Below are 42,948 nucleotides of genomic sequence, written 5' to 3' on the forward strand. Positions count from 1 at the left end.
CCCGGCACCATCCTGGCGCTGGGCCTGAACTACGCCGACCATGTCAAGGAGCTGTCCAAGGAGCTGACGCTCAGTGCGCAGGACGAACCGCTGGTCTTCCTGAAGAGCCCGAGCACGCTGATCGGCCACCGCGGCTTCACGCGGCGGCCGGCCGATGCCAGCTTCATGCACTACGAGTGCGAGCTGGCGGTGGTGATCGGCCGCACGGCGCGCCGCGTGCGCCGCGCCGATGCGATGGCCCAGGTCGCCGGCTACTCGGTGGCCAACGACTATGCGGTGCGCGACTACCTCGAGAACTGGTACCGGCCCAACCTGCGGGTGAAGAACCGCGACACCTGCACGGCGCTGGGCCCCTGGTTCGTCGACGCGGCGGACGTGCCGGACCCGCACCGGCTGGTGCTGCGCACGACCGTCAACGGCCGCGAGACGCAGCGCGGCCATACCCGCGACATGGTCAACGACATCCCGGCGCTGATCGAATACCTCAGCGAGTTCATGACCTTGCAGCCCGGCGACCTGATCCTCACCGGCACACCCGACGGCGTGGTCGACGTGGGGCCCGGCGACGAGGTGGTGTGCGAGATCGAGGGCATCGGCCGCTTGCACAACACGCTGGTCGATGACGCTACTTTTGAACGATAGGAGAACCGCGCGATGCGCATCCAGCACCTGATCGACGGCCGGTCCGTCGAGAGCCGCGACTACTTCGAAACCGTCAACCCCGCGACGCAGGAAGTGCTGGCCGAAGTGGCCGCCGGCGGCGAGGCCGAGGTGGCCGCCGCGGTGGCCGCGGCCAAGGCGGCTTTCCCGGCCTGGGCCGGGCTGCCGGCCACCGAGCGTGCGCGCCTGATGCGCAAGCTGGGGGATCTGATCACGGCCCATGTGCCCGAGATCGCCGGCATCGAAACCCGGGACACCGGCCAGGTCATCGCGCAGACCGGCAAGCAACTGGTGCCGCGCGCGGCCGACAACTTCCACTACTTCGCCGAGATGTGCACGCGCGTCGACGGCCACACCTACCCGACGCCGACGCACCTGAACTACACGCTGTTCCACCCGGTGGGCGTGTGCGCGCTGATCAGCCCGTGGAACGTGCCCTTCATGACCGCGACCTGGAAGGTGGCGCCCTGCCTGGCTTTCGGCAACACCGCGGTGCTGAAGATGAGCGAGCTGTCGCCATTGAGCGCCGCGCGCCTGGGCGAACTGGCGCTGGAAGCCGGCATCCCGGCCGGCGTGCTGAACATCGTGCACGGCTTCGGCCGGGACGCCGGCGAGCCGCTGTGCCGCCACCCGGAGGTGCGCGCGATCTCGTTCACCGGCTCCACCGTCACCGGCAACCGCATCGTGCAAGCGGCCGGGCTGAAGAAGTTCAGCATGGAACTCGGCGGCAAGAGCCCGTTCGTGGTCTTCGACGATGCCGACCTCGATCGCGCGCTGGACGCCGCGGTGTTCATGATCTTCAGCAACAACGGTGAGCGTTGCACGGCGGGCAGCCGCATCCTGGTACAGCAGAGCATCTATGCCGACTTCGCGCAGAAGTTCGCCGAGCGCGCGCGCCGCATCACGGTGGGCGATCCGCTGGACGAGAAGACGATCATCGGCCCGATGATCAGCCCGGCCCACCTGGCCAAGGTGCGCAGCTACATCGAGCTGGGCGCGAAAGAGGGCGCCACGCTGCTGTGCGGCGGGCTCGACGCGCCGGACCTGCCGGCTCATGTGACGCGGGGCAACTTCGTCAAGCCCACGGTGTTTGCCGATGTCGACAACCGCATGCGCATCGCGCAGGAAGAGATCTTCGGCCCGGTGGCCTGCCTGATCCCGTTCAGCGACGAGGCCGACGCTATCGCGAAGAGCAACGACATCCAATACGGCCTGTCCAGCTACGTCTGGACCGAGAACCTCGGCCGCGCCCACCGCGTGGCCGCCGCCATCGAAGCCGGCATGTGCTTCGTCAACAGCCAGAACGTGCGCGACCTGCGCCAGCCCTTCGGCGGCACCAAGGCCAGCGGCACCGGCCGCGAAGGCGGCACCTGGAGCTACGAGGTGTTCCTGGAGCCGAAGAACGTCGCGGTGTCGCTGGGCACGCACCACATTCCGCATTGGGGCGCCTGATCATGGGCAAGCTCGATACCTTGCAAGGTGCTCGCCATGGGTAAGCTCGCGTTGGCCGCCAAGATCACCCACGTGCCGTCGATGTACCTCAGCGAGATCGACGGCCCCGGCAAGGGCAAGCGCCAGGCCGCCATCGATGGCCACGTCGAGATCGGCCGGCGTTGCCGGGCCCTGGGCGTGGACACCATCGTCGTGTTCGATACGCACTGGCTGGTCAACGCCGGCTACCACATCAATTGCGCGCCGCACTTCCAGGGCGTGTACACCAGCAACGAGCTGCCGCACTTCATCAGCAACATGGCCTTCGAGTACGACGGCAACCCCGCGCTCGGCCAGTTGCTGGCCGAAGTGGCCAACGCGCATGGCGTGCCCACGCTGGCGCACCCGGCCACCACGCTGGCGCCCGAGTACGGCACGTTGGTGCCGATGCGCTACATGAACAGCGACCGCCACTTCAAGGTGGTGTCGGTCTCGGCGCTGTGCCAGGTGCACTACCTGGCCGACAGCGCCCGGCTCGGCTGGGCCTTCCGCCGCGCGATCGAAGACCACTACGACGGCAACGTGGCGATCTTCGCCAGCGGCTCGCTGAGCCATCGCTTTGCGCAGAACGGGACCGCCGACGCCTACCGCGACAAGATGTGGAGCCCCTTGCTGGAGCACCTGGATCATGAGGTGGTGGGCATGTGGCAGCGCGGCGAGTGGGCCGAGTTCTGCGACATGCTGCCCGAGTACGCCGCCAAGGGCCATGGCGAAGGCTTCATGCACGACACGGCCATGCTGCTGGGGGCCTTGGGCTGGCGGCACTACGACCAGGGTGTCGAAGTGGTGACGCCCTTTTTCCCGAGTTCCGGCACCGGGCAGATCAACGCGGTCTTCCCGGTGTCGACGATGCCTGCCGGCTTGCAGGGCGTGGGCTTACCCAGCACACCGGCTCTGGCGGGCGGGCGCTTGTGAACCGCTGATCGGAAGCCACCATGCCGCATGTTGTCGTGCTCTACACCGCCGACCTGGACCAGGACCGGGACCAGGACCCAGCAGCCGACATGAGCGGCCTGTGCCGGCGCCTGGCCGACGCGATGCTGGGCGTGCGCGACGAGGGCGGCGCGCCGGTCTTCCCCACCGGCGGCGTGCGCGTGTTCGCCTACCCTGCGGCGCACAGCGCGGTGGCCGACGGCAGCGGCGACCATGGCTTCGTCTACATCCAGCTGCGCATGGGCCGGGGCCGCAGCCCGGCTGTGCACCAGCGCACTGGCGAGGCCTTGAGCGAAGCCGTGCGTTGCCACTGTGCGCCCTTGCTGGCTCGGCGCCATCTGGGCCTGACGCTGCAGATCGACGAAGGCGCCGAGGTCTTCGACGCCAAGCTCGGCAACCTTCATCCCCTTTTCACCCCCGCACGCTGAGCATGCTGACAACCGACACCATTCAAGCCCTGGCGCGCGAGCTGTACCAGGCACGCAAGACCCGCGTTCAATTGCGGCATTTCTCGGGCCGTTACCCCGAGATGAGCATCGAGGACGGCTATGCGATCCAGCGTGCCTGGGTCCAGCTGGAATTGGCCGATGGCCGCCGCATCAAGGGCCGCAAGATCGGCCTGACCTCGCGCGCGATGCAGCTGGCCAGCCAGATCACCGAGCCGGACTTTGCGCCGCTGATGGACGACATGTTCTTCGACAACGGCAGCGAGATCGCCATCGACCGCTTCATTGCGCCGCGTGTCGAGGTGGAGCTGGCCTTCATCCTCGGCAAGCCGCTGAGAGGCCCCGGCACGACGCTGTTCGACGTGCTGTCGGCGACAGAGTACGTGGTGCCCGCCATCGAGATCATCGATGCGCGCATCGAGCAGTTCGACCGCGAGACAAAGCAGATGCGCAAGGTGTTCGACACCATCAGCGACTTCGCAGCCAATGCCGGCATCGTGCTCGGCGGCCGGCCGGTGCGGCCGATGGATGTCGACCTGCGCTGGGTCGGCGCGCTGCTGCACAAGAACGGCGTTATCGAAGAAACCGGACTGGCCGCGGGCGTGCTGAACCACCCCGGCAACGGCGTGGCCTGGCTGGCCAACAAGATCGCGCCTTTCGACGAACAGCTCAACATCGGCGACGTGGTGCTGGCCGGTTCGTTCACCCGGCCGACCACGGCTGTACGAGGCGACAACCTGCACGCCGACTACGGGCCGCTGGGCAGCATCAGCTTCCGCTTCGTCTAGCGTCGTCTTGTTGTTCCCTTGGCTTGTGCAGGGGCCGGCTCGCCGGCCTTCATCGGCCTTCACTGCGGCGGGTACTGGCTCGGGAACTCCTCGCGCAGCGTCATCGTGACGCGGCCATTGGCCAGCATGTCGCCGTTGTGGATGGCCTCGGCGAGCTCGGCGCGCACTTCGCCGCGGGTCTTGCCGGCCACGGCCGGCGCAGCCGTGAACAAGCCGGGGAACATTTCGCGCTCGGTGAGGCCGTTGGCCTCCAGCATGTCGCCGTTGCGGATCGCTGCGAGCGTTTCGGCGCGCACCTCGCTTCGGGTCCTGCCCGCTTCGGCCGAGGCGGCCGGTGCCGCCGGGTAGCGGCCGGGAAACATCTCGCGTTCGGTGAGATCGTTGCCTTCCATGATGTCGCCGTTGCGGATGGCGGCGAGCGTTTCGGCGCGCACCTCGTCCCGGGTCTTGCCGGTGTCGGTGTCGGCGTAGGCGGTGGTGCCCAGCAGCGTGGCGATGAGGGCGGTGGCGAGAGGGGTGAAGTTCCTGGACATGAGTTGAACTTTCGTGAAATGCCCGGGATGTGCGCTCGACGTCGACCGGCGCCGCTTGGCGGATCCCAGGCAAACCATCGTCGCTGCCGGCGCGTTCTGTTGTGCGTCAGCCTGCCGCCTGCGCGTGACAGCTGCAACATGCCGGCGCGGCGCGGCCGCGTGCCGGGTGGCCCTCAGCGCGGCAGATCGCCTCAGCGCAGCAGATCGCTATCAGCGCAGCAGATCGGCCAGCGCCCGGGCCAGGTCGGCCCGCTGCAGCGGCTTGGCCAGCACCCGCGAGACGCCGGCTGCGGCCGCCCGCTGGGCCAGCGAGGCGCCGCCGTAGCCGCTGACCAGCAGCACCGGCAGGTCGGGCGCAAATGCGCGCAGGGCCTGCGTCAGCCGCGTGCCGCTGAGCTCGGGCATCACCTCGTCGGTGATGACGGCCGCGAAGTGGTGCGGGTGCTCGCGCAGTGCCTGCAGCGCGGCCGCCGGGTCGATGCAGCCTTCGGGCGCGTAGCCCAGGCCGCGCAGCATCTCCAGCACCAGGCCGACCAGTTCGGGTTCGTCGTCGACCACCAGCAGCCGCTGGCCCGCGCCGGGTGCCGTGGCCTTCGGCACCGGCTCGACGGCGCCCAGCGTCTCGGTGCATTCGGGCAGGTACAGCGTGAAGCGGGCGCCCTGACCAGGTTGGCTCTGCACGTCGATCGCGCCGCCGAATTCCGCCACCACGCCGTGCACCACGGCCAGCCCCAGGCCGGTGCCGGACTGCGCGCCCCGCGTGGTGAAGAAGGGCTCGAACAGGTGCTCCATCACCTCGGCCCGGATGCCTTCGCCCTGGTCCGTCACGCTCAACGCCAGGTAATCGCCGGCGGCCAGTGCGCTGTGCGACAGCACGCGCGGCGCCGTCACCGCATCGCGCTGCAACTGCACGCTGAGCATGCCGCCGCCGGGCATGGCCTGCATCGCGTTGGTGCACAGGTTCATCACCGCTTCGAAGGCCTGCGTCGGGTCGCCGCGCAGGCGCGCGGCCGGCGCTTCGAGCGCACGTTCGAGCACGACACCCGGGCGCAGCGAGGCCGCCAACAGCGTGAGCACCTCTTCGACCACCGGCTCCAGCTCGAACACCGTCGAGCTGCGCGCACCGCCGCGGCTGAACGCGAGGATGCGCTCCACCAGCGCCTTGCCGCGCAGCGCCGCCTGCAGCACCTTGTCCAGGTGCCGCGCCTGGGCGCTGCCGGCGGGTGCGGCATCCTGCGCCATCTCGCCGAAGCCGACGATGCCGGCCAGCACGTTGTTGAAGTCGTGCGCCACGCCGCCGGCCAGCGTGCCCAGCGATTCGAGCTTGCTCGCACGCGTCAATTGGGCCTGCAGCGCGCGCTGCGCCTCGCTGCGCCTGCGCTCGGCGCGTTGCACGAAGTGGACCGCCGCGGCCCCGATGGCCAGCAACAGCGCGAGCGCAATGCCGGCGCCCTCGGCGGCGCCGCGCCAGGCGGCCAGCATCGCCGCCAGATCGCGGGAGACCAGCACCCGCAGGCCGTAGCGCGGCATGCTGTGCAGCCCGACCAGGTGCTCGCTGCCGTCGCGGAAGCTGCGCAGCGCCAGGCTCGGCCGGCTGGCCAGGTGTTGCGCGACGCTGGCCTCGTCTCGTGCCGGCGGGCCGAGGTTCGCGCCGGCCAGACGCACGCCGTCGGCGCGCAGCACGGCCATGCGCGCATCGGCGGCCGGCCGTGCGGCACTGAAGGCGCCCAGCAGCGCGCTGGCCGGTATCGCCGCCAGAATCCAGCCGTCGCCGGTGCCCGGGGCCCGCGCCATCGGAAGCGCCAGGGCCACCTGGGTGTCCGGGTGATCCGCCACGGCGAAGGGGCGGCTCAAGGAGGTGGCATCGGCCGCCAGCATGTCCAGCGCCGGCGAGAACGCAGCCAGGGGCGGTGGCGGGGTGTCATCGGATGCAGCGAGCACCTTGCCGCTGCGGTCGACCAGCCACAGCGTTCGCACCAGCGGCATCAGCTCGGCACGGGTGTGCAGCGACAGCGTGCTATCGCTGCCGGTCAGAGGCAGGCGACCTTGCTGCAGTTCGGTGCGCAGCGCGCGCAGGCCTTCTTCGGCGCCGCGCAAGCCCCGATCGAGCTCGTCGGTCAGGGCCAGCGAGAGCAGGTTCAGCTCGCGCGCCTGGCTGTCGAGTGCGTCGCGGCGCAAGTGCCACAGCGCCACCGATGCCGAGGCTGCGAGCAGCAGCCACAGCGCCAGCGCGATGAGCCACGGACGCCAGATGCGGGAGGGCGGCGGCGCTGTATCAGGTGTCATGGTCCCGCTCGGGCAGGGTTTGCCCCTGCGTTCGCGAGCGAGGATAGCCGACGGCGACTGGTGTCGCGATGTCAGTGCCGTTCGCTCGCCAGGCGCAGGTACAAGTCAAAGCTGGCACCCCGCTCCAGCGTCACCGTGTAGCGGCGCAGCACCGGGCCCAGCCGCGCGCTCACGTGGTAGGTGCCGGCGGGCAGGTGCACGGCGATCAGCGCGTGCGTGCTGTCGGCGGCGAAACACCGGCGCCCCTGCAGGTCGTCGATGCGCAGGTCCGTGGGCAGGGTGGGCTGGCGACGCCGGCCGTCTGCCGTCAGGCTGCGCAGCAACAGCAGCAGGCGTTCGAGCACACCGTCGCGGACCGGGGGGGCGAGGGCGGCGTGAATCAGCAACTGCGCGCCGGCCGGCGCCGCGAAGCCGGCGGACCCGTCGCCGGGCAGCGGTGTCACGGGAGATGCAGCCATGGCGCGTCGATTCATGCCGTGCCCGGCTGCCGCGAGCGGGCCCGCTGCACCAGGGCCGAAACCAGCACCACCGCCGCCGCCGAACCCGACAGCACCGGCGACGCGATGAGCAGCTGGGCCAGGCCATCGACGGCTTCGACGCTGACCTGCTGCGCATGATCGACCAGTGCGATGACATGGGCCGCACGCACGTTCTGCAGGTCCTCGAGGCGGATGTTCAGGTCCTGCCAGCCGCTGCGAAAACGGATCTTCGCGAAGATGCCGTCCGCCACGGCCACCAGCGACAGCACGCCCAGCGGCCGCAGCAGCTGCGCGATCAGGTGGCCGCGCTCGGCGGCCGTGGCGGCCTCATAGACCTCGGCCACCAGCTGGGGAATGGTGGCGGCGCGGGCCCGGCTGGCGGGTTCATCGACACAGCTTTCTGGAGAGGTCATGGCGAGTCCGTCCTGGTTGGCGTGCAGGGCTCAGAAGCCCACGCGGAATCCCAGCGTGTACTGATCGATGTTGGGCTTTTCGCCGAACACGCTGGGGTGATAGCGTTCCCACTCGCCGCGCAGCGCGACGTTGGTGGTCAGCGCGTACTGCAGGCCCAGGCCGAGCTTGGGGCCGCTGCCGCTGCTGTCGCCGGTGCTGCTGTCCAGCTTGACGTGGGCCACACCCAGGCGTCCGAGCGCCGACCACTTGTCGTTCAAGGGCAAGGTGCCCAGCAGGTCGAGGTAGGCGGCGCGGCCGCTGACCCGGCCGCTGCCGTCATCGATGTGGCCGAGGCCGGCAAAACCGGTCTCCAGCGACAGGTTGGGTGTGAACTGGTAGCCGCCGAAGAGCTTGCCGCTGAGGCCGGAGCCATTGCCGGAGATGCCGTTCACGGCGTCCGGATAGCGTGGCGTGCCCAGGGCGCCGCCGGCATACAGGCCCTCGGCATGGGCGGGCAGGGCGGCGAGGCCGGCGAGTGCGATGAGGCCGGCGGCAGCTTGTCGTGTGCGGATGGTCATCATCGGCTCCTTCAGCGAGTGGCATTCGGGTGCAGCTGGGCCAGCGCCTGATCGAGCGCCTGTTCAGCCGCCGTGTAGTCGTGCTGGCGCACGCGCCAGACCGCCTGGTCCAGTGCGGCGAAGGCTTCGAAGGGCACACTCACCGGCAGCGTGCGCAGGCTGTCCCGCGCGGCGTGGATGTCGGCGATGGCCTGCCTGTCGTGATCGCAGTAGATCTCGACACGGGCGCGCAGGATCGCCGCCAGGGTCGGCAAGGGCACGGGTGTGGCGGCGCGGCCCAGAGCGGGTTCGTGGGCATACGCGTCAGCCGCCATCAAGGCGTTGATCAGCGGCGCCGTGGCATTGAATGTGAGCATGGTGGAACGCTTTCGTGGGAGTGAGTGGATGGGCTCCACTGTGGAAGTGCGCGGCGCAGCGCCCATGTCAGGCGCCGCGCGGCAGATGACAAATGCCATGTTGCAAATGACACGGGAGCGCCACGGCCGACGCCGGGCAGCAGCACGCAGCGCCTGCGCTACGATGAAGCGCGCCGCGCACCGACCCGACACCATGAGCCCGCCCACTGCTGCACACATCCTCGTCGTCGACGACGATCCCGACGTTCGTGACCTGGTCGTCGAGTACCTGGGCAAGAACGAGCTGCGCGTCAGTGCCGCGAGTTCGGGGCGCGAGATGTTCACGCTGTTCGACAGCGAAGCGATCGACCTGGTGCTGCTGGACCTGAAGCTGCCCGGCGAGGACGGCATGCAACTGGCGCGCGCGCTGCGCGAGCGGGCCACCGTGCCCATCGTGCTGCTGACCGGCCGCAACGAGGAGGCCGACCGCGTGATGGGGCTGGAGCTCGGCGCCGACGACTACGTCACCAAGCCCTTCAGCCCGCGTGAACTGCTGGCCCGGGTGCGCGCGGTGCTGCGCCGCTACCAGGTGCAGGCCACGCTGCCCGAGCGCGACAACACGCGCCGCGCGTTCCGCTTCTCGGGCTGGGAGCTGAACCTGCGCACCCGCCGGCTGCTGGCGCCCGATGGGGCATCGGTGGCCTTGTCGAACGGCGAATTCAGCCTGCTCAACGCGCTGTGCCGCGCGCCGCAGCGGGTGCTGACGCGTGACCAGCTGCTGTCGATGTCGCGCTTGCACGAGGCCGAGGTCTACGACCGCACGATCGACGTGCAGATCCGCCGACTGCGCCTGAAGATCGAGGCCGACAACGCCAACCCGGTGCTGATCATCACCGAGCGCGGCGCGGGCTACCGGCTGGCCAGCGAGGTCGAGACTTTGTACTGAACCCGTCAGAACATGCTGGCGGCGATGTTGATCGTGAAGGAGCTGTCTTCTGCTGCAGCAATTGAAGCCAATGCGCCGGCGGGCCGGCGCCCCACCGATACCGCGCTGAAACCCGCGCGCACGACGATGCCGCCCATGCGCCGCACGTCGCGGCCGCCTTCATGGAGCACACCGATGGGACTGAGCGAACGCCGCAAGATCAAGGACCTGCAGGACACCAGCTTTCCCGCCCGCGAGCAGGAAATCGCCGAGATCTGCGGCGTCGCCATTCCCTACGAGGTGGACTGGGACAGTTTTGCCGACGACATGGAGGCGCTGAACTTCGTCGACAACCTGTCCTGCCACCGCCTGAACATGGCCTTGCGCATGATCTGCATGGACGCGATGGGCAAGGAAGCCGTGCGCGAGGGCCTGAAGCGCGTGAAGCTGCGCAACGTCAAGGCCAAGGACCAGATGGCGATGCAGTTCGACGGCGGCGTGCTCTCGATGGCCTGCGCCTACGCCCTGCGCACCGACGGCATGTTCAACGATGGCGAGATCCGCCAGCTACTGATGGACAAGCTCTGATCAGGCGCTTGGCAGGCGCATGGGCGCGCACAAAACAACGCCCGGGTAAGCCCTGCCGGGAGGGTGGGCAAGCCTCCTTAGAATGTTTCCGCATTGCACAAGGAGTTGCTCGCGATGCCTTCTCACCGCCGCAGTACCGCTACAGGCGGTGCTGAAGCGACCGCGCAAAGCGGCCCGCGCGTCCTCAAGAAATACCCGAACCGACGCCTCTACGACACCCAGACCAGCAGCTACATCACGCTGGCCGACGTCAAGCGCATGGTGCTCGACGGCGAGACCTTCGAGGTGCGCGATGCCAAGACCTCCGACGACCTGACGCGCAGCATCCTGCTGCAGATCATCCTCGAAGAAGAAACCGGCGGCGTGCCGATGTTCAGCACGCAGATGCTGGCGCAGATCATCCGCTTCTACGGCCATGCGATGCAGGGCGTGATGGGCACCTACCTCGAGAAGAACCTGCAGACCTTCGTCGACCTGCAGGCGCGGCTGGCCGACCAGAGCAAGGGCTTGTACGACCCCAAGACCTTCACGCCCGAGATGTGGTCGCAGTTCATGACCGGCCAGGCGCCGCTGATGCAGGGCCTGATGGGCAACTACATCGAGCAGAGCAAGAGCCTGTTCGAGAAGATGCAGGACCAGATGCAGGCCGGCGTGCTGTTCCCGGGCATGCCCGGCTTCGGCGGCAAGCGCTGAACACCGCCCGGCCCGGGCGGTGGCCGGGCATGGGCCCGATCACCGACAATCGGGGCATGCAAGACACCCTCGCTCCTCTGGCGGCCGCCGCTGCCGGCGCCCGGCCGCCCAAGGTCGGCTTCGTTTCGCTCGGCTGCCCGAAGGCGCTGACGGATTCCGAACTGATCCTGACCCAGCTCTCGGCCGAAGGCTACGACACCAGCAAGACCTTTGCCGGCGCCGACCTGGTCATCGTCAACACCTGCGGCTTCATCGACGATGCGGTGAAGGAAAGCCTGGACACCATCGGCGAGGCGCTGGCCGAGAACGGCCGCGTCATCGTCACCGGCTGCCTGGGCGCCCGCGCCGGGGCCGATGGCGGCAACCTGGTGCGCGCGGTGCACCCGAAGGTGCTGGCCGTCACCGGCCCGCATGCCACGCAGGAGGTGATGGATGCGGTGCACCTGCATGCACCGAAGCCGCACGATCCCTTCGTCGACCTGGTGCCCGCGCAGGGCATCAAGCTGACGCCCAAGCACTACGCCTACCTGAAGATCAGCGAAGGCTGCAACCACCGCTGCACCTTCTGCATCATCCCCAGCATGCGCGGCGACCTGGTGTCGCGGCCGGTCGGCGATGTGCTGGCCGAAGCCCGCGCGCTGTTCGCCTCCGGCGTCAAGGAACTGCTGGTCGTCAGCCAGGACACCAGCGCCTATGGCGTCGACGTCAAGTACCGCACCGGCTTCTTCGACGGCAAGCCGGTGAAGACACGCATGCTCGAGCTGTGCCAGGAACTGGCCACGCTGGCCGCCGCGCATGGCGCCTGGGTGCGGTTGCACTACGTCTACCCCTACCCGCATGTCGACGAAGTGCTGCCCTTGATGGCCAGCGGCCGTGTGCTGCCGTACCTGGACGTGCCGTTCCAGCACTCGCACCCCGATGTCTTGAAGCGCATGAAGCGCCCGGCCAGCGGCGAACGCAACCTGGAGCGCCTGCTGAAGTGGCGCGAGGCCTGCCCGGAACTGGTGGTGCGCTCGACCTTCATCGCCGGCTTTCCGGGCGAGACCGAGGCTGAATTCCAGCACCTGCTGGATTTCGTGCGCGAGGCGCAGATCGACCGGGCCGGCTGCTTTGCCTATTCGCCGGTCGATGGTGCGGCCGCCAATGCACTGGCCGACCCGGTGCCTGCCGAACTGCGCGAAGAGCGCCGTGCGCGCTTCATGGCGGTGGCCGAAGAGGTGTCGATCCAGCGCCTGCAGCGCCGCGTCGGCGCCACGATGCAGGTGCTGGTGGACAAGGCGCCGGCGCTGGGCCGCAAGGGCGGTGTCGGTCGCAGTTATGCCGATGCGCCGGAGATCGACGGCACCGTGCGGCTGCTACCGCCCGAGAAGGCCTCCAAGACCTTGAAGGTGGGCGACTTCACCCGCGCCCGCATCGTCGCTACCGAGGGCCATGACCTGATCGGCCAGCCGATCTGACGTGAAGACCCGCCGCAGACCATGAGCGAAGACCTGATCACGGGACTGATCCACCATCCGTACCAGCCGCCGGCTGGCTTCGGCTCGGTGCCGGTGGCCGTGCACAAGGCCTCGACGGTGTTGTTCCCGAACGTCGCCGCCATGCGTGCGCGCAACTGGAAAAGCCGCGCGGGCTACACCTACGGGCTGCACGGCACGCCGACCACCTTCACGCTGGAGCAGCGCGTGGCCACGCTGGAAGGCGGCCGCTTCTGCGTGCTGGCGCCCAGTGGCTTGGCGGCGATCATGACGGTGGACGTGGCGCTGCTGAAGCAGGGTGACGAAGTGCTGCTGCCGGCCAATGTGTACGGCCCGTCGCGGGAACTGGCGCGCACGCTGCTGGCCGATTGGGGCATCACGCACCGGCTCTACGACCCGCTGGATGCCGCCGGCCTGCGCACGATGATCAGCGAGCGCACGAAACTGGTCTGGCTGGAAGCGCCGGGTTCGGTGACGATGGAATTTCCCGACCTGCGCGGCCTGGTGGCCGCGGCGCGCGAACGGGGCGTGCCGACCGCGCTGGACAACACCTGGGGCGCCGGCATCGCGTTCCGCGCGTTCGAGTTCGCCGATGGACAAGGGGTGGACATCGTGATGCAGGCGCTGACCAAATACCCCTCGGGCGGCGGTGATGTGCTGATGGGCTCGGTGGTCACGCGCGACGAGGCGCTGTTTCACCGATTGGGGCAGGCGCAGGGCCGGCTGGGCCTGGGCGTGGGCGGCAACGACGTGGAGGCCGTGCTGCGTTCGCTGCCGACGATCACGCTGCGCTACCACGCGCACGACCGCTCGGCGCGGCAGCTGGCGGCCTGGCTGGCGGCGCAGCCGGCGGTGGCGCGGGTGCTGCATCCGGCCCTGCCCGGCGCGCCCGGGCATGCGCACTGGGCGCACACCTGCTCCGCCGCCGCCGGGCTGTTCTCGGTGCTGCTGGATCCGGCGCTGGCGCCGCAGCAGGTGGATGCCTTCGTCGACGCGCTGCGGCTATTCAAGCTGGGCTACTCCTGGGGTGGCCCGGTGAGCCTGGTGGTACCTTACGAACTGAGCGTCCTGCGCGGCGGGCAGCCGGGTGAGCTGCAAGGCCATCTGGTGCGCTTCTCGATCGGCCTGGAAGCCGCGGACGACCTGCAGGCCGACTTGGCGCAGGCCTTGCAGCAACTGGGTTGAACCGCAAGAATCGATGCTTGCCTGCCGCTCATGACCGCCGACACCACCGTCATCCTGAAGACCAATGAGGTCACGCTGTTCCAGAACCTGGGCGGCCCCGGTGCACGGCGCTCGTGCCTGATCCTCTACAGCGGCACCGAAACCGGCAAGCGCTTCGTGCTGGATTCGCATGCCATGACCATCGGTCGCCTGCCCAATGCCGAGATCTACATCGACACGCCCAGCGTCAGCCGCCGGCATGCCGAACTGTCGATTTCCGGCGATACGGTGATGATCCGCGACCTGTCCTCGTCGAACGGCACGCATGTCAACAACCAGCGCGTCGAGGCTCCGCTGCTGCTCAAGGACGGCGACCTGATCCGCCTGGGCAAGGTGTTCCTGAAGTTCTACGAACACGAGAGCCTGGATGCGCTGCTGCACGACCGCATCTACCGCATGGCCACCGTCGACGCCGGCACCGAGCTGTTCAACCGCCAGTACCTCACCGATGCCCTGAAGAGCGAGGTCAAGCTGGCGCGGCTGACGATGCGGCCGCTGTCGGTCATCTACTACGACCTGGACCATTTCAAGAGCGTGAACGACCGCTATGGCCACAGCACCGGCGACCTGGTGCTGAAGGAAAGCGCCAGCGTGGTCAAGGGCATCGTGCGCAAGGTCGACATCCTGGGCCGGCTGGGCGGCGAGGAATTCATCGTCGTGCTGCCCGGCACGCCGCTGGCCGAAGCCGCCGAACTGGCCGAGCGCATCCGCACGGCCGTCGAAGCTCATGTCTTCACCATCGAAACCGACAGCCGGGGCGCCAAGAACCGGGTCGAGCATCGGCAAACGGTGTCGCTGGGCGTCACGCAGCTCGCCGGAGACATGAAAGAGGTCAAGGACCTGCTGGACGCGGCCGACCGCCTGCTGTACCTGGCCAAGCACACCGGGCGCAACAAGGTCTGCAGCTGAAGCGGCGTTGGCCGCCGCGACCGCCTCGGCATGGCTAAATTAGCCATTTTTGCCAAACTGGCCTGATCGGCCTAAAATGGCCCTGGTCCACTGGACCCGGAGCCTGCGATGACCACCGAACTGCGCCAACTGAGTGAACTGCCGCGGCAGAACGCCACCCAGGTCAAGAACCAGTGGGGCGAGGTGGTGCGCCTGGTGCGCCAGAACGGCAGCGTGGCGATCACGAACCACTCGACGGTCGAGATGGTGCTGCTGCAGGCCTCCACCTACGAGCAGCTGGCGCAGGAGCTGCACGAACTGAAGGCACAAAAACAGTCGCAACTGGACGAGCTGGCCCAGCGCTTCGAGCAGCGACTGGCCGGTCTGCAGCAGCCGCAGGCGCCGGCGCGGGTGCAGGCGCTGTTCGGCGCGAAGGGCAAGCTGGGTGCGCGGCGACCCAAGGCCGGCGCCGCGTTCTGATCCGCAGCCGGCGTGCCGACCCGGCGGGCGCCGCGCCCGTTCATCCTGGTATTGGCCGGCGTCAACGGCGCAGGCAAGAGTTCGGTGGGCGGTGCCCTGCTGGCCGAGCAAGGCCTGGGCTGGTTCGACCCCGATGCGCTCGCGCGTGAACTGATCACCACGCTGGGGCTGCCGGCCGCCGAGGCCAACGCCCGGGCCTGGGCGCTGGGCCGTGACCGGCTGGAAGCGGCCATCGCCGGCGGCGAGAACCATGTGTTCGAAACCACGCTGGGCGGTCGCACGATCCCTGATCTGCTGGAGCGCGCCGCCCGCAGCCACGACCTGGTGCTGCTGTTCTGCGGCCTGGCCTCGGTGGAGCAGCACCTGCAGCGAGTGCGGCTGCGCGTGGCCCATGGCGGTCACGACATTCCCGAAGCCAGGATCCGTGAACGCTGGATGAGTTCACGCGCCAACCTGGTCAGGCTGCTGCCGCAACTGAGCCGGCTGCAGGTCTTCGACAACAGCGCCGAAGCCGCGCCCGGCGAAGACATCCCGGACCCGGTGCTGGTGCTGGACATGGACCGCGGCCGCGTGGTTTTCCCGAAGCCGGGCGATGCCCGCGCGCTGGCCGCCACGCCGGCCTGGGCGCGGCCGATCGTGCAGGCCGCGCTGGAGCTTCAGCCGCCGGCCTGAATGTCGGCCCCTTGGCGGCTGCGCCGCCTTCCCCCGAGGGGAGCTCAGGCCGCTTGGGGCGGCCCGGCGCTGGCCTGACGCGCTCTCAGCGCTTGTCGGCCGGCGACGACAGCAGCGGAATGCCGCCGTCCGAGCCGGTGCCGATCAGCCCGACCTGGCTGTAGATCTGCAGCTTGTCGCGCGTGTCCTGGATGTCCAGGTTGCGCATCGTCAGCTGGCCGATGCGGTCGGCCGGCGTGAACGCGCCTTCGACTTTTTCCATCGACAGGCGCTCGGGCGCGTAGGTCAGGTTGGGGCTGGTGGTGTCGAGCAGCGTGTAGTCGTTGCCGCGGCGCAGCTCGAGCGTCACTTCGCCGGTGACGGCGCGCGCCACCCAGCGCTGCGCGGTCTCGCGCAACATCATGCACTGCGGGTCAAACCAGCGGCCCTGGTACAGCAGGCGGCCCAGGCGGCGGCCGTTGTTGCGGTACTGCTCGATGGTGTCTTCGTTGTGGATGCCGGTGACCAGGCGCTCGTAGGCGATGTGCAGCAGCGCCATGCCCGGGGCCTCGTAGATGCCGCGGCTCTTGGCTTCGATGATGCGGTTCTCGATCTGGTCGCACATGCCCAGGCCGTGCCGCCCGCCGATGCGGTTGGCTTCTTCGAACAGCGCGACGGCGCTGGAGAAGCTCATGCCGTTCAGCGCCACCGGCTGGCCTTCTTCGAAGCGCACCGACACCGTCTCGGGCTTGACCGCCACGTCGTCGCGCCAGAAGGCCACGCCCATGATCGGCTGCACGATGTTCAGGCCCTTGTTCAGGAACTCCAGGTCCTTGGCCTCGTGCGTGGCGCCCAGCATGTTCGAGTCGGTCGAATAGGCCTTCTCGGTGCTCATCTTGTAGTCGAAGCCGTTGGCGATGAGGTACTCGCTCATCTCCTTGCGGCCGCCCAGCTCGTCGATGAAGCGCTGGTCCAGCCAGGGCTTGTAGATGCGCAGGGCAGGGTTGGCGAGCAGGCCGTAGCGGTAGAAGCGCTCGATGTCGTTGCCCTTGTAGGTGCTGCCGTCGCCCCAGATGTTGACCTCGTCGTCGCGCATCGCCACCACCAGCGCGGTGCCGGTGACGGCACGGCCCAGCGGCGTGGTGTTGAAGTAGGTCGCGCCGCCGGTGGAGATGTGGAAGGCGCCGCACTGGATGGCGGCGATGCCTTCGGCCACCAGCTGCGGGCGGCAATCGATCAGGCGGGCGATCTCGGCGCCATAGGCCTTGGCCTTGCGCGGGATGTCGTCGTAGTCGCTCTCGTCGGGCTGGCCGAGGTTGGCGGTGTAGGCACACGGGATCGCGCCCTTGCCGCGGATCCAGTGCACCGCGGCGCTGGTGTCCAGGCCGCCGGAAAAAGCGATGCCGACACGCTCGCCGACGGGGATAGAGGGGAGGATGGTGGTACTCATGGGGGGCGATTGTCGCAAGGTTGCGGTACAACAGGACACCATGCGCTGCACCTTGCCGGCCCGGATCGTTGCGCTGCTGCTGATGCTGGCCGCCGCGCTGCTGCCGGCGCGCGCCGACGAAGCCGCGGCCTGGGCCGCGTTGCGGCGCGACGCCGTCGTCGCGCTGCTGCGGCATGCGGAGGCGCCCGGCGGCGCTGGCGATCCACCCGGCTGGCGGCTGGACGACTGCAGCACGCAGCGCAACCTGAGCGAGAGCGGCCGCGCCGATGCGCGCGCCATCGGCCGCCGGCTGCGGGCCGAGCGCATTCCGGTGGCGCGGGTGCTCAGCTCGCCGTGGTGCCGCTGCGTCGAGACCGCAGGACTGATCGACATCGGCGCGGTGCAGCGCGAGCCGGCGTTTTCGAATGCCTTCGTGCTGAGCGGTCAGCGCGATGCGCTGGCCGAAGGGGCGCGGCGCGTGATCGCGGCGTGGCAAGGTCCCGGCGTGCTGCTGGTCGTGACGCACGGCGCCAACATCCAGGCGCTGACCGGGCATGCGCCGGCTTCCGGCGAGATGGTGATCGTGCGCGGTGGCAGCGGCGGTGGGCTGTCGCCGATCGGCACGCTCACGCTGCGCTGACTGCCGCGGGCCGTGGTGCGCGGCGCCGCGGCCTCACGCCCGCTTCGGTCGCGGCAGCAGCCCGAGCACCAGCGCGGTCCCGGCGACGATCACCGCGCCGCCGATCACCATCGCCGGCGTGATCGCCTCGTCCAGCAGCCAGGCGCCCCAGACCACCGCGAAGACGGGGATCAGAAAGGTCACCGACGCGGCATTCGTCGGTCCGACGTGGGCGATCAGCCGGAAGTAGAGGATGTAGGCCAGGCCCGAGCTCAGCAAGGCCGATGCTGCCGCGGCGCCCCAGGGCAGCGCGCCCGGCATCGCGGCGGGCCAGGTGACCACGGCCAGCGGCGCCAGCGCGATGGCGGCGGCGAACTGGCTGCCGGTGGCCAGCGTCATCGCCGACACGCCGGTGAGGCGGCGCTTCGTGAAGCTGGCCGAGAAGCCGTACAGCAAGGTGCCCAGCAGACAGGCCACGATGGCCAGCAGCACCGGCAGGTCGATGCCCTCGCCGCGCACACCGGCCTTGTTGCCGGCCAGCCCGAGCACGCCGAAGAAGCCCAGCGCCAGGCCGGCCGTGCGCCAGCGCGTCATCGGCTCCTTCAGCCAGGCCCACGCAAACAGCGCGCTGGTGAGCGGCGTCGCGGCATTGAAGATCGAGGCCAGGCCGGCGGTGATCGACAAGGTGGCATAGCCGAAGCAGATGAAGGGCAGCGCCGAGTTGGTGATGCCCACCAGCAGCAGCGGCCGCCAGTGCTTCTGCAGCGTGCCCAGCTCGCCACGCCAGGCCAGCAGCGGCAGCAGCATCAGCGCTGCGCCGGCTACGCGCACGAAGGCCAGCGCCACCGGCCCGAAGGCCGGCGCGGCGATGCGCATGAAGAGGAAGGAGGCGCCCCAGATCGCGGCCAGCAGCACCAGGTCCAGCCCATCGCGGGTCCTCATGCGAGCGCCACGCCCTCATGCGTCAGCAAGGCGCGCTTGCGCTCCAGGCCGCCCGCATAACCTGTTAGCGACCCCGAGCTGCCGAGCACCCGATGGCAGGGCACCAGCACCGACACCGGGTTGCGGCCGACGGCGGCCCCCACCGCGCGCACGGCGGCCGGCCGGCCGCTGCGTTCGGCGATTGCCGTGTAGGTGGCGGTGTGGCCCGTGGGCAAAGCTTGCAGTTCTCTCCACACCGCCTGCTGGAAGGCGGTGCCCTGCAGGTCGTAGCGCAGGGTCGGCGGCTGGCGGCCGGCGAAGTAGGCCTCCAGCGCACGCGCGGCGGCGGCCAGCCAGCGCTGCGCCGGCTGCTCCGGCGCGTCCAGCGGACCCGGGTGATGCGCCTGGCCGTCGAACCACAGGCCGGCCAGGCCGTGCTCGGTGGCGGCCGCCGTCATCGGACCCAGGGGTGTTTCCAGGCGCGTCTGCGCTGTCAGGTTCTTGAGCTTCATGCGGGTTCCAGATTCAACCAGAGTTTCATGACGGCATAGGCGCGCCACGGCCGCCAGGCTTCGGCCTGCTCGGTGGCCAGCTTGATGTCGCGCGTGCCCAGCGCATTGAGGATGCCGATGTCGCTGGCCGGCCAGGCGTCGGGCCAGGCCAGCGCGCGCATCGCGATCAGCTGCGCGCTCCAGGCGCCGATGCCGGGGAGGGCCTGCAGGGCCTCCAGCGTCGCCAGCAGCGGCGCCGCGCGGTGCAGCACCAGGCGGCCTGCGGCCACTTCGGTGGCCAGCGCCTGCAGTGCCCGCACCCGCTGGCGCACGATGCCTAGCTTGCCGATGACTTCCGGGTCGGCTGCCGCCAAGGCCTGTGCCGATGGGAACAGCCGGTGCAGCGCAGGGAAGGGCGTTGCGAGTGCTTCGCCGAAACGCTCGACCAGCCGCCGCGTCAGCGTGCGCGCCGCGGCCACCGTGACCTGCTGGCCGAGGATCACACGCACGGCGATCTCGAAGCCGTCCAGCCCGCTCGGCAGCCGCACGCCTTCACGCAGCGCGCCGGGCACCAGCGCCAGCACCGGGTCGACCTGCGACGGGTCGGCATCGAGGTCCAGGCATTGGCGCACCCGCTGCACGACGGCACCGAGTGCCGGCACCAGCGCGGGTGCGACGCTCAGGTGCAGCTCGTGCCGCGCCGGCACGAAGCGCGCCTCGACCCAGCCCGCCAGCACCTGGCCGCGGTGGATCAGCGACAGCGTGCGCCGCACGTTGAGGCCCTCGACCGCCTCCACGCCATCGATCGCGCGGTTCGCGAAGAAGGCCAGCACGCCGGGCAGGTCGTAGGGCGGACGGTAGGCCAGGCGCACCGTCGGCACCGTGTCGGCGGCCGTCGGGCCCTCATCGTTGCGCTCGCGGCGCAGGGCCGTCGGGCTCATGCGATAACGCTCGGCAAACGCGGCATTGAAACGGCGCAGGCTGGCATAACCGGTGGCCAGCGCCACCTGCGTCACCGGCAGTCCCGTGTCGGTCAACAGGTGCTTGGCCAGCAGCAGGCGCTGCGTCGTCAGGTAGTCGATCGGCGTCACGCCATGGGCCTGCATGAAGATGCGGCGCAGGTGGCGGTCGGTGACGCCCAGGCGCGCCGCCACCTCGGGCAAGGGCGGGTCCAGCCCGTCGTGTGCGGCCTGTGCCAGCATCAATGCCGCCTGCTGGGCCAGAACCTGCGATGAATCGTTCAGCGACAGCCCTGGGGCCATCTCCGGCCGGCAGCGCATGCAGGGCCGGAAGCCGTTGGATTCGGCCAGCGCGGCGTTGACGAAGAAGCGGCAGTTCTCGCGCCGCGGCAAACGCACCCGGCACACCGGCCGGCAGTAGATGCCGGTGGACGTGACGCCGACGAACAGCCGGCCGTCGAAGCGGGCATCGCGGGCGGTCAGCGCCTGGTAGGCAGCGTCGTCGTGCAGGGTCATGCAGCGATGATAGGTCGCGAGTTGGTTTCGACTCGCCGTTTTCGGACCTGTCCCTGGCCGCCGATTGCCGAAACACGGCCGCCGGGCCTCTCCTTAGAATCGCGCCTCTGTCCATAGATCGGAACGCCTTCATGCAAGTGCAAGCCTCGGCCTTCAAGGCCTATGACATTCGCGGCGTCGTTGGCAAGGGCATCGACGAGACTTTCGCCGAGCACCTGGGCCGCGCCTTCGGCAGCGAGGCCGTGAAGGCCGGCGAGCGCGCCGTGGTCGTCGGCCGCGATGGCCGCATGTCCGGCCCCGGCCTGGTGGCGGCGCTGATCCGCGGTTTGGCATCGACCGGGCTCGACGTGGTGGACATCGGCGCCGTGACGACACCGATGCTCTACTACGTGGCCGCCACGCGCGCCAAGCACGGCTGCACCAGCGGCATCCAGGTCACCGGCAGCCACAACCCCAAGGATTACAACGGCTTCAAGATGGTGCTGGCCGGCCGCGCGATTTATGGCGACGCGATCCAGGCGCTGCGCCAGCGCATCGAGAACGAAGACTATGTGACGGGCGCCGGCCGCAGCGCGACGATGGACATCCTGCCCGAATACCGTCAGCGCATCGTCGGCGACGCCAAGCTGGCGCGGCCGATGAAGGTGGTGATCGATTCCGGCAACGGCATTCCCGGCGCCACCGCGCCCGGCATCCTGCGCGCGCTGGGCTGCGAGGTGATCGACCTGTATTCCAAGGTCGATGGCGACTTCCCCAACCACCATCCGGACCCGAGCAAGCCCGAGAACCTGGCCGACCTGATCAAGGTGGTGCATGCCACCGATGCCGAACTGGGCCTGGCCTTCGACGGCGACGGCGATCGGCTCGGCATCGTCACCCGCGAGGGCAACATCATCTACCCGGACCGCCAGCTGATGCTGCTGGTGCGCGACGTGCTCACGCGCAACCCCGGCGCGACCATCATCTACGACGTGAAGTGCAGCCAGCGCCTGGCGCCGGTGATCCGCGAAGCCGGCGGCGTGCCGCTGATGTACAAGACCGGCCATTCGCTGATCAAGGCCAAGCTGGCCGAGGTCGGCGGGCCGATAGCGGGTGAAATGAGCGGCCACATCTTCATTGCCGAACGCTGGTACGGGTTCGACGACGCGATGTACACCGCCGCGCGCGTGCTCGAGATCCTGTCGCGCTCGGCCGACCCGAGCGCGGTGCTGAACGCGCTGCCCACCGCCTTCAACACGCCGGAGCTGAACGTGGCCTGTGCCGAAGGCGAGCCCGCGCTGGTCGTCGATGCGCTGCTGCGCACCGCGAAGTTCCCCGGCGCCGAGATCACGACCATCGACGGGCTGCGTGCCGACTACCCGGACGGCTTCGGCCTGATCCGCAGCTCCAACACCACGCCGGTGCTGGTGATGCGCTTCGAGGGCCACACGCCCGAGGCCTTGCACCGCATCGAGACCGATTTCATGGCCGCCTTGCGCGCCGTGAAGCCCGACGCGCAGATCATCGCGGCCGCGCATTGAGCACCGCCGCCGGCGTCACGCTCGGCATGTCGACCTACATCGTCCATCGCCTGGCCCGCGGGCTGTACGCGATGTTGCTGCGGCTGGGCCTGCCGCTGTACCTGTGGCGGCTGTGGCGGCGCGGCGCGCGCGAACCCTGGTACCGCAGGGCCTGGGGCGAGCGGCTGGGCTGGTATGGCGAAGCGGTGAAACCCGGCGCGCTGTGGCTGCATGCGGTGTCGCTCGGCGAGACGCGCGCCGCCGCCGCCTTGATCGAAGCGCTGCGCGAGCAGCAGCCGGGCCTGCGCCTGCTGCTCACGCATGGCACGGCGACCGGTCGCCAGGCCGGCAAGGCCTTGCTGCGCGAAGGCGACTTGCAGGCCTGGCTGCCCTATGACACGCCGGGCGCGGCGCGGCGTTTTTTGCGCCACTTCCAGCCCAGCGTCGGCGTGCTGATGGAAACCGAGCTGTGGCCCAGCCTGATGCGCGAGGCCGAGCGCCTGGGCGTGCCGATGGTGCTGGCCAATGCACGCCTGTCCGAACGCAGCGCGAAGCGCGGCCGTCGCTTGGCGGCACTGATGCACCCGGCCGCGCGGCGCCTGACCCTGGTGCTGGCGCAAACGCCGGCCGATGGTGGGCGGCTGCGTGATGCCGGCGCGCAGCAGGTGATGATCGGCGGCAACCTGAAGTACGACATGACGCCCTCGCCCAAGCTGCTGGCGCGTGGGCTGCAGTGGCGCCAGTCGCTGTCCCGCCCGGTGGTGCTGGCCGCGGTCACGCGCGAGGGCGAGGAACAGGCGCTGCTGGAGATCTGGCGCCAGCTGCCGCAGCCGCGGCCCTTGCTGATGATCGTGCCGCGGCATCCGCAGCGCTTCGACGAGGTTGGCGCGCTGGTGCTGGCGCTGGGCCTGACGCTGGTGCGCCGCCGCCAGTGGGTCGAGACGCCGCCGGCGAATGCCGAACAGGCCGACGTGTGGCTGGGCGACACCATCGGCGAAATGCCGCTGTACTACGCCTGCGCCGACGTGGCGCTGCTGGGCGGCAGCTTCGCGCCGCTGGGCGGGCAGAACCTGATCGAAGCGGCGGCCTGCGGCTGCCCGGTGGTGATGGGACCGCACACCTTCAATTTCTCGCATGCGTCCGAACAGTCGCTGGCCGCGCGGGCCTCGCTGCGCGCGGACGACCTGGCCAGCGGCGTGGTTGCGGCGCTGGCGCTGGCGCGCGACCCGCGGCGCAATGAATGGGTGCAGCGCGCCTTCGACTTTGCGGCCTCACACCGCGGCGCGGCGCAGCTGATGGCGCAGCAGGTGCTGGAGCTGCGGCGCGCAGTCTGAGGTCCGGCCGGGGCCGCGGGCTCAGCCGCGCAGCAGCGACAGCGGCGCCAGGCCGGCGGTGCCGGGCAGCACCTCGCGCTCGACGGTGCTGCGAGCCACCTGCAGGTGATCCTGCAGCACCGTCTTCAACACGGCCCGCAGGTCGGTGGTGATGCGCAGGTCGCGGCCCTCGAAGCGGTCCTTGGATGCCAGGCCCGGCCAATCGCCGAGCACACGACCGCCGCGCACCGTGCCGCCGAAGACGAAGGCCGCGCCGCCGCTGCCGTGGTCGGTGCCCTGCGTGCCGTTGATCGCCACTTCGCGGCCGAACTCGGTCATCACCAGCACGAGGCTGCGCTGCCACAGCCCGGGCGTGGCCTGCAGCCCGTCGCGCAAGGCGCCGAGCGCAGCGTCGAGCCCGCGCAGGTTGTTGGCCAGCGGACCCTGCGGCGAGACCTGGTTGGCGTGGCTGTCCCAGCCGCCCATCTCCAGCACGGCGGCCTGCGGGCCGTCCGGCCGCGCCAGGAACTGCGTGGCGCGCTGGGCCAGCGTCAGCGCCAGTGGCGGCCGTGCGGCACCGGCCACCATGCCGGCCAGGGTGTTGGCGGCCGGCATCGTGGCGCCGTCGGCACGCAGGCCGCGGGCGCGCATCAGCGCTTGCGACAGCGCGGCATCGCCCTCGTAGAGCTTCTCCAGCCGTGCCAGCAGTTCGGGCGCCGGGTCGGGCAGGGCGGAGGGCGCCCAGCTGTCGATCTCGGCCGGGCCGCGCAGCACCAGCGGCACGGCGGCCTGCAGCGCCAAGCCCTTGCTCTGCCGGCTGGCCAGCGCACGGCCCAGCCAGCCGGTGGTGATTTCGTGCGGCCGGCTGCCGCCGGATTCCAGCACCTGCTGGGCCTCGAAATGCGAGCGTTCCTTGTACGGCAGGCCGGTGGCCTGCACGAGGGCCAGCTCGCGCCGGCCGTACATCGCGTGCAGCTGCACCAGGGCCGGGTGCAGCGCGAAGAAACCATCCAGCGGCAGCGTGGGTTCGCCGAACTGCGCCAGCGCGCCGCGGGCCGGTGCAAAGGCCAGGTCGCCGAGGGCCGGCACGGCCGTGAGGCCATCGAGCCCGCCGCGCAGGATCACCAGCACCAGGCGGCCGCCCTCGGGCCGGCCGCTGCCGGCCAGGCTGAGCGTGCTCAGCGGTGCCAATGCCGCGGCGGCCAGCAGTTGCCGCCGGCCGATCATGTTGGACGCTATCGACATGAGAAGCTCCCAGGGGATCAGCGGCGCTGGAATTCCGGCGCCATCAACAGCAGCGCCAGCGCCTGCGGCGCATCCGATGCACGTTCGATCTGCTGGCGGCTGGCCGCGCCGAGCAGCGGCCCCAGGCTGGCCTCGGCGAGCTGGCGGGCATCGATCGTCGAGCCCAGGCGCTCGGCGACGCGGCTGGCCCATTCGATGCGCTGCCACAGCGCCTGGGGGCCAAGCCAGTCCTCGGCGCGGTCGGGCCAGCCGGCCGGCGAGGGCGCGGCATGCAGGCGCTGGCCCAGCGCCGCGAGGCCGGCATCCGGTGCACGGCTGGCCACGCGTTCCCCCAGACGCAACAGGCGTGCGGCCGAGACGACGAACTCTTCCGGCGTCTTCAGCTTGGCCGGCTGGGGCGCCCAGGCTTCGGGTGCATCGAGCAGGGCCCGGTAGAGCGTGGGCAGGTCGCCATCCGAGCGCTTGAAGGCCGTGGCCAGCCGGTCGACCAGCGCCGGCGGCGGCGCATCGGCGACGAAGTGCCGCGCCAGCTTGGTGGCGATGAAGCGGGCGGTCGACGGGTGGCGCGACAGGTCCTGCAGTACGGCCTCCAGCGCCTGCGGGCCCTCGGCATAGCGCCGGCCGAGCAGCGTCTTCGCGCCGGGCTCATGCCAGTTGGCGACGAAGCTGTTGACGGCGCCATCGGGGCCGGGGCCGGCGCCGCGCCAGCCGGTCAGCACCGCGGCAAACGCCAGGACGTCGGCTTGCGTGTAGCCGCCCCAGGGGCCGTAGGCGCCGCCGGCATCGGTGGCGCCCAGCGTGTGCAGCTCCAGCACTTCACGGGCCAGGTTCTCGTTCATGCCGGTGAGGCGCGGCGCCTCCATGCTGGCGTCGACACGGCTGCGGCGCGCCAGGCGCTGCACCACGCGGGATTGCGGCCCGGCCGACAAGTGGTTGTCCAGGTAGCGCAGCATCGCCGGGTGCGTGGTGCTGGCCGTCAGCAGGTCGGCAAAGCGGCCGGCGATGTGCGGGCGGATGGCTTCGCGCTCGAAGGCGCCGACCAGGCCGCGCGCGCTACCCTTGGCCAGCGACACGGTGAAGTGGTTGGTCCAGAACAGCGCCAGGCGTTCGGCGAACGGCCGCTGCGTGCTGGCCGCCGTGGCCAGCCGGGCGCGCTGATCGGCGATGATGCCGGCGCGCAGGGCCTCGCGGTAGTCCTCAACCCGCTGGCGGGCCTGGGCCTGCAACTGCAGGCCTCGGCTTGCACTGGGCAGGTCGGTGCCCCGCTGGGCATCGGCTGGGCCGATCTGGGCCAGCAGCCAGCCCCGGGCGTCGAGGCCGAGCAGCGACAGCGCGGGTTCACCCAGACCGAATCGATGGGCCGCAAGCGCGGCCTGCAGCGGCGAGTGCATCGTGATCTCCCGGGGGCAGCCACGGAAGTATCAGCGCGGCGCCCGCCGCCCGGTGTTGGCGGCGAGCAAAGAAATGAAAACTCAGCGTGCGAGCAGCGCGTCCACGGCCTGCACATCCTGCGGCTGCAGCTGGCCGGAGGCCTGGCGCAGCTTCAGGCTGTTGAGCACCACGTCGTAGCGGGCCTTGGACAGGTCGCGCTGGGTGGTGAACAACTGGGTCTGCGCGTTGAGCACGTCCAGATTCACCCGCACGCCCACCCGGTAGCCCAGCTGCGTGGCTTCGAGCGCCAACTTGCTGGATGATTCCGCGGCTTCCAGCGCCTTCACCTGGGCCTGCAGCGACTGCACGCCGAAGTAGGCCTGGCGCGTGCCCTGCGCCACACCGCGGCGGGCCGCTTCGAGGTCGTTGCGCGCCTTTTCTTCCAGCACCAGCGTTTCCTTGATGCGGTTCTGGACAAAGCCGCCGGAGAACAGCGTGTAGTTCATCTGCACGCCGATGGTGGCGTTCTTGCTGGTACCGGGCCGGCTGCCGGTGGCCGTCACGCCACTGCCGGTGTTGTGGCTGCCGCCGACCGAGCCGATCAGGTCCACCGTTGGCAGCTTGCCGGCCTGGGCCTTTTCGGTTTCGAGCTTGGCCACTTCCTGCGCCAGTCGGGCCCGGAGGATGCCGGGGTGGCGGTCGTCGGCCAGCGTCACCCATTCTTCGGCATTGGCCGGGCTCACCGCTGGCAGGGCCACCGGCACCGCCAGCGGCTTGGGCGCGATGCCGGTCTTGCCGACCAGTTGATCGAGCACGATGCGCTTGGTGCGCAGGTCGTTGTCGGCGGCAATTTCCTGCGCCGTGGCCAGGTCGAAGCGGGCCTGCGCTTCACGCGTGTCGGTGATCGTGGCGGTGCCGACCTCGAAATTGCGCTTGGCCGAGGCCAGTTGCTCGGCAATCGCCTTCTTGCTGGTTTGCGCCGTGCCCAGCGAATCCTGCGAGGCCAGCACGTCGAAGTAGGCCTGGGCCACGCGCACGATCAGGTCCTGCTCGGCGGTCTCCAGGTCGGCGCGCGACACCTGCAAGGCCCGTTCGGCCTGGGCGATGGTGGCCGTGTTGGCGCGGTTGAACAGCGGCTGCCGGGCCTGCACTGCCACCGATTGCGTGTTGGTGGTGAGGTTCTGGCCGGCCACCGGGTCGACCTTGGTGGTGGTGCCGCTGCCTTCGAGCGTGACGCCCGGCAGTCGCAGCGCGTCGGCCTGCGCGGCCTTGTACTGCGCCGAATCGGCCAGCGCCTTGGCGGCCAGGTAGGTGGCGTCGTAGGCGCGGGCCGCGTCGTACAGCTCCTTCAGGCTCTGCGCCTGGGCCGTGGCGCCCATCGTGACGAGTGCCAGGGCCAGGATCGTCAGGCGCGGGGTCGTGGGCCGCAGGTTCAGGCTGAACATGTACAAAATCCTCGGGTTGGATGTGTTGTGGGGACGTTCTCGAGCGCGGGCGCGTCTTGTGGACGCGTGGCGTGGGCGCCGATGCGGGCGTCGATGTGGGCGCGTTTGTACGTGGACGCCGCCGCCGGCGGCAACCCGAATGCGACGCACTGCCGGCTGCGGGCGCCGTGTCGACGCAAACCGCGGATGGGCGGCGTTCCTGCGGTGTCGGGCGGCAGACGCTGCATCGGGGCCGCGTCAGGTACTCAGAAGCTGAAACGCGTCGGCGCGTCGAAGCCCTGCAGGCGCAGCGCCACGGTGTCGAACAGCGCCACGCTCTTGAAATCGCGTTCGCCCTGCCGGGTGATCCTCACCGCGCGCATCATCGGCTCGCTGCCGACGATGCCGATCAGCCGGCCGCCGATCTTCAGCTGATCCAGCAACACCTGCGGCACCACGGCCACCGAGCCGGAGAGCACGATGGCGTCGAACGGCGCTTCATCGGCCAGGCCCTGTGCCCCATCGCCCAGGCGCACGCTGGCATTGTTGATGCCGGCGCGGCGCAAGTTGTCGGTGGCCATCTTCACCAGCGACAGGTGCAGCTCCAGCGACACCACCGATTGCGCGCGGTGCGCCAGCAGCGCGGCCATGAAGCCCGAGCCGGCGCCGACTTCCAGCACGCGCTCGTGGCGCAGCGCATGGGTCTCCTGCAGCAACCGGGCCTCGACGCGCGGGGCCAGCATGCATTGGCCTTCGGGCAGCGGCACCTCGGTGTCGACGAAGGCCAGCGCCTTGTAGGCCGGCGGCACGAAATCCTCGCGCCGCACCGTGGCCAGCAGCGACAGCACGCCGGCATCCAGCACATCCCAGGGGCGGATCTGCTGCTCGATCATGTTGAAGCGGGCCTGTTCGACATTCATGGCGCGGGTTCCTGCGGTCTTTTTGAAAAGGGGCAAATTCTATTTCGCCTGAGGGTTTGCACTATTCGGCCGGCAGCGCGGCGGCTACCGGCGGTGCAGGCCGCAGCCGGCGCTTGGCCCATTGCCCCAAGTCGTCGAGCCAGCAGTAGATCACCGGCACCACCACCAGTGTCAGCAGCGACGAGGTGATGACGCCGCCGATCACCGCCTGGCCCATCGGCGCGCGCTGCTCGGAGCCTTCGCTCAAGGCCAGCGCCAGCGGCAGCATGCCGAAGATCATCGCCAGCGTGGTCATCAGGATCGGCCGCAGCCGCACCTTGGCGGCGCGCAGCAGCGCGTCGTGGCGATTCAGGCCTTCGTCGCGGGCGCGGATGGCGAAGTCCACCAGCAGGATCGCGTTCTTGGTCACCAGCCCCATCAGCATGATCACGCCGATGATCGAGAACATGTTCAAGGTCGATCGCCAGAACAGCAGCGCCAGCACCACGCCGATCAGCGTCAGCGGCAATGACGACATCAGCGCCAGCGGCTGCAGGTAGCTGCGGAACTGCGAGGCCAGGATCATGTAGATGAAGACCACCCCCAGCGCCAATGCCGAGATCGCGAAGGCGAACGACTCCTGCATGTCCTTGGTCGAGCCGCCGAAGCGGTACGTGTAGCCCGGCGGCAGCGGGTAGGCCGCCATCACGCTGCGGATGTCGGCCGATACTTCGCCCAGGCCCCGGCCGCTGGTATTGGCCGTTATCTCCGATTCGCGGTTCAGGTCGCGCCGGTTGACCTGGTTGGCGCCGAAGCCGGGTTTCACATCGGCCACCTGCGACAGGCGCACGATGCGCATCGAGCCATCGGCATTGCTGCCGGCCACCACGCCCAGGCGTTCCAGGTCGCTCGGGTTGTTGCGCGAGCCCGGCGCCAGTCGCACCTTGACGTCGTAGTTCTGGTCGTCGGCGGCACGCCAGTCGCCCACCGTCTGGCCGGCCACCAGCGCGCGCAAGGTGCTGGTGATGCTGCCGACCGACAGGCCCAGGTCGGAGGCCGCATCGCGCCGCACCTCCACCGCCACCGTCGGCTTCTGCGGCTTCATGCTGGTGTCCAGGTCGACCAGGCCTGGCACCGGCGCCAGACGGGCCATCAGGTCGGTGGTCAGGCGCTGCAAGGTGGCCAGGTCCGCACCCTGGATCGACAGCGAGATCGGCTTGTTGCCGCCCACCGCATCGAGCAGGCCGACGTGCGTGACGGTGATGCCCGCCACGTGCGCCAGGCGTTCGCGCAGCGGCACCGACATCTGGTCGACGTTGCGTGTGCGTTCCTTGCGATCGACCAGCCGCACGTAGAAGCTGACGTAGTTGCGGCCCTGGGCCTGGCCGGTGTTGATGGTCGACAGCGTGTAGCGCACTTCGGGCATCTCGCGCAGGATGGTGTCGACCTGGCGCGCGCGCTGTTCGGTGGTTTCCAGCGCCGTGCCCACCGGCGTGTAGAAGGTGAGCGAGGTTTCCGAGTAGTCGGCCTTGGGCACGAACTCGGTGCCGAGCAGGGGCATCAGCACGAAGCTGCCGACCAGGCTGGCGACGGCGATGCCGATGGTGGCGAGCTTGTGCGTCAGCGCCCAGTCCAGCGTGGCGACATAGGCGTCGCCGAGCTTGTGCGAGATACGGTCGACCCAGTGCGTCACGCGGCCCAGCGTGTGGTCGTAGAACGAGCGCGGCTGGAACGGCTGACCCTCGCGGTCGATGGCAGGGTCGTGCCACACCGAGCTGAGCATCGGGTCCAGCGTGAAGCTGACGAACATCGAGATCAGCACCGCGGCGACGATGGTGATGCCGAACTCGTGGAAGAACTTGCCGATGATGCCGCCCATGAAGCCGATCGGCAGGAACACCGCGACGATCGACAGCGTCGTGGCCAGGACAGCCAGCCCGATCTCGTTGGTACCGGCCAGCGCGGCATCGTGTGCGCTCTTGCCCATCTGCACATGGCGCACGATGTTCTCGCGCACGACGATGGCGTCGTCGATCAGCAGGCCCACGCACAGGCTCATCGCCATCAACGTGACCATGTTGATCGAAAAGCCGAACGCGTACATGAACAGGAAAGTGCCGATCAGCGCGATCGGCAAGGTCAGCCCGGTGATGACGGTGGAGCGCCAGCTGTTGAGGAACAGGAAGACGATGCCGATGGTCAGCAGCGCACCTTCGAGCAGCGTGCGCTTGACGTTGGCCACCGAGACGCGGATGGCGCGCGAGTTGTCGCGCACCACTTCCATCACCATGCCCTTGGGCAACTGGGTTGACAGCTGGCTGCTGACGCGCAGCAGGCCGTCGACCACTTCGATGGTGTTTTCGCCCTGGCTCTTCTGCACCTCCAGCGCCAGCGTGCGCCGGCCGTTGTAGAGCGCGAGGGTTTCGACTTCCTCCGGGCCGTCGACCACCTCGGCAACCTGGGACAGCCGCACGGGTTGGCTGTTGCGACGGGCGACGATGATGTTGCGCAGGTCTTCCGGATGCTTCACGCGGCCCTGGATCTGCACGCTGCGTTCACTCTCCTTCGAGCGCAGGCTGCCGGCCGGCAGGTCCTGGTTCTCGGTGCGCACGGCGCTCATCACCGTGTCGACACCGACGCCGAAGGCCTCCATCGCCTGGGGCTTCAGGTAGATGTTGATCTCGCGCTTGACACCGCCGACCAGCGTCACCGAACCGACGCCGGGCACCACTTCCAGGCGCTTTTTCACCAGCTGGTCGGCATAGGTGGTGAGCTCCTGCACGCTGCGCGACCCATCGGGGGAGGTCAGCGCCAGCGAGAAGATCGGCCGTGCCGCCGGGTCGAAGCGCGAGACCCGCGGCTCCTTGACCTCGTCGCGAAAGTTGGCCTTGATGACCGAGAGCTTTTCGCGCACGTCGTCGGCCGCCTTGCGGCCATTGACGTCCAGGTTGAACTGCACGATGACGACCGACACGCCCTCATAGCTGCGCGAGAACAGCTGGTTGATGCCGGCAATGGTGTTGACGGCTTCTTCGACCTTCTTCGTGACTTCGGACTCGACGATCTCGGGCGACGCGCCGGGGTAGTCGACCTGTACCACGACGGTGGGGAAGTCGATGTCCGGGAACTGGTCGACCTTCAGCCGCTGGTAGCTGAACAGGCCCAGCACGACGAAGGCCAGCATGACCATCACGGCCATCACCGGGTTGGCGATCGAGACACGGGTGAACCACATGGCCGCTGATCTTGTGAACTAGCGGGAAGCGGCAGCAGCCGACGCGGCCACCGGCAGCATGCCGCTGATGCGCACCGGCACGCCGCCAGCCACCAGGCCGGCGGCGGCGGCGAGCACCTGATCGCCTTCGACCAGGCCGCCCAGCACCTCGACGACTTCGGTGCCCTGCGCGCGACCGCGCGCGCCCAGCTGCAGCGCGCGCCGCTCGGTGCGGCCCGCGGCCACGCGGATGGCGTAGGGCTGGGCCTGGTCGCTGCGCAGCGCCGAGGCCGGGATCACCAGCGCGTCCTTGCGGTCCAGCTCGATCCAGCCGCGCACGAACAGGCCCTGGCGCAAGCTGGGATGCGGCTGCACCGCCAGGTAGGCCGGCACGGCGCGCGAGCCGGCCTGCGCGCTGGGGTTGATGCGCACCACCTTGGCGGCGATCGGCTCGCTGCTGCCGTCGATCATCAGCCGCGCCGGGCTGCCGACGCGCAGCGCGGCGGCGTCTTCCGGCGGAATGGCGGCTTCGACTTCCAGCTGCGACAGGTCGACGATCTCCAGCAGCTTGGCATCCACTGCCACGCGTTCGCCGGCCTGGGCCAGGCGCTGCGACACCAGGCCACCAATCGGCGCGGTGATCGTGGCGTCGGCGCGCGATTTGCGCGCCAGTTCCACGGCGGCCAGCGCCGCCTGCAGCGTGGCCTGTGCGCCGGTTTCAGTGGAGATCGACGTCTCCAGCGCGGTCGGCGAGATGAAGCCCTGCGCCACCAGTGCCTTGCTGTTGGTGAGCTGGCGCTGCGCAATCTCCAGCTGCGACCGGGCCGCGGCGGCCTGCTGCTCGGCCTGGCGCAGCCGCCAATCGAATTCTGTGGTGTCCAGCTGCGCCAGCACCTGGCCGGCCCGCACGCTGTCGCCCTCGCGCACGCCCAGCGACAGCAGTTCGGCGGCGACCTTGGCCTTGACGAAGGCGCTGTTCACGGCCTTCAGGCTGCCCGACACCTCCAGCCCGTGGGCCAGTGGCTGGCGCGACAGCGTGATCAGGTCTTGCGGCGCCAGCTCCAGCATCTGCGCGGCGGCCGATGCAGCGCCGGCCACCGGCGCCGTGGCGGTAGCGCGCCGCGACTGGATGGCCCGGCCCACGCCGGCACCCAGCAGCAGCACCGCCAGTGCGGCCACGGCCCATCGTTTCCAGTGGATCGTCATGGGGGTGTGTCGTCCGTGGGTTGGCGGGTCGCGGGCTGGCACAGCCCGTCGAGCACCAGCTGCACATGCTGGCGGATGAACGCGTTGCCATCCAGGCTGTGCTGTTCGCCCATGCCGCAGGCGCCGATCGAATGTTTGTGCACGCAGATCATGATCAGCGGCAGCACCAGCGAATGCACGGCCACGTCCACATCGACCGGCCGGAACTCGCCTTGCGCAATGCCGCGTTGCACGATGCCGCCCAGCAGGTGGTGCGCCGGCTCCACCACCTCGTGGATGTAGAACTCGGAGATTTCCGGGAAGTTGCGCACCTCGGTGATCACCAGCTTGAACACCGCGCCGGCGGGGCTGTTGTAGATGTGCTCCCACCACTCGCACAGCACGACGCGCAGCAGCTCGCTGGCGCTGCCGCTGAACGCGGCCACCTGGGCGGCGCCTTCGGCAATGCGCTCGGACAGGTTGTGTGTGATGACCGCACGCAGCAGGTCTTCCTTGCTCTGGAAGTACAGGTACAGCGTGCCCTTGGAAACACCGGCGCGCACCGCTACTTCTTCGGCACGCGTGGCGGCGAAGCCCTTTTCGACGAAGAGCTCGAGTGCGGCATCCAGAAGCTCCTGCGGGCGGGCTTCCTTGCGGCGGCGGCGGGGGGAGGGATCGGTTGTGGACATGAATTACTGACTGACTGGTCAGTAATATAAGGGGCCGAAGCCCGCCGGTCAACCGCGAGGCAGGCCGCGGCAGGCTTCAGCGCTGAAGTGCCTCGCTATGATCCGCAGCTTTTCAAGAGGGAGCGGCCGTGGATCTCGTGTTGTTGCTGAAGGCCGCGATCATGGGCATGGTCGAAGGGCTGACCGAGTTCCTGCCGATCTCGTCCACCGGCCACCTGATCCTGACCGGCTCCTTGCTGGGCCTGACCGACGAGCGCAGCAAGGTGTTCGACATCGCGATCCAGACCGGTGCCATCATCGCCGTGATCATCGTCTACTGGCAACGCCTGCGCGACGCCGTGCTGCAACTGCCGGCCAGCTCGCAGGCGCGGCGCTTTGTGGCCAACGTGGCCATCGGCTTCCTGCCCGCCGTGGTGCTGGGCCTGCTGTTCGGCAAGCTGATCAAGGCGCACCTGTTCAACGCGCCGGTGGTGGCCAGCACCTTCATCCTCGGCGGGCTGATCATCCTGTGGGCCGAACGCCGGCCGGCGACCAGCGTGCGGCTGGCGGAAGTGGAGCAGATGGGGCCCATGGACGCCTTGAAGGTGGGCCTGGTGCAGTGCCTGGCGATGATTCCCGGCACCAGCCGTTCCGGCGCGACCATCATCGGCGGCATGCTGCTGGGCCTGTCGCGCAAGGCGGCCACCGACTTCAGCTTCTTCCTGGCGATCCCGACGCTGATCGGTGCCGGTGCCTACAGCCTGTACAAGGAACGCAGCCACCTGGTGGCGAGCGATGCGCCGATGTTCGTGGTCGGCCTGATCGTCTCGTTCCTGTCCGCCTGGGTCTGCGTGCGCTGGCTGCTGCGCTACATCGCCACGCACTCCTTCAACGCGTTTGCGTGGTACCGCATCGCTTTCGGCGGCGTGGTCTTGCTGACCTACTACACCGGCTGGGTGACCTGGGCGGATTGAGCGTTCAGCGCCGCACGAACACCAGATCCCACACGCCATGGCCCAGGCGCTGGCCGCGGGCTTCGAACTTGGTCAGCGGGCGCATGTCGGGCCGCGGTGCGTAGCCCTCGGCAGTGTTGACCAGCAGCGCTTCGTCGCTCAGCACCTGCAGCATCTGCTGCGCATAGTCTTCCCAGTCGGTGGCGCAATGCAGCCGCCCGCCGGGCTTCAGGCGCGAAGCCAGCAGGGCCACCAGCGGCGGCTGGATCAACCGGCGCTTGTGGTGGCGCTTCTTGTGCCAGGGGTCGGGAAAGTAGACGTGCACGCCGTCCAGCGAGGCCGGCGCCAGCATCTGCTGCAGCACCTCTACCGCGTCGTGCTGCACCAGCCGCAGGTTCTGCAGGCCGCGCTCGCCGATCAGCCGCAGCAACGCACCGACGCCGGGCTCATGCACTTCGACCCCCAGGAAGTCGGTGCCGGGCTGCGCCGCGGCGATCTGCGCGGTGGCGTCACCCATGCCGAAGCCGATCTCCAGCACCAGCGGCGCCCGGCGGCCGAACACCGCGGCGGCATCCAGTGGCTGGGCCTGAAACGGCAGCCGGTACTGCGGGCCCAGGGTCTGCAGCGCGCGCTGCTGGCCGGTGCCCATGCGGCCGGCGCGCAGCACGAAGCTGCGCACGGGCCGCCGGGGATGGGGCTTCGAATCTGGGGGGGTATCGGCCGGGGCCGTGATGTCGTGCTCGCTCATCGGTTCATCTGGGGACGCGACATGCCTTTGTTCCATAGATCGCCTTGGTGTGCAGGCTCTAGTCTGGCGAGGTGCAGGATTTTGCCCCACCCCCCACCCCGCCTGGCCGACCGGATGCCGATCGCCGGCGCTGGCTGCTGGCCGCGGCCGCTTGGCTGGGCGGCGGCGCAGCGGAAGCGGCGACTCTTGGCCGTCCCTCGGCGGCCGCGCCCGAGCAGGCCTTGGCGGGCGCAGCGGCCCGGCCCGCTTCCGCCGCGTCGGCCAGCGGAGTGGACTGGAGCGGCGTGCCCGCGGCGCTGCGGCCCATGCTCAGCAGCTCGGGCCTGCCCATCAGCAGCATCGGCGTGCAAGTGCAGGAGGTCGACGGCCGCAGCCGCATGCTGGCGACCTTGAACGCCGAGCTGCCCTACCAGCTGGCCTCCACGGCCAAGGTGGTGACCTCGCTGGCGGCGCTGGACATGCTGGGCGCGCACTACCGCTGGCGCACCTATGCCTTCCTGAATGGCTCGCTGGACCGCGGGCGCCTGCTCGGCGATCTGCTGATCGTCGGTGGCGGCAACTCGCAGTTGCGCTCGGCCGATCTGCGGGCCTGGTTCCAGCGCATGCAGACCGAGGGCCTGCAGGAGGTCTGCGGCAACATCGTGCTCGACCGCTTCGCGTTCCGCCTGCACGACGGCGATCACGCCAACACACCGCCACCGGCCTCGGACCGGCCGCACCATTCGCGCCCGGATGCCTTCACGCTGGACGAAGGCGTGCTGCAGGTGACGGTGCAGAACGGCCCGCGCGGCAAGCCGGTGGTCAGCCTGTCGCCGCCGCTGGCCGGCATGCAGGTGATCACCGAGATCAGCGGGGGTGGCTGCGCGGTGTGGGCGCAGCCGGCATCGGCCCCGGCGAAGTCCGACCCCGGCACGCCGGCGCTGGCCGTGCGCGGGCAATGGGCGCCGGGTTGCGGCTCGCGCGAGCTGTCGCTGGCGCCGCTGTCGCACGAAGAGTTCACCGTGCGGGCCGTCGAAGGCCTGTGGCGCGAAGCCGGCGGCCGGCTGAAGGGCCGCGTCATCGACAAGCGCGCGCCGGACCGCGAATCGCTGCTGCCCATTGGTCCGGACGGTGATTCGCAACTGCCATTTTCGGTGCACCTGTCGGACACCTTGCCGCAGGTCATCCGCGAGATCAACAAGACCAGTGACAACATGGCGGCACGCAACCTGATGCTGTCGCTGGTGCGCGGTTTCCCGACCCGCGCGGCCACCATGATCGAAGCCCGACAGCGCGTGGACGGCTGGCTGATGCGCCAGGGCCTGCAGCCCGGCGACATCTCGCTGGAGAACGGCTCGGGCCTGTCGCGCGGCGAGCGCGGCAAGCCGCGGGCGATGGTGCAGTTGCTGCGCAATGCCTGGGTCTCGCAGCAGGCGCAGGCCTTCATCGACTCCTTGCCGATCGCCGGCATCGACGGCACGCTGGCCCACCGCATGACCAGCGGCAAGGCCACCGGCGCGGCGTTCCTGAAGACAGGCACCTTGCTCGACACCCGCGCGCTGGCCGGCTACGTGAAGTCGGTCAGCGGCAAGACCTATGCACTGGCCGCACTGGTCAACCACCCCGAGGCCACGCGTGCACTGCCGACGCTGGACGGCCTGATCGAATGGGTCGCCCGAAACGGGTGATAATCGCGCCCCTCGGCGGGTGTAGTTCAATGGTAGAACGGCAGCTTCCCAAGCGTGCGACCTGAGAGTCGCGTCCGGTCCAGCTGATGGCCGGCCACACCGCTGATGCGAGAGCATCAATCAAGTGTGGGAAAGCAGCCCTAGAGCTGCGGTCCTTCGGGGCCGCATGATCAGGTGAAAGCCTGATCGAGCACGGCCCTCGGGCCGTAGGCCTCGGGAAACCGAGGTCGGGTTGTTCACGCGGTGCAAGCCGTGTGATGAGTTGTTGCCCAGGCGGGAGCCTGTCTGCAACCTGGCGTTCAGCCGCCAGTAGCCTAGGTGTAGTGCGGGACCGGCAACGGTCTCGTGCCGAGCGCACTGACAACGTAGCCACCCGAGCGGGTACATGATGCCCGTGAGGGTCATCGTGTGATTCTGGGAGTCGAACCCGGATGAGGCGCAAGGCTGGGTCAAAGGACCAACGTACGTGAACCGCTGATAAATGCCGTCAAGCATGAACGAGCCAAATCGACTGACAGGCTCGAACCAAAACGGTACGCGACCGGTTGTCTCCCTGCTTGGTGGGGACACGCTGACAAGACGGTCGTCGGCAGAAAGGCGGGGTCCTCCTGACTCGTGCTCATCGCACGGAACAGGGTAAGCCCGTAGCTGCGTCGGGCCGCAAGGCACGACAAGCCCGGTTGTAAGATCGGGTGCATCGGTTGCGGGTAGAGGATCGCGGAGAAAGCGAATGTCGGGCTGTAATGGTCCGGATAGGGGATGCAATGATTGCCCCGGCCTGAAAGGGCGCTGACTTCCGCGTGGTGGCCTGTCGCGAGACAGGTCTGCTCCAACCATCCCGAGGGGATCAGCCCTTCGGGGCTGTCCATCCTTCGGGACCGGGCGGGTGTAGCTCAATGGCAGAGCAACGGCTTCCCAAGCCGATGACGAGGGTTCGATTCCCTTCACCCGCTCCACGTCAACGGAGGTTGATATGGACGCAAGTGATTGCGATGTCGCCTCCACCAACTGGACGCACTGGCACGACATACCGTGGCAGGACGCGCATCAGGTGGTTGGAAGGCTGCAGGCAAGAATCGCGAGAGCAGCGAAGGCAGGCGACTGGCGCAATGTCAGAAGCCTGCAGAGACTCCTCACCCGCTCGCTGAGCGCGAAAGCGCTGGCGGTCAAGCGGGTCACCGAGAACCGGGGTCGCAAGACCCCGGGTATCGACCGGCAGACATGGAGTACTCCGGAGGAGAAGTGGCAGGCGGTCGGCACCTTGCACCACAAGGGCTACAAGCCGAAGCCGATGAGACGGGTCTACATCCCGAAAGCGAATGGTGAACGGCGCCCCCTGGGCATCCCCACCATGCGCGACCGGGCCATGCAAGCGCTGCACCTGCTGGCGCTCGACCCGACCGCGGAGACGACTGGCGATGCTCACTCCTACGGCTTCCGCCGTGAGCGCTCGACGGCCGATGCGATCGTCCAGGTGCGCAATGCGCTTGGACGAAAGCATTCGCCGACCTGGGTGCTGGAAGGAGACATCAAAGGTTGTTTCGACAACATCAGTCATGAGTGGCTTCTCGCCCACGTCCCCATGGACAAGGGCGTGTTGCGCAAGTGGCTGAAAGCCGGGTACTTCGAGGGCAACACCCTCTTCCCGACAGAGAGCGGAACACCGCAGGGCGGGATCATCTCGCCCGTTCTGGCGAACCTGGCCTTGGACGGCCTGCAGAGCAAGCTGGCGGAGCTCTTCCGCACGGTGCGCGAGGCACGGACGGCCAAAGTCAACTTCGTGCGTTACGCCGACGACTTCATCATCACCGGCACCTCGCGAGAGTTGCTGGAGGAAAGGGTGAAGCCGATCGTGCAGGAGTTCATGCGCGAGCGCGGGCTCGAACTCTCGGAGAAGAAGACGCTGATCACGCAAGTGACCGACGGCTTCGACTTCCTGGGATGGACGGTCCGCTGGCAAGGTCGCATGCTGTTGACGCAGCCGTCGAGGAAGAACGTCAAGAACTTCCTTGAGAAGGTCCGAGGAACACTGCGGGAGATGCGCACGGCCCGACAGGCCGACGTGATCGACAAGCTCAACCCGGTCATCCGGGGCTGGGCGAACTATCACCGAAGCCAGATGGCCACGCGCACGTTCGCGAAGACCGACCATCGAATCTGGCAGGCGCTGTGGCGCTGGGCCCGCCGTCGACACCCCAACAAGGGTGAACGATGGATCAAGGCCCGGTACTTCCGGCGTGTCGACGGACGAGATTGGCGGTTTGCAGAGAAGGACAAGGCGCTGGCGACCCTGACGAGCTTCCACAAGAAGCCCCACGTCAAGATCGACGGCAGCCGAAATCCGTACAGCCCGGAAGACGAGGACTACTTCGACGCGCGCCTTGCGCGCAAGATGGCGTCCGACCTGAAGGGCCGCCGGAAGCTGGCGTGGCTGTGGTACTGGCAGGAAGGGCTGTGTCCGTGCTGCAACCAGAAGATCACGAAAGCGACGGGGTGGCACATCCACCACGTCGTCAAGCGATCGGAAGGCGGGTCGGAGCAGATGAGCAACCTGCAACTGCTTCATCCGAACTGCCATCGGCAACACCACGCCAACGAGTGAGTCAGGGGTACGACCGAAGGCCCCGGAAACTTTGCAGCGGTCGCCATCGCCGGAAACGGCTGACGACTTTCAGGCTGCTTGAGCCGGATGCGGGGAAACTCGCACGTCCGGTTCTTAGGGGAGGAACACGCCGCGAGGCGTGTTCCTTACCCGACTTCATACGAGGGTTCGATTCCCTTCACCCGCTCCAAACGCAAAAGAGGCCCTGCTGGGGCCTCTTTGCATTTGGGTGGACGCTCGGGTAGATCCGCCTGCATCAAAGCTGTCGACTCGGGCATCATCCTCCGGCGATGAACGACCCGATCCAACTTCTGTACCTCGGCACACAGGTGCCCGACCTCACGACATCGGCCTACGGCCCTTTCGTCGTGACGGCGGTATCCAGCCTGGAAGAGGTTTCCCGCACGCTCGATGCGCAAACCTGCGACGCGCTGGTGCTGAAGTTCGACGCGCCCGAAGGCAGCAGCACGCTGGCCGGTTGGAGCGGCTTGTCACGGGCGGTGCTGGATGCCGCGCTGGTGGTCGTTGCCCCCGAGCCCGACAGCGGCGATGCCTTGCGCTTGCTGCGCCTGGGCGCCCAGGATGTGCTGCCGTTGCGCGAGGCGTCGGCCGATGCCACCGCACGCGTGGTGCGCCTGGCCGTCGAGCGCAAGCGCGTCGAGCGCGCGGCGCGCAAGGCCTACGCCACCGATCTGTCCACCGGCCTGCCCAACCATGCGCAGTTGATGGAGCACATGACCCACCTGCTGGCGCTGCGTGAACGAGAGCCGGCGGCGATGGCGGTACTGGCGGTGCGCCTCGATGGCCTGGCCGCGACCGAAGCGCGCTGGGGCACCGAAGCCGCCAATGTGCTGCGCCGCAAGGCGGCGGTGCGGTTGCGCTCCGGCCTGCGCGCGAGCGACGTGGTGGCTTCGCTGGGCGGCGACAGTTTTGCCGTGCTGCTGGCCTGGATCGATGACCAGGCCGCGGCCGATGGCGTGGCGGCCAAGCTCGGCCAATCGCTGCGCCGGCCGTTCAGCGTGGCCGGCCACGAACTGACGCTGGGTGTGAGTGTCGGTGTCGGCCAGTATCCTGCCCATGGCAAGGAAGCCGATGCGCTGCTGCGCAAGGCGCTGGCCCAGGCCGCCGGCATGGCCGGCAGCGGGCCGGGCGGCCTGGGCCGGCGCACCGAACGGCACGGTGCACCGGCGGCCAACGACGAGGGCTGATCGGCGGCTCGCCGTTGCCGGTGCCTCGTTGCTACGGGGCCAAGGTGATGCGCGGCACGGCGCCGGCGCCGGTGATCGCCATCGACCTGCAGATCGACGCGGCGAGCGACACCGCCTGGCTGGGCATGGGCGCGGTGCTGGAAAGCCACCGCCGCCATGGTGGGCAGGGCGCCTTGATGGCCCGCTGCGGCTTCGTCAGCGTGGCCTCGCGCCTGAACTTCGCGGCGCCGCGTACTTGATCTGCTACTTCAGAATGTCGCCGAGGCACAGATACTTGACCTCGACGTAATCGTCGATGCCTTGCCGCGCACCCTCGCGGCCCAGGCCGGACTGCTTGACGCCGCCAAAGGGTACTTCGGCCGTCGAGATCAGGCCGGTGTTGATGCCGACCATGCCGTACTCCAGCGCCTCGCCGACACGGAAGACACGGCCGATGTCGCGGCTGAAGAAGTAGCTCGCCAGGCCGAACTCGGTGGCATTGGCCGCGGCGATGGCTTCAGCCTCCGTCGAGAAGCGAAACACCGGCGCCACCGGGCCGAAAGTCTCTTCCTTTGCGCACAGCATGTCCGACGTGACATCGGCCAGCACCGTCGCCGTGTAGAAGCGCTCGCTGATCTTGTGGCCGCCGACGACCACCCGCGCACCCTTGCCGACCGCATCGGCGACATGGCCCTCGACCTTGACCAGTGCCGCATCGTCGATCAGCGGCCCCTGGTTCACGCCGGGCTCGAAACCATTGCCGACCTTGATGCCCTGGACCTTGGCGGCCAGCTTCTCGACGAAGGCGTCGTACACGCCGTCCTGCACATACAGGCGGTTGGCGCAGACGCAGGTCTGGCCGGCATTGCGGTACTTGCTGGCCATCGCGCCTTCGACCGCGCTGTCGATGTCGGCATCGTCGAACACGATGAAGGGCGCGTTGCCGCCGAGTTCCAGCGAGAGCTTCTTGATCGTCGACGCGCATTGCCGCATCAGGATGCGGCCGACCTCGGTGGAGCCGGTGAAGGACAGGTGGCGGACCACGTCGCTGGAGCACAGCACCTTGCCGATCTCGATCGAGTTGTCGCCATCGGCGGTGATGATGTTCAGCACGCCGGCCGGCATGCCGGCGCGCTGCGCCAGTTCGGCCACCGCCAGTGCCGACAGCGGCGTCTGCTCCGCCGGCTTGATCACCACCGTGCAGCCGGCGGCCAGCGCCGGCGCCACCTTGCGCGTGATCATCGCGATCGGAAAATTCCACGGCGTGATCGCCGCGCAGACGCCGATCGGCTGCTTGATGACCAGGTAGCGCTTGTTGTTGTCGGTGCTCGGGATGGTCTCGCCGTAGATGCGCTTGGCCTCTTCGGCGAACCATTCGATGAAGCTGGCGCCATAGCCCACTTCGCCGCGCGCTTCGGCCAGCGGCTTGCCCTGCTCGGCAGTCATGATGCGGGCCAGGTCGTCGGCATGCTGGTTCAACAGCGCGAACCACTTCATCATGATCGCCGCGCGTTCCTTCGCCGTCTTGGCGCGCCAGGGCGCCCAGGCGCGTTCGGCGGCGACGATGGCGTTGTGGCAATCCACCGGCCCGAGATTGGCGACGTCGGCCAGCTTCAGGCCGGTGGCCGGGTCGTTGACCGCAAAACGTGTCTGGCCAGCGGCCCATTCACCGCCGATCAGTGCATCGGTCTTCAGCAGGCCGGGGTCGTTCAGGGTCGCCAGCGGCGAACTGCTCATGTCCATGGTCCATCTCCGAGAGGGTTTCGCCGCACTCTAGCGGGAACTGCTGGCTTGCAAGCGGGCGGGAACTGCTTGCTTGCAAGCGAGGGGGGGCGGCTTGCCCGCAAGCCCGTCAGGCCCGCCGCCCGCGGATCCATTCGAGCACCAGCATCAAGCCGGTGGTGAAGATCGTCAGCAGCGTGGCCACCGCGGCGATCGTCGGGTTGATGTTCTCGCGGATGCCGGTGAACATCTGCCGCGGCAGCGTGACCTGCTCCGGGCCGGCGATGAACAGCGTCACCACGACCTCGTCGAACGAGGTCGCGAACGCGAACAGCGCGCCCGAGATGACGCCGGGCGCGATGACCGGCAGCGTGACGCGGAAGAAGGTCGTGATCGGCGACGCCCCCAGGCTCAGCGAAGCGCGCACCAGGTTGTGGTTGAAGCTCTGCAAGGTGGCCAGCACGGTGGTG

Annotated in this window: 42 protein-coding genes and 1 tRNA gene (1 of these 43 running past the window's edge); 22 read left to right on the forward strand and 21 right to left on the reverse strand. The window is 69.0% G+C overall.

Annotated elements, in window-relative coordinates:
* The 5 genes in view from VLK61_RS22320 to hpaH are tightly spaced (at most 36 nt apart) and all read left to right on the forward strand, a layout consistent with a single transcriptional unit that may run on beyond the window.
* Positions 1 to 642, forward strand: partial view of a fumarylacetoacetate hydrolase family protein gene (locus VLK61_RS22320; RefSeq protein WP_325424077.1) — the 3' portion only. Its footprint begins 126 nt before the window's first position; 642 of the gene's 768 nt are visible here — the last part of the coding sequence; the start codon falls outside the window, past its left edge; it ends in the stop codon at positions 640 to 642.
* Positions 643 to 654: 12 nt separating this feature from the next.
* Positions 655 to 2,112, forward strand: a complete 1,458-nt coding sequence (gene hpaE / locus VLK61_RS22325; protein ID WP_325424079.1) for a 5-carboxymethyl-2-hydroxymuconate semialdehyde dehydrogenase — start codon at positions 655 to 657, stop codon at positions 2,110 to 2,112.
* 36 nt (positions 2,113 to 2,148) lie between these two features.
* Positions 2,149 to 3,066, forward strand: coding sequence for a 3,4-dihydroxyphenylacetate 2,3-dioxygenase (gene hpaD / locus VLK61_RS22330; protein ID WP_325424081.1), 918 nt, complete (start codon positions 2,149 to 2,151; stop codon positions 3,064 to 3,066).
* A 20-nt stretch (positions 3,067 to 3,086) separates the two neighbouring features.
* Positions 3,087 to 3,512: a 5-carboxymethyl-2-hydroxymuconate isomerase gene (locus VLK61_RS22335; RefSeq protein ID WP_325424084.1), complete on the forward strand. Its 426-nt coding sequence runs from the start codon at positions 3,087 to 3,089 to the stop codon at positions 3,510 to 3,512.
* A 2-nt stretch (positions 3,513 to 3,514) separates the two neighbouring features.
* Entirely contained in the window at positions 3,515 to 4,318 is an 804-nt protein-coding gene (gene hpaH, locus VLK61_RS22340; protein WP_325424086.1) for a 2-oxo-hept-4-ene-1,7-dioate hydratase, read from the forward strand.
* A 59-nt stretch (positions 4,319 to 4,377) separates the two neighbouring features.
* Here the strand turns inward: hpaH and VLK61_RS22345 are convergent, their stop codons facing one another.
* The 6 genes from VLK61_RS22345 to VLK61_RS22370 form a co-directional block, all read right to left on the reverse strand.
* Positions 4,378 to 4,851, reverse strand: a complete 474-nt coding sequence (locus VLK61_RS22345; RefSeq protein WP_325424088.1) for a DUF4148 domain-containing protein — start codon at positions 4,849 to 4,851, stop codon at positions 4,378 to 4,380.
* Positions 4,852 to 5,061: 210 nt separating this feature from the next.
* A complete protein-coding gene (locus VLK61_RS22350; protein ID WP_325424090.1) occupies positions 5,062 to 7,137 on the reverse strand; it encodes an ATP-binding protein in 2,076 nt (691 codons plus the stop codon).
* Between the two features lie 71 nt (positions 7,138 to 7,208).
* On the reverse strand, positions 7,209 to 7,595 hold the full coding sequence (locus VLK61_RS22355) for a hypothetical protein (protein WP_325424092.1): 387 nt from the start codon (positions 7,593 to 7,595) through the stop codon (positions 7,209 to 7,211).
* A gap of 11 nt (positions 7,596 to 7,606) precedes the next feature.
* The gene (locus tag VLK61_RS22360) at positions 7,607 to 8,029 is read right to left on the reverse strand and encodes a hypothetical protein (protein ID WP_325424094.1); all 423 of its coding nucleotides are present in this window, start codon (positions 8,027 to 8,029) and stop codon (positions 7,607 to 7,609) included.
* Between the two features lie 30 nt (positions 8,030 to 8,059).
* Positions 8,060 to 8,587, reverse strand: a complete 528-nt coding sequence (locus tag VLK61_RS22365; RefSeq protein ID WP_325424096.1) for an outer membrane beta-barrel protein — start codon at positions 8,585 to 8,587, stop codon at positions 8,060 to 8,062.
* Positions 8,588 to 8,598: 11 nt separating this feature from the next.
* Positions 8,599 to 8,943, reverse strand: a complete 345-nt coding sequence (locus VLK61_RS22370; protein ID WP_325424098.1) for a hypothetical protein — start codon at positions 8,941 to 8,943, stop codon at positions 8,599 to 8,601.
* Positions 8,944 to 9,136: 193 nt separating this feature from the next.
* On the opposite strand from VLK61_RS22370, the gene VLK61_RS22375 reads away from it, so the two are divergent.
* Positions 9,137 to 9,868 carry a response regulator transcription factor gene (locus VLK61_RS22375; protein WP_325424101.1) on the forward strand — a complete coding sequence of 244 codons (732 nt, stop codon included), beginning with the start codon at positions 9,137 to 9,139 and terminating at the stop codon, positions 9,866 to 9,868.
* A 5-nt stretch (positions 9,869 to 9,873) separates the two neighbouring features.
* Here VLK61_RS22375 and VLK61_RS22380 read toward each other — a convergent pair whose 3' ends face one another.
* Entirely contained in the window at positions 9,874 to 10,005 is a 132-nt protein-coding gene (locus tag VLK61_RS22380; RefSeq protein WP_325424103.1) for a hypothetical protein, read from the reverse strand.
* Between the two features lie 37 nt (positions 10,006 to 10,042).
* On the opposite strand from VLK61_RS22380, the gene VLK61_RS22385 reads away from it, so the two are divergent.
* From VLK61_RS22385 to VLK61_RS22415, 7 genes are all read left to right on the forward strand, one after another.
* Positions 10,043 to 10,435 carry a hypothetical protein gene (locus VLK61_RS22385; RefSeq protein WP_325424105.1) on the forward strand — a complete coding sequence of 131 codons (393 nt, stop codon included), beginning with the start codon at positions 10,043 to 10,045 and terminating at the stop codon, positions 10,433 to 10,435.
* Between the two features lie 114 nt (positions 10,436 to 10,549).
* On the forward strand, positions 10,550 to 11,128 hold the full coding sequence (gene phaR, locus VLK61_RS22390) for a polyhydroxyalkanoate synthesis repressor PhaR (protein ID WP_325424107.1): 579 nt from the start codon (positions 10,550 to 10,552) through the stop codon (positions 11,126 to 11,128).
* 56 nt (positions 11,129 to 11,184) lie between these two features.
* A complete protein-coding gene (gene rimO / locus VLK61_RS22395; RefSeq protein ID WP_325424109.1) occupies positions 11,185 to 12,585 on the forward strand; it encodes a 30S ribosomal protein S12 methylthiotransferase RimO in 1,401 nt (466 codons plus the stop codon).
* A 21-nt stretch (positions 12,586 to 12,606) separates the two neighbouring features.
* Complete coding sequence (locus VLK61_RS22400) at positions 12,607 to 13,788, forward strand: PLP-dependent transferase (RefSeq protein ID WP_325424111.1); 1,182 nt, start codon at positions 12,607 to 12,609, stop codon at positions 13,786 to 13,788.
* A 30-nt stretch (positions 13,789 to 13,818) separates the two neighbouring features.
* Complete coding sequence (locus VLK61_RS22405; RefSeq protein ID WP_325424113.1) at positions 13,819 to 14,736, forward strand: GGDEF domain-containing protein; 918 nt, start codon at positions 13,819 to 13,821, stop codon at positions 14,734 to 14,736.
* Positions 14,737 to 14,844: 108 nt separating this feature from the next.
* The gene (locus tag VLK61_RS22410) at positions 14,845 to 15,195 is read left to right on the forward strand and encodes a type II toxin-antitoxin system prevent-host-death family antitoxin (RefSeq protein ID WP_325424115.1); all 351 of its coding nucleotides are present in this window, start codon (positions 14,845 to 14,847) and stop codon (positions 15,193 to 15,195) included.
* Positions 15,196 to 15,207: 12 nt separating this feature from the next.
* Positions 15,208 to 15,867 carry an AAA family ATPase gene (locus VLK61_RS22415; protein WP_325424117.1) on the forward strand — a complete coding sequence of 220 codons (660 nt, stop codon included), beginning with the start codon at positions 15,208 to 15,210 and terminating at the stop codon, positions 15,865 to 15,867.
* Positions 15,868 to 15,952: 85 nt separating this feature from the next.
* Here VLK61_RS22415 and argG read toward each other — a convergent pair whose 3' ends face one another.
* Positions 15,953 to 17,296, reverse strand: coding sequence for an argininosuccinate synthase (argG, locus tag VLK61_RS22420; RefSeq protein ID WP_325424119.1), 1,344 nt, complete (start codon positions 17,294 to 17,296; stop codon positions 15,953 to 15,955).
* Positions 17,297 to 17,336: 40 nt separating this feature from the next.
* Between argG and VLK61_RS22425 the strand changes: the two genes are divergently transcribed.
* Positions 17,337 to 17,915, forward strand: coding sequence for a histidine phosphatase family protein (locus VLK61_RS22425; RefSeq protein ID WP_325424121.1), 579 nt, complete (start codon positions 17,337 to 17,339; stop codon positions 17,913 to 17,915).
* A gap of 33 nt (positions 17,916 to 17,948) precedes the next feature.
* On the opposite strand, the gene VLK61_RS22430 is transcribed toward VLK61_RS22425, so the two are convergent.
* From VLK61_RS22430 to VLK61_RS22440, 3 genes are read right to left on the reverse strand one after another with little or no spacing between them, the layout of a single operon-like run.
* Positions 17,949 to 18,836 carry a DMT family transporter gene (locus tag VLK61_RS22430; RefSeq protein ID WP_325424123.1) on the reverse strand — a complete coding sequence of 296 codons (888 nt, stop codon included), beginning with the start codon at positions 18,834 to 18,836 and terminating at the stop codon, positions 17,949 to 17,951.
* Positions 18,833 to 19,327: a methylated-DNA--[protein]-cysteine S-methyltransferase gene (locus VLK61_RS22435; protein ID WP_325424125.1), complete on the reverse strand. Its 495-nt coding sequence runs from the start codon at positions 19,325 to 19,327 to the stop codon at positions 18,833 to 18,835. The genes VLK61_RS22430 and VLK61_RS22435 overlap by 4 nt, the downstream gene beginning before the upstream one ends.
* Complete coding sequence (locus VLK61_RS22440) at positions 19,324 to 20,781, reverse strand: DNA-3-methyladenine glycosylase 2 family protein (protein ID WP_325424127.1); 1,458 nt, start codon at positions 20,779 to 20,781, stop codon at positions 19,324 to 19,326. The genes VLK61_RS22435 and VLK61_RS22440 overlap by 4 nt, the downstream gene beginning before the upstream one ends.
* 131 nt (positions 20,782 to 20,912) lie before the next feature.
* On the opposite strand from VLK61_RS22440, the gene VLK61_RS22445 reads away from it, so the two are divergent.
* Positions 20,913 to 22,301 carry a phosphomannomutase/phosphoglucomutase gene (locus VLK61_RS22445; protein WP_325424129.1) on the forward strand — a complete coding sequence of 463 codons (1,389 nt, stop codon included), beginning with the start codon at positions 20,913 to 20,915 and terminating at the stop codon, positions 22,299 to 22,301.
* The gene (locus VLK61_RS22450; protein ID WP_325424131.1) at positions 22,298 to 23,614 is read left to right on the forward strand and encodes a 3-deoxy-D-manno-octulosonic acid transferase; all 1,317 of its coding nucleotides are present in this window, start codon (positions 22,298 to 22,300) and stop codon (positions 23,612 to 23,614) included. The genes VLK61_RS22445 and VLK61_RS22450 overlap by 4 nt, the downstream gene beginning before the upstream one ends.
* A 21-nt stretch (positions 23,615 to 23,635) precedes the next feature.
* Here the strand turns inward: VLK61_RS22450 and VLK61_RS22455 are convergent, their stop codons facing one another.
* From VLK61_RS22455 to VLK61_RS22485, 7 genes are all read right to left on the reverse strand, one after another.
* Positions 23,636 to 24,838, reverse strand: a complete 1,203-nt coding sequence (locus tag VLK61_RS22455; protein ID WP_325424133.1) for a DUF1501 domain-containing protein — start codon at positions 24,836 to 24,838, stop codon at positions 23,636 to 23,638.
* Between the two features lie 17 nt (positions 24,839 to 24,855).
* Complete coding sequence (locus VLK61_RS22460; RefSeq protein ID WP_325424135.1) at positions 24,856 to 26,229, reverse strand: DUF1800 domain-containing protein; 1,374 nt, start codon at positions 26,227 to 26,229, stop codon at positions 24,856 to 24,858.
* A gap of 81 nt (positions 26,230 to 26,310) precedes the next feature.
* Positions 26,311 to 27,654 (reverse strand): TolC family outer membrane protein, encoded by a 1,344-nt coding sequence (locus VLK61_RS22465; protein ID WP_325424138.1) that lies wholly within the window; start codon positions 27,652 to 27,654, stop codon positions 26,311 to 26,313.
* 245 nt (positions 27,655 to 27,899) lie between these two features.
* Positions 27,900 to 28,553, reverse strand: coding sequence for a protein-L-isoaspartate O-methyltransferase family protein (locus VLK61_RS22470; protein WP_325424140.1), 654 nt, complete (start codon positions 28,551 to 28,553; stop codon positions 27,900 to 27,902).
* Between the two features lie 61 nt (positions 28,554 to 28,614).
* Entirely contained in the window at positions 28,615 to 31,767 is a 3,153-nt protein-coding gene (locus VLK61_RS22475; RefSeq protein WP_325424142.1) for an efflux RND transporter permease subunit, read from the reverse strand.
* Between the two features lie 18 nt (positions 31,768 to 31,785).
* Positions 31,786 to 32,952 carry an efflux RND transporter periplasmic adaptor subunit gene (locus VLK61_RS22480; protein WP_325424144.1) on the reverse strand — a complete coding sequence of 389 codons (1,167 nt, stop codon included), beginning with the start codon at positions 32,950 to 32,952 and terminating at the stop codon, positions 31,786 to 31,788.
* Entirely contained in the window at positions 32,949 to 33,620 is a 672-nt protein-coding gene (locus VLK61_RS22485) for a TetR/AcrR family transcriptional regulator (RefSeq protein ID WP_325424146.1), read from the reverse strand. Before VLK61_RS22485 ends, VLK61_RS22480 begins: the two co-directional genes overlap by 4 nt.
* A gap of 128 nt (positions 33,621 to 33,748) precedes the next feature.
* Between VLK61_RS22485 and VLK61_RS22490 the strand changes: the two genes are divergently transcribed.
* Positions 33,749 to 34,573 carry an undecaprenyl-diphosphate phosphatase gene (locus VLK61_RS22490; protein WP_325424148.1) on the forward strand — a complete coding sequence of 275 codons (825 nt, stop codon included), beginning with the start codon at positions 33,749 to 33,751 and terminating at the stop codon, positions 34,571 to 34,573.
* A gap of 4 nt (positions 34,574 to 34,577) precedes the next feature.
* Here the strand turns inward: VLK61_RS22490 and trmB are convergent, their stop codons facing one another.
* Positions 34,578 to 35,300 carry a tRNA (guanosine(46)-N7)-methyltransferase TrmB gene (gene trmB, locus VLK61_RS22495; protein ID WP_325424150.1) on the reverse strand — a complete coding sequence of 241 codons (723 nt, stop codon included), beginning with the start codon at positions 35,298 to 35,300 and terminating at the stop codon, positions 34,578 to 34,580.
* A gap of 305 nt (positions 35,301 to 35,605) precedes the next feature.
* Between trmB and dacB the strand changes: the two genes are divergently transcribed.
* The 5 genes from dacB (at position 35,606) to VLK61_RS22520 (ending at position 41,016) form a co-directional block, all read left to right on the forward strand.
* A complete protein-coding gene (gene dacB, locus VLK61_RS22500; protein WP_325424152.1) occupies positions 35,606 to 36,967 on the forward strand; it encodes a D-alanyl-D-alanine carboxypeptidase/D-alanyl-D-alanine endopeptidase in 1,362 nt (453 codons plus the stop codon).
* Positions 36,968 to 37,849: 882 nt separating this feature from the next.
* Positions 37,850 to 37,923 (forward strand) — tRNA-Gly (locus tag VLK61_RS22505).
* Positions 37,924 to 37,940: 17 nt separating this feature from the next.
* The gene (ltrA, locus tag VLK61_RS22510; RefSeq protein WP_325424154.1) at positions 37,941 to 39,569 is read left to right on the forward strand and encodes a group II intron reverse transcriptase/maturase; all 1,629 of its coding nucleotides are present in this window, start codon (positions 37,941 to 37,943) and stop codon (positions 39,567 to 39,569) included.
* A 290-nt stretch (positions 39,570 to 39,859) separates the two neighbouring features.
* Positions 39,860 to 40,777, forward strand: a complete 918-nt coding sequence (locus VLK61_RS22515; protein WP_325424156.1) for a GGDEF domain-containing protein — start codon at positions 39,860 to 39,862, stop codon at positions 40,775 to 40,777.
* A gap of 14 nt (positions 40,778 to 40,791) precedes the next feature.
* Entirely contained in the window at positions 40,792 to 41,016 is a 225-nt protein-coding gene (locus tag VLK61_RS22520) for a hypothetical protein (RefSeq protein ID WP_325424158.1), read from the forward strand.
* A gap of 4 nt (positions 41,017 to 41,020) precedes the next feature.
* Here VLK61_RS22520 and VLK61_RS22525 read toward each other — a convergent pair whose 3' ends face one another.
* Together VLK61_RS22525 and VLK61_RS22530 are read right to left on the reverse strand one after the other, a co-directional pair.
* Positions 41,021 to 42,499, reverse strand: coding sequence for an NAD-dependent succinate-semialdehyde dehydrogenase (locus tag VLK61_RS22525; protein WP_325424160.1), 1,479 nt, complete (start codon positions 42,497 to 42,499; stop codon positions 41,021 to 41,023).
* A gap of 109 nt (positions 42,500 to 42,608) precedes the next feature.
* On the reverse strand, positions 42,609 to 42,948 hold a 340-nt coding region (locus tag VLK61_RS22530; RefSeq protein ID WP_325424162.1), incomplete at its 5' end, for an ABC transporter permease.

This window comes from Aquabacterium sp., assembly GCF_035476535.1.
In the GTDB taxonomy this organism is placed as follows: domain Bacteria; phylum Pseudomonadota; class Gammaproteobacteria; order Burkholderiales; family Burkholderiaceae_C; genus Pseudaquabacterium.

Bases quoted from the DNA above. Each gene is read 5' to 3' on its own strand.
- VLK61_RS22515 (WP_325424156.1), top strand. From the start codon at position 39,860: ATGAACGACCCGATCCAACTTCTGTACCTCGGCACACAGGTGCCCGAC.
- VLK61_RS22465 (WP_325424138.1), bottom strand. From the start codon at position 27,654: ATGTTCAGCCTGAACCTGCGGCCCACGACCCCGCGCCTGACGATCCTG.
- VLK61_RS22375 (WP_325424101.1), top strand. From the start codon at position 9,137: ATGAGCCCGCCCACTGCTGCACACATCCTCGTCGTCGACGACGATCCC.
- VLK61_RS22455 (WP_325424133.1), bottom strand. From the start codon at position 24,838: ATGTCGATAGCGTCCAACATGATCGGCCGGCGGCAACTGCTGGCCGCC.
- hpaD (WP_325424081.1), top strand. From the start codon at position 2,149: ATGGGTAAGCTCGCGTTGGCCGCCAAGATCACCCACGTGCCGTCGATG.
- VLK61_RS22345 (WP_325424088.1), bottom strand. From the start codon at position 4,851: ATGTCCAGGAACTTCACCCCTCTCGCCACCGCCCTCATCGCCACGCTG.
- VLK61_RS22425 (WP_325424121.1), top strand. From the start codon at position 17,337: ATGCGCTGCACCTTGCCGGCCCGGATCGTTGCGCTGCTGCTGATGCTG.
- VLK61_RS22445 (WP_325424129.1), top strand. From the start codon at position 20,913: ATGCAAGTGCAAGCCTCGGCCTTCAAGGCCTATGACATTCGCGGCGTC.
- VLK61_RS22410 (WP_325424115.1), top strand. From the start codon at position 14,845: ATGACCACCGAACTGCGCCAACTGAGTGAACTGCCGCGGCAGAACGCC.
- VLK61_RS22370 (WP_325424098.1), bottom strand. From the start codon at position 8,943: ATGCTCACATTCAATGCCACGGCGCCGCTGATCAACGCCTTGATGGCG.
- hpaH (WP_325424086.1), top strand. From the start codon at position 3,515: ATGCTGACAACCGACACCATTCAAGCCCTGGCGCGCGAGCTGTACCAG.
- VLK61_RS22405 (WP_325424113.1), top strand. From the start codon at position 13,819: ATGACCGCCGACACCACCGTCATCCTGAAGACCAATGAGGTCACGCTG.
- VLK61_RS22385 (WP_325424105.1), top strand. From the start codon at position 10,043: ATGGGACTGAGCGAACGCCGCAAGATCAAGGACCTGCAGGACACCAGC.
- phaR (WP_325424107.1), top strand. From the start codon at position 10,550: ATGCCTTCTCACCGCCGCAGTACCGCTACAGGCGGTGCTGAAGCGACC.
- VLK61_RS22360 (WP_325424094.1), bottom strand. From the start codon at position 8,029: ATGACCTCTCCAGAAAGCTGTGTCGATGAACCCGCCAGCCGGGCCCGC.
- VLK61_RS22435 (WP_325424125.1), bottom strand. From the start codon at position 19,327: ATGAAGCTCAAGAACCTGACAGCGCAGACGCGCCTGGAAACACCCCTG.
- VLK61_RS22475 (WP_325424142.1), bottom strand. From the start codon at position 31,767: ATGTGGTTCACCCGTGTCTCGATCGCCAACCCGGTGATGGCCGTGATG.
- VLK61_RS22485 (WP_325424146.1), bottom strand. From the start codon at position 33,620: ATGTCCACAACCGATCCCTCCCCCCGCCGCCGCCGCAAGGAAGCCCGC.
- ltrA (WP_325424154.1), top strand. From the start codon at position 37,941: ATGGACGCAAGTGATTGCGATGTCGCCTCCACCAACTGGACGCACTGG.
- VLK61_RS22350 (WP_325424090.1), bottom strand. From the start codon at position 7,137: ATGACACCTGATACAGCGCCGCCGCCCTCCCGCATCTGGCGTCCGTGG.
- VLK61_RS22430 (WP_325424123.1), bottom strand. From the start codon at position 18,836: ATGAGGACCCGCGATGGGCTGGACCTGGTGCTGCTGGCCGCGATCTGG.
- rimO (WP_325424109.1), top strand. From the start codon at position 11,185: ATGCAAGACACCCTCGCTCCTCTGGCGGCCGCCGCTGCCGGCGCCCGG.
- VLK61_RS22480 (WP_325424144.1), bottom strand. From the start codon at position 32,952: ATGACGATCCACTGGAAACGATGGGCCGTGGCCGCACTGGCGGTGCTG.
- VLK61_RS22440 (WP_325424127.1), bottom strand. From the start codon at position 20,781: ATGACCCTGCACGACGACGCTGCCTACCAGGCGCTGACCGCCCGCGAT.
- VLK61_RS22365 (WP_325424096.1), bottom strand. From the start codon at position 8,587: ATGACCATCCGCACACGACAAGCTGCCGCCGGCCTCATCGCACTCGCC.
- dacB (WP_325424152.1), top strand. From the start codon at position 35,606: ATGCTCAGCAGCTCGGGCCTGCCCATCAGCAGCATCGGCGTGCAAGTG.
- trmB (WP_325424150.1), bottom strand. From the start codon at position 35,300: ATGAGCGAGCACGACATCACGGCCCCGGCCGATACCCCCCCAGATTCG.
- VLK61_RS22335 (WP_325424084.1), top strand. From the start codon at position 3,087: ATGCCGCATGTTGTCGTGCTCTACACCGCCGACCTGGACCAGGACCGG.
- hpaE (WP_325424079.1), top strand. From the start codon at position 655: ATGCGCATCCAGCACCTGATCGACGGCCGGTCCGTCGAGAGCCGCGAC.
- argG (WP_325424119.1), bottom strand. From the start codon at position 17,296: ATGAGTACCACCATCCTCCCCTCTATCCCCGTCGGCGAGCGTGTCGGC.
- VLK61_RS22380 (WP_325424103.1), bottom strand. From the start codon at position 10,005: ATGGGCGGCATCGTCGTGCGCGCGGGTTTCAGCGCGGTATCGGTGGGG.
- VLK61_RS22470 (WP_325424140.1), bottom strand. From the start codon at position 28,553: ATGAATGTCGAACAGGCCCGCTTCAACATGATCGAGCAGCAGATCCGC.
- VLK61_RS22355 (WP_325424092.1), bottom strand. From the start codon at position 7,595: ATGGCTGCATCTCCCGTGACACCGCTGCCCGGCGACGGGTCCGCCGGC.
- VLK61_RS22400 (WP_325424111.1), top strand. From the start codon at position 12,607: ATGAGCGAAGACCTGATCACGGGACTGATCCACCATCCGTACCAGCCG.
- VLK61_RS22525 (WP_325424160.1), bottom strand. From the start codon at position 42,499: ATGGACATGAGCAGTTCGCCGCTGGCGACCCTGAACGACCCCGGCCTG.
- VLK61_RS22460 (WP_325424135.1), bottom strand. From the start codon at position 26,229: ATGCACTCGCCGCTGCAGGCCGCGCTTGCGGCCCATCGATTCGGTCTG.